The organism is Cytophaga sp. FL35 (assembly GCF_014349235.1).
GTDB lineage: Bacteria > Bacteroidota > Bacteroidia > Flavobacteriales > Flavobacteriaceae > Euzebyella.
Window position 1 is genome coordinate 1 of sequence record NZ_JACSOH010000029.1, and the last position, 54,514, is coordinate 54,514.

Annotated in this window: 45 protein-coding genes and 1 pseudogene; 23 read left to right on the forward strand and 23 right to left on the reverse strand. The window is 40.5% G+C overall.

The features are described 5' to 3' along the window. Window positions 1-57 precede the first annotated feature (57 nt). Complete coding sequence (locus BIZ36_RS17670) at window positions 58-1,254, forward strand: IS256 family transposase (protein ID WP_187459223.1); 1,197 nt, start codon at window positions 58-60, stop codon at window positions 1,252-1,254. Between the two features lie 203 nt (window positions 1,255-1,457). Here BIZ36_RS17670 and BIZ36_RS17675 read toward each other — a convergent pair whose 3' ends face one another. The 15 genes and pseudogenes from BIZ36_RS17675 to BIZ36_RS17745 form a co-directional block, all read right to left on the reverse strand. Continuing rightward, complete coding sequence (locus BIZ36_RS17675; RefSeq protein WP_187459224.1) at window positions 1,458-1,754, reverse strand: hypothetical protein; 297 nt, start codon at window positions 1,752-1,754, stop codon at window positions 1,458-1,460. A gap of 74 nt (window positions 1,755-1,828) precedes the next feature. Beyond that, complete coding sequence (locus BIZ36_RS17680; RefSeq protein ID WP_187459225.1) at window positions 1,829-2,656, reverse strand: DUF6602 domain-containing protein; 828 nt, start codon at window positions 2,654-2,656, stop codon at window positions 1,829-1,831. Continuing rightward, window positions 2,649-3,113 (reverse strand): Mov34/MPN/PAD-1 family protein, encoded by a 465-nt coding sequence (locus tag BIZ36_RS17685; RefSeq protein ID WP_187459226.1) that lies wholly within the window; start codon window positions 3,111-3,113, stop codon window positions 2,649-2,651. The genes BIZ36_RS17680 and BIZ36_RS17685 overlap by 8 nt, the downstream gene beginning before the upstream one ends. After that, window positions 3,110-4,780: a ThiF family adenylyltransferase gene (locus BIZ36_RS17690; RefSeq protein ID WP_187459227.1), complete on the reverse strand. Its 1,671-nt coding sequence runs from the start codon at window positions 4,778-4,780 to the stop codon at window positions 3,110-3,112. Before BIZ36_RS17690 ends, BIZ36_RS17685 begins: the two co-directional genes overlap by 4 nt. A 6-nt stretch (window positions 4,781-4,786) precedes the next feature. After that, window positions 4,787-5,746: a nucleotidyltransferase family protein gene (locus BIZ36_RS17695; RefSeq protein ID WP_187459228.1), complete on the reverse strand. Its 960-nt coding sequence runs from the start codon at window positions 5,744-5,746 to the stop codon at window positions 4,787-4,789. A 275-nt stretch (window positions 5,747-6,021) separates the two neighbouring features. After that, complete coding sequence (gene hsdR / locus BIZ36_RS17700) at window positions 6,022-8,400, reverse strand: EcoAI/FtnUII family type I restriction enzme subunit R (RefSeq protein WP_187459229.1); 2,379 nt, start codon at window positions 8,398-8,400, stop codon at window positions 6,022-6,024. After that, a complete protein-coding gene (locus tag BIZ36_RS17705; protein WP_187459230.1) occupies window positions 8,397-9,380 on the reverse strand; it encodes a virulence RhuM family protein/type II toxin-antitoxin system death-on-curing family toxin in 984 nt (327 codons plus the stop codon). The genes hsdR and BIZ36_RS17705 overlap by 4 nt, the downstream gene beginning before the upstream one ends. An 8-nt stretch (window positions 9,381-9,388) precedes the next feature. Further along, window positions 9,389-10,552, reverse strand: a complete 1,164-nt coding sequence (locus tag BIZ36_RS17710; protein WP_187459231.1) for a restriction endonuclease subunit S — start codon at window positions 10,550-10,552, stop codon at window positions 9,389-9,391. Continuing rightward, window positions 10,549-11,415, reverse strand: a complete 867-nt coding sequence (locus tag BIZ36_RS17715) for an ORF6N domain-containing protein (RefSeq protein WP_187459232.1) — start codon at window positions 11,413-11,415, stop codon at window positions 10,549-10,551. The genes BIZ36_RS17710 and BIZ36_RS17715 overlap by 4 nt, the downstream gene beginning before the upstream one ends. Further along, window positions 11,412-12,869 (reverse strand): class I SAM-dependent DNA methyltransferase, encoded by a 1,458-nt coding sequence (locus tag BIZ36_RS17720; RefSeq protein WP_187459233.1) that lies wholly within the window; start codon window positions 12,867-12,869, stop codon window positions 11,412-11,414. The genes BIZ36_RS17715 and BIZ36_RS17720 overlap by 4 nt, the downstream gene beginning before the upstream one ends. A gap of 132 nt (window positions 12,870-13,001) precedes the next feature. After that, window positions 13,002-13,613, reverse strand: coding sequence for a recombinase family protein (locus tag BIZ36_RS17725; RefSeq protein ID WP_187459234.1), 612 nt, complete (start codon window positions 13,611-13,613; stop codon window positions 13,002-13,004). Between the two features lie 648 nt (window positions 13,614-14,261). Beyond that, a complete protein-coding gene (locus BIZ36_RS17730; RefSeq protein ID WP_502709171.1) occupies window positions 14,262-15,653 on the reverse strand; it encodes a helicase C-terminal domain-containing protein in 1,392 nt (463 codons plus the stop codon). A gap of 24 nt (window positions 15,654-15,677) precedes the next feature. Further along, window positions 15,678-19,130 (reverse strand): annotated as a pseudogene (locus tag BIZ36_RS17735) (helicase-like domain-containing protein); the annotation flags it as partial. A 280-nt stretch (window positions 19,131-19,410) separates the two neighbouring features. Next, window positions 19,411-19,617 (reverse strand): hypothetical protein, encoded by a 207-nt coding sequence (locus BIZ36_RS17740; protein ID WP_187459237.1) that lies wholly within the window; start codon window positions 19,615-19,617, stop codon window positions 19,411-19,413. Then, complete coding sequence (locus BIZ36_RS17745) at window positions 19,592-20,443, reverse strand: M23 family metallopeptidase (protein WP_187459238.1); 852 nt, start codon at window positions 20,441-20,443, stop codon at window positions 19,592-19,594. Before BIZ36_RS17745 ends, BIZ36_RS17740 begins: the two co-directional genes overlap by 26 nt. A 49-nt stretch (window positions 20,444-20,492) precedes the next feature. On the opposite strand from BIZ36_RS17745, the gene BIZ36_RS17750 reads away from it, so the two are divergent. From BIZ36_RS17750 to BIZ36_RS21195, 9 genes are all read left to right on the forward strand, one after another. Continuing rightward, window positions 20,493-21,719 (forward strand): hypothetical protein, encoded by a 1,227-nt coding sequence (locus BIZ36_RS17750; RefSeq protein ID WP_187459239.1) that lies wholly within the window; start codon window positions 20,493-20,495, stop codon window positions 21,717-21,719. Window positions 21,720-21,845: 126 nt separating this feature from the next. Then, entirely contained in the window at window positions 21,846-22,688 is an 843-nt protein-coding gene (locus BIZ36_RS17755; RefSeq protein ID WP_187459240.1) for a hypothetical protein, read from the forward strand. 68 nt (window positions 22,689-22,756) lie between these two features. Next, complete coding sequence (locus BIZ36_RS17760) at window positions 22,757-24,316, forward strand: DUF3991 domain-containing protein (protein ID WP_187459241.1); 1,560 nt, start codon at window positions 22,757-22,759, stop codon at window positions 24,314-24,316. Further along, window positions 24,313-24,570 (forward strand): hypothetical protein, encoded by a 258-nt coding sequence (locus BIZ36_RS17765; protein ID WP_187459242.1) that lies wholly within the window; start codon window positions 24,313-24,315, stop codon window positions 24,568-24,570. The genes BIZ36_RS17760 and BIZ36_RS17765 overlap by 4 nt, the downstream gene beginning before the upstream one ends. 36 nt (window positions 24,571-24,606) lie before the next feature. After that, window positions 24,607-27,147 (forward strand): type IV secretory system conjugative DNA transfer family protein, encoded by a 2,541-nt coding sequence (locus BIZ36_RS17770; RefSeq protein ID WP_187459243.1) that lies wholly within the window; start codon window positions 24,607-24,609, stop codon window positions 27,145-27,147. A gap of 10 nt (window positions 27,148-27,157) precedes the next feature. After that, window positions 27,158-27,556, forward strand: a complete 399-nt coding sequence (locus BIZ36_RS17775) for a hypothetical protein (RefSeq protein WP_187459244.1) — start codon at window positions 27,158-27,160, stop codon at window positions 27,554-27,556. A 288-nt stretch (window positions 27,557-27,844) separates the two neighbouring features. After that, complete coding sequence (locus BIZ36_RS17780) at window positions 27,845-28,645, forward strand: type IV toxin-antitoxin system AbiEi family antitoxin domain-containing protein (protein WP_187459245.1); 801 nt, start codon at window positions 27,845-27,847, stop codon at window positions 28,643-28,645. Between the two features lie 131 nt (window positions 28,646-28,776). Continuing rightward, entirely contained in the window at window positions 28,777-29,115 is a 339-nt protein-coding gene (locus BIZ36_RS21190; protein ID WP_353616855.1) for a nucleotidyl transferase AbiEii/AbiGii toxin family protein, read from the forward strand. Further along, window positions 29,094-29,501 (forward strand): nucleotidyl transferase AbiEii/AbiGii toxin family protein, encoded by a 408-nt coding sequence (locus tag BIZ36_RS21195; RefSeq protein ID WP_286174944.1) that lies wholly within the window; start codon window positions 29,094-29,096, stop codon window positions 29,499-29,501. Before BIZ36_RS21190 ends, BIZ36_RS21195 begins: the two co-directional genes overlap by 22 nt. Before the next feature lie 15 nt (window positions 29,502-29,516). On the opposite strand, the gene BIZ36_RS17790 is transcribed toward BIZ36_RS21195, so the two are convergent. Beyond that, on the reverse strand, window positions 29,517-31,820 hold the full coding sequence (locus BIZ36_RS17790; protein ID WP_187459246.1) for a relaxase/mobilization nuclease domain-containing protein: 2,304 nt from the start codon (window positions 31,818-31,820) through the stop codon (window positions 29,517-29,519). Beyond that, the gene (locus tag BIZ36_RS17795; protein WP_187459247.1) at window positions 31,817-32,203 is read right to left on the reverse strand and encodes a hypothetical protein; all 387 of its coding nucleotides are present in this window, start codon (window positions 32,201-32,203) and stop codon (window positions 31,817-31,819) included. The genes BIZ36_RS17790 and BIZ36_RS17795 overlap by 4 nt, the downstream gene beginning before the upstream one ends. Window positions 32,204-33,009: 806 nt before the next feature. On the opposite strand from BIZ36_RS17795, the gene BIZ36_RS17800 reads away from it, so the two are divergent. The 13 genes from BIZ36_RS17800 to BIZ36_RS17860 are packed head-to-tail and all read left to right on the forward strand — an operon-like array spanning window position 33,010 to window position 45,442. Continuing rightward, window positions 33,010-33,690, forward strand: a complete 681-nt coding sequence (locus BIZ36_RS17800; protein ID WP_187459248.1) for a ParA family protein — start codon at window positions 33,010-33,012, stop codon at window positions 33,688-33,690. Window positions 33,691-33,701: 11 nt separating this feature from the next. Continuing rightward, the gene (locus BIZ36_RS17805; protein ID WP_187459249.1) at window positions 33,702-34,166 is read left to right on the forward strand and encodes a hypothetical protein; all 465 of its coding nucleotides are present in this window, start codon (window positions 33,702-33,704) and stop codon (window positions 34,164-34,166) included. A gap of 9 nt (window positions 34,167-34,175) precedes the next feature. Beyond that, window positions 34,176-34,526, forward strand: a complete 351-nt coding sequence (locus BIZ36_RS17810; RefSeq protein WP_187459250.1) for a hypothetical protein — start codon at window positions 34,176-34,178, stop codon at window positions 34,524-34,526. Next, entirely contained in the window at window positions 34,459-34,818 is a 360-nt protein-coding gene (locus tag BIZ36_RS17815; protein WP_187459251.1) for a TrbC/VirB2 family protein, read from the forward strand. The genes BIZ36_RS17810 and BIZ36_RS17815 overlap by 68 nt, the downstream gene beginning before the upstream one ends. A gap of 12 nt (window positions 34,819-34,830) precedes the next feature. Continuing rightward, window positions 34,831-35,154, forward strand: a complete 324-nt coding sequence (locus tag BIZ36_RS17820) for a DUF4133 domain-containing protein (RefSeq protein ID WP_187459252.1) — start codon at window positions 34,831-34,833, stop codon at window positions 35,152-35,154. Then, window positions 35,139-37,688, forward strand: coding sequence for a TraG family conjugative transposon ATPase (locus BIZ36_RS17825; RefSeq protein ID WP_187459253.1), 2,550 nt, complete (start codon window positions 35,139-35,141; stop codon window positions 37,686-37,688). Before BIZ36_RS17820 ends, BIZ36_RS17825 begins: the two co-directional genes overlap by 16 nt. Then, window positions 37,685-38,302 carry a hypothetical protein gene (locus tag BIZ36_RS17830; protein ID WP_187459254.1) on the forward strand — a complete coding sequence of 206 codons (618 nt, stop codon included), beginning with the start codon at window positions 37,685-37,687 and terminating at the stop codon, window positions 38,300-38,302. Before BIZ36_RS17825 ends, BIZ36_RS17830 begins: the two co-directional genes overlap by 4 nt. A 10-nt stretch (window positions 38,303-38,312) precedes the next feature. After that, window positions 38,313-39,224, forward strand: a complete 912-nt coding sequence (locus tag BIZ36_RS17835) for a TraJ family protein (protein WP_187459255.1) — start codon at window positions 38,313-38,315, stop codon at window positions 39,222-39,224. 31 nt (window positions 39,225-39,255) lie between these two features. After that, window positions 39,256-39,891, forward strand: a complete 636-nt coding sequence (locus tag BIZ36_RS17840) for a hypothetical protein (protein WP_187459256.1) — start codon at window positions 39,256-39,258, stop codon at window positions 39,889-39,891. Then, window positions 39,888-40,880: a conjugative transposon protein TraM gene (traM, locus tag BIZ36_RS17845; protein ID WP_187459257.1), complete on the forward strand. Its 993-nt coding sequence runs from the start codon at window positions 39,888-39,890 to the stop codon at window positions 40,878-40,880. Before BIZ36_RS17840 ends, traM begins: the two co-directional genes overlap by 4 nt. 4 nt (window positions 40,881-40,884) lie before the next feature. Continuing rightward, window positions 40,885-41,850: a DUF4138 domain-containing protein gene (locus BIZ36_RS17850; protein ID WP_187459258.1), complete on the forward strand. Its 966-nt coding sequence runs from the start codon at window positions 40,885-40,887 to the stop codon at window positions 41,848-41,850. A gap of 2 nt (window positions 41,851-41,852) precedes the next feature. Continuing rightward, window positions 41,853-42,392 carry a conjugal transfer protein TraO gene (locus BIZ36_RS17855; RefSeq protein ID WP_187459259.1) on the forward strand — a complete coding sequence of 180 codons (540 nt, stop codon included), beginning with the start codon at window positions 41,853-41,855 and terminating at the stop codon, window positions 42,390-42,392. Window positions 42,393-42,403: 11 nt separating this feature from the next. Next, entirely contained in the window at window positions 42,404-45,442 is a 3,039-nt protein-coding gene (locus BIZ36_RS17860) for a TraQ conjugal transfer family protein (RefSeq protein ID WP_187459260.1), read from the forward strand. A 21-nt stretch (window positions 45,443-45,463) separates the two neighbouring features. Here the strand turns inward: BIZ36_RS17860 and BIZ36_RS17865 are convergent, their stop codons facing one another. The 6 genes from BIZ36_RS17865 to BIZ36_RS17890 form a co-directional block, all read right to left on the reverse strand. Continuing rightward, window positions 45,464-45,952: a lipocalin family protein gene (locus tag BIZ36_RS17865; protein ID WP_187459261.1), complete on the reverse strand. Its 489-nt coding sequence runs from the start codon at window positions 45,950-45,952 to the stop codon at window positions 45,464-45,466. 507 nt (window positions 45,953-46,459) lie between these two features. Beyond that, on the reverse strand, window positions 46,460-46,735 hold the full coding sequence (locus tag BIZ36_RS17870; RefSeq protein ID WP_187459262.1) for a hypothetical protein: 276 nt from the start codon (window positions 46,733-46,735) through the stop codon (window positions 46,460-46,462). Window positions 46,736-46,737: 2 nt separating this feature from the next. Next, entirely contained in the window at window positions 46,738-47,007 is a 270-nt protein-coding gene (locus BIZ36_RS17875; protein ID WP_187459263.1) for a helix-turn-helix domain-containing protein, read from the reverse strand. Window positions 47,008-47,093: 86 nt separating this feature from the next. After that, window positions 47,094-48,302 carry a site-specific integrase gene (locus BIZ36_RS17880; RefSeq protein ID WP_187459264.1) on the reverse strand — a complete coding sequence of 403 codons (1,209 nt, stop codon included), beginning with the start codon at window positions 48,300-48,302 and terminating at the stop codon, window positions 47,094-47,096. 266 nt (window positions 48,303-48,568) lie between these two features. Next, window positions 48,569-51,427: a ligand-binding sensor domain-containing protein gene (locus BIZ36_RS17885; RefSeq protein WP_187459265.1), complete on the reverse strand. Its 2,859-nt coding sequence runs from the start codon at window positions 51,425-51,427 to the stop codon at window positions 48,569-48,571. Window positions 51,428-51,538: 111 nt separating this feature from the next. Then, window positions 51,539-54,268, reverse strand: coding sequence for an NPCBM/NEW2 domain-containing protein (locus BIZ36_RS17890; RefSeq protein ID WP_286174946.1), 2,730 nt, complete (start codon window positions 54,266-54,268; stop codon window positions 51,539-51,541). Window positions 54,269-54,514: the final 246 nt, after the last annotated feature.

Here is a 54,514-nt window from a genome sequence, read left to right on the forward strand (position 1 = left end):
AATTAGCGGGGGCATGCCCCCGCTAATTTTTTGTCTAATTTTAAATATTTGCACATTATGAAGAAAGAAGAATTGTTCAACGACGATTTCCTGAAGCAGTTCAAATCGGGAGACGAGCTCAACGGTTTTTTGAAGGAGCTCCAGAAACGCGGCATCGAGAAGATGCTGGAAGGGGAACTGGACGGCCATCTGGATTACGAGAGGCACCAGCGCTCGTCCAATGCCAATAATCGCAACGGACACTCCAAAAAGAAAGTGAGGACCTCCTTCGGGGAGTCCGAGATATCCGTCCCCAGGGACAGGGATGCCAGTTTCAACCCCATGGTCGTCCCCAAACGGGGCAACATGGTGGACGGTATCGAGAACATCATCGTATCCCTGTACGCCAAGGGCATGTCGGTCAGTGACATAGAGGAGCAGATACGGGAGGCCTACGGCTTTGAGGTATCAACTTCGACCATATCAAGGATCACCGAAAAAGTGGCGGACGACATTGTTGCATGGCAGAACCGCCCTCTGGAACCGGTCTATCTGATCGTATGGATGGACGGCATCGTCTTCAAGGTCAGGGAATCCTCCAAGGTGATCAACAAGACCGTGTACGTGGCCGTGGGCCTGCGCAGGGACGGAAAGAAGGAAGTGCTGGGCCTATGGCTGGGCAAGAACGAGTCGGCGGCCTTCTGGATGTCGGTGCTCACCGACATGAAGGCCCGCGGCACCCAGGACATCCTGATCACCGCCACCGACAACCTGAACGGGTTCACGGACACCATCAAAAACGTCTTCCCCGAGTCCAGGACCCAGATATGCGTGGTGCACCAGATACGCAATGCCTGCCGCTACGTGGTATGGAAGGACAAGAAGGCCTTCACCGCGGACATGAAGGGCATCTACAATGCACCCAACGAGAAGGCCGCAAAGGCCGCCCTGGAGGACTTCGCCAAAAAATGGGAGGGCAAGTATTCCTATGCGATAAGGAGCTGGAGGGACAACTGGGAGGACCTTACCGTGTTCTACGAGTTCCCAGTGGAGATACGAAAGATCATCTATACCACCAACCTTATCGAGAACCTGAACGGGAAGATACGTAAGTACACCAAGAACAAACTCTCCTTCCCAACTGACGATGCGGTGATGAAATCCGTATATTTGGCCACAAGGGAGGCCACCAAAAAGTGGTCCATGCCCATTAGGAACTGGGGCATCATTTTAAACCAGTTCCTAACGATCTATGAAAAAAGGGTCAGACTATAATAAAGTCAAACCCCCGTTATTTTTAAATTACACACTTATTGGGATAGTGTCTCAAAAATTTATCACCAGTTCCATTTCCCGTTCTTTTTAGTAGTATCGTTAATTGAGGTTTTACGGAACTAATTATGATTGTCAATTTCAACTCTACTGTAAGGTTGCTTTAGAGCAAATAGGGAAGCAATCACCCATCCTTTTTTTGAACTTTAGCGAATATCTCTAAAACCTGGAACCGGTCCAATTCCTCCAATATTACCTATTTTTCCTAAATCACCAATATTTCCGGTTTCTCCTCTATCCCCATAGTCAATTTCTAAATAAGGATTATCACTTCTGAACATTAGTCTATTGTTTATAACAATTTCGCCTAAATAAAAACCATTAAGGCCTATGAAGAAATTCATGTTTTCCAAAAAGAATCCGATGTTGTCTCCATTTAAATTGTAAAGCCTATCATTAACCTGATAAGCGATTTCATCTCCTTGGCTATTATATAGATGCATGATTCTTTTTTGACCTTTTAAAATAGACTTTTGTTACTCAGAATTAGAAGGATGTTCAACATAGTTATTCAAAATTAAAGCTCCTTATCAATTTCTTCATTTATGGAGTTCGAGTATGCTTGCAAGTCAATAGCAGCTACTGTGCCTATGGATTGTTGCAAGTATCTTGTCAATTGAAGAAAGAAGGACACCAAAGAATTTTCAACTTTACTGAAATTAATATTCTTGACTTTTCTCTTTAAGTAATAATCTTTATATCGTTTTTCAATATCTGTTATATCTTGATTTTCCCCTCCAACATAATCGACAAAAAAACTACCGTAGTCAGCTACACATCCAAAATCAATGCCTTTCAAGCCTTTTTGACCTGTTAAATGTTTTTTTAAAGTCTCATTGTTATTCCTTGATCCAGATTTTGTTGAAGTCAATATTCCCCCTACTATTTTTGTCAAGCCCCTTGGTTTTTGTTTTTGTCCGACACTTATTATACTAGTGGTAGTTCTTTTAAGTTTCCGGACACTTTCTATTTTCTCCGCGGCGTATTGGACATTGGTTATACCTTCAGAACGACCAGAAATATCTGGTTTAACTTCGAAAACAGCATAGACCCCTTCAGCCGGGATATAATGAAAACCATTTTGAGAAAAAATGAAGGGAGTAAACCAATTATCATAAATGACAATATCTATTTGCTGACTGGTATTTCCTTTAAAATCAATTACGATAGCTTTGTCTACACTATATCGGTTGGGAAGGTATTTTCTAAGCCACTCAATCCATGCGTTTTCTAATGAATCACCCTTAGAACCAGCATGAGTTATAAATTTCCTATTGGTGCTAAGTTGTGAAATCATCTGATTTTGCAAACCCTCAAACAAGTATTTAAGGTCTATTTTATTCATAGGTTAGAAGTTTTTTATTGTCATAAACATAAAATGTATATCCTTTAAGTTTATTAGCAGTTACACTTAAGATTAAAAGGATAGGGTTAGTTATACTGACGGTCTTATGTTCGGCAATAGCTACCATTGCATTATAATCAGTCTGACTATACTTTGTTGACCCGTTTGGATGAGTATGCCATTCGCCAATATAGTATAGTCCTTTTTTATTAAATAGCCTTTCAAACACATTTTCTAACCCGTCTATACTCCGGTCAAATTTGTAGGGATATCCTACAAATTTTTTCGGTAGAATAATATGGTTTAAATACAAAGTTTTGAAGTCCTGAGAGTAATTGCCGATAAGAAAACCACCGAACTCATTTGGATAATGTTCAATCCCAATACGGCCAATTTCAGCTAAGAGATTTTCATCAAATATCAGTTTTAGGTCATTATGTGATTTTATTATTTTCAAAACTCAATTAAACTTGGCCCGAATGAATCTGTAGCTCCTGATTTTATAATGAAATTATTCAATTTTTTCTCTTCACCCAATACTCGATTGATGTGTTTTATAGCATATTGTGCCATAAAGTTTATATCCAAATAAGAGGCTTTAAAAGTTGGGCTCCAACAACCGGTAGGGTTATAGAGATCATCAAAACCATTTTCTAAAATATCATTATACTGAGTTTTTACAAAACGATATATGTTTGGATAAATGCCGCATACAAGCTCTTTCCCTTTGTTTGTTGTCGATAAATTGATTAAGGTACTTTCTAGACTTAAATTGTCTAGAATATACATCAAGTCATCGTCAGTCGTGCAATCAAATATTATATCATACTTGTCTAGCTGAGTAACAAAAATATTTTTGTATTCTTTATCATCGTAAAATGATTTGATGATGTTTTGGAAGTAATCTTTATTAATTGTAGCAATTTCAACAAATGGGGAAATCGCAGTAACAATTCTCTTGAGCTCGTCAACTTTATCATTCATGCCTAAATTGAAAAAATATTCTGAACGACAGACATTTTCATATTCTTTAACATCGAAATCAGCAAAATCTAAGTTTTTGCACCCACCTCTTACCAATGTTGTCGCGACCATGCTTCCAATGGCACCTATGCCTACTATCAGAATTTTCTTCTCAGTAATCTTCTTGGTCAAGGAGCCTCTACCAAAAAAATATTTGTAAGAAGCATTTCTTGAAATAGCCCATTTAATACTTCCGCTTGTAAGTTCACTTTTCCATTTTCCAGTTTTTCTACCTTGGATTTTTATAGGTACGCCGTGAATTGGAAATTTACCGATTTCGATAAGGGCTACCTGCCAGTGAATTTCGCTTTGTATAGTCTTATATCCGAGAAATAATGGGGTTTTACGGTTTCTAAACTCTTTAAGGTTGTTTTTTTCAAATTGGTGAAGAAAAACTAAGAAATCATCTGTGAAAATATCATAAAAACTGTCCCAATCTTGGAAAATAAATCTCTCTAATTCTGCCGGTGGTTTTTCAATAAAATAGTATAGACCTGTGTTTACTTTTGGAGAACCTAAATATTGATTGCTCCATTTACAACTACACTTGCCGCCACCTTGTGGCATAAAATGCTGAACAAAATAATTATGGACAATCTTTTCCTTGTAGACGCCATCACTTAGTATTGATATTTCTACACTACCGAAATCTCCGGCAATAAAAACGTTGTCGACCTCAGTGAAACTAAATGAATAGTAAACATTGTCTATAGTATTCTCCGGTACAATTATATGCTCATAGTGTTCATCCTGATCATTGTTTATATAGTATTTTTCAATCCACTTTTTTAAAGAAGTAAAATCGATGAGCAATTTCTGCTCCAGGTTGCGATTGTGTGTGGTATGGATGCAAACTGTGCCATCACCCATCACATGTCTATAATGTCTTAATTGCTTATTTACAAATTTGATAGACTCGGCATCGTAACTCCTTAACGGGTAATGATTGGCAATAGAAATCTCAAAGTCAAGAGGTGCCGGCAAACTATCAAAATCAATTTGAAATTTACCACTAACCGAAATATCATTCTTACTGAGGCAATAGATATTTTTGACAAAGGATATTTTGTCAATAAATTTTCGAATTTCTTTTATATCCAACGACATTTAACCAAAACGCTGATTGGTTGGCGGTATTGAGGCTGCAACAGAAGAACCTTTGATTCCGTAGCTAGAGCCGGCTGAATCATTATCCTCAAATTTTTCATTTATTGGGAAATAGTTTTTTAAATTCTCCGCATTTTCATCAACCCTCTCAACTATTATTCCCATTCTACTTGCGAGGTTACTCCTTTCCCATCTCTCTAAAGTATCCAATACGTCGTTATTTGAATTGCCTGGATCAAAAAGCTTGAAACCCTTATCTTCAACGTTATCCTGAATGTATACCATTACCGTTTTAAGCTTTTCCCAAAGATTACCGGTGATTTTCTCTTTCGCAAAGGCCTTAATAGTGAATAATTCAAGCAAAAACGATTTGTAGCTTTCGTGATTTCTGTTTTTCCAAATTTTTAACAACCTAATTATTTTCCGCTCTTCTTTTTTCGCTCTAATATGCTCTAATTGAGAATGTATGTTGGTTTGTATATAGGTGCTTTTGTCAAATAGGCCGTACTTTGAATACACATATAAGTTAAGATTTTTGTCGTCAACATATTGGTCTTGATTTAATTCCCTCCCGGGAACTATATCGAGACTTATCACATCTCCATCCTCATCTTCACTAAATTCAATTCCTATTGAAACTTTTTGCTTTCTCACATAGGCTTCATCATTATATTTGTCTGATAGGAAATCAAATAAATCATCGAACATTACTTCAAGAGTTTCAAAAGAATTCCTTTTAAATGGGGCTACTACATCTAAATCAAACTTAATGTTGATGGCAGTATGTTTTTTAAAGGAACCTGAATCAAAGGGGTAGTAAATTTTATCGCCATAATGTTCGGATAATGCAGATTTTACATTATCCCTTTTTACTTTGAATTTGCCTACCAAATCCTCGATTTTGGACATTCTGTGCGTTTCCAACACATCGTTTAAGTAATCTGTTTTGTTGAAAGCCATATATAAATTTTAAAAAAATTAACACAAAAACAAGGCCAACATTTATTAATCTCACGCGATTTGTAGGAAACCCCATTAATTTGACAGAATGTCACTTTTTACCATTTTTCCTTTTAATAATCTATTCAAAAGAACACATTTAGTAAAACCATAGAATTTAATAATACAACTGCGAAGACGAGATTTATTAGTTGAAAATCCCATATTAATTTTAACTAGTTTTATTTCCTTTATTTATAAATTTTCTAATGAGTTTATTAATGTTAAATCTTGCGTTAACCTACTCTATCCGTGTATAATAATCTTTGAAACCTTATAAAGGTTTCTCTTATTGACTTTATATCTCCTAATTCTCTTTTAGCATCGGCAATAGCATTGTATTTAAGTAAAAGCAAGGGTGATAGTTTGTCTATATCCAGCTCATTTACTCCTTCTTTAACATACTGCTCCAACACAAAATTTAAGAACTCTTGTTGTTTCTCATGATAATCGTTCAACTGTACTTTTGCTCTTGTTGCACGTTCCAATCTAGGAACAAGGTCTTTATGATAAGCTACATAATTTAAAACATCGAATAAATCACTGTCTTCTCCATGAACAATTCGCCTTAAATCTTCCAGTTGTGTATTGGTGTATCCTTTGTCACTTAGTTCTGTCAGTAGTTTTTTTCTTGTGCTTGGCAAACTCCATAGATTTATTAACTGACTTTCGTCCCTAAATAATTCTGGTAAATCACCAAATAGTTGTTCGATAAATTCTGCTGACGAAATTGGTTTACCTGACGGGTTCCAAAAAGACGTTTTAATCATGGAATCAATTTCAAGTACTTTTTTGTCCGACAATTTAACCTTAATCATTTGCCTAGGTGGTGTTACACAAACACAAGGAATGTTGCCGCATTCAGGACAAGGTTCAGGTTCAGGTCTTTCACAATTACATGGTCTTTCTCCGCAAATGTTACAGGGTCTCGGTGTTCCTCCACTTGTTGGTGGTTCAGGCTCTAATGGTTCACCATCCCATTCAGGGTCTTGGAAATGATTGTGCGCATCTACAAAATCAAAAATTGTGAAATAGTCTTTTCCATCAAAAAGGCGAGTTCCTCTACCAACTATTTGTTTGAACTCCACCATTGAGTTTACAGGGCGCATTAAAACAATGTTTCTGATTTCAGGTGCATCTACGCCCGTACTCAATTTTTGAGAAGTCGTTAGAATGGTTGGAATACTCTTCTCATTGTCTTGAAAGTCTCGTAAATGTTGCTCTCCAACTTTTCCATCATCGGCGGTAACTCTGTGGCAGTAGTTTGAATTCCTGCTTGTAGCATACTGATTGATTAAATCCCTAACAGCTGCTGCATGAATTTGGGTAGAACAGAAAACCAAGGTTTTTTGATTTTGATTTATCAAATCCATAAAGAGTTTTACTCGATATTCTTCTCTCGCTTTAATTTCAATAATTCTATTGAAATCGGCTTCTGTATATTCTCGTCCTTCTTCAATTTCGCCTTCCACTTCATCATCCGAAGTGTAAGTGTAATCATCAATAGTGGTGTCAATTTCTTTGACTTTAAATGGCGTTAAGAAACCATCATTGATACCGTCTTTTAATTTGTAGCTGTAAACTGGGTCGCCAAAATAGTCGTAAGTATCTCCGTTTACATCCCGTTTTGGTGTTGCCGTCAAACCGAGTTGAACAGCAGGTGAGAAGTAGTCCATTATGGCTCGCCAAGAACTTTCGTCAGATGCCCCGCCTCTGTGGCACTCGTCAATGACTATGAAATCAAAAAAATCTGCTGGATATTCTCCAAAGTATGGCGAGTCATTTGGACCGCTCATAAAGGTTTGGAAAATGGTAAAAAAGATACTTCCGTTTTTAGGAATGCGACCTTTCTTTTTAATTTCCGAAGGTCGTATGCGTACCAATGCATCTTCATCAAACGCATTGAACGAATTAAAAGCTTGGTCTGCTAAAATATTACGGTCTGCCAAAAACAATATTCTTGGGCTTCTAGAACCATCTCGCCTCAGATTCCATTTGGCATGAAATAACTTCCAAGTTATTTGGAAGGCTATAGCTGTCTTCCCGGTTCCCGTAGCCAACGTGAGTAAAATTCTGTTCTTCTTAGATGCAATCGCTTCCAATACTTTAGCAATCGCATTTTGCTGATAATACCTAGGTTGCCAAGTGCCACCTCTATCTTCAAATGGGATAGCGAACAAACGTTCTTTCCAATTGGCAATTTCAATTTTGTAATCTTCTTTGGGTTTTGGATAGGTCATTTCCCAAAGTTCATCTGGCGTGGGATATTTGGCAACATCTCCTTCTGTACCTTCTTGCATATCAACTCCATAGGTTTGCAAGCCATTTGTACAATAAGTAAACCTAATGTTTAAACGCTCTGCATAATCCTTTGCTTGCCCCAACCCTTGGGTATAATACTCATCTCTTTTCTTGGCTTCTATAATACCTATACGCCTATTCTTATAGTGTAACACATAATCAGCTTTTAAAGGCTTCGCTCTCCTATTTTGGCCAATTAAGCGTCCCTTTGTAATCGGGAATTCTTTAAATATCCTGCTGTCTCCGACCGTGCCCCACCCTGCATCCCTAAGTGCTGGTTCTATTAAGTCATATTTGGTCTGTTCCTCATTCATCTATTACGGTTTAAAACACTTATGACCAATCTCTTTACCGTTTCCATTTCTTCTGGTTTACTAGAAGCTATAAAAAGGGTTAAACTAGCCAGGGTATCGTTATTTATGATAAGGCGTTCTGCTGTAGTATAGAGCATATTGTTTTGCTCCAAAAACTTTAAAAAGCAAGCTGCCGCTATACGCTTGTTGCCATCTACAAAAGCGTGATTTTTTACGATCAAATATAACAGGGTCGCTGCCTTTTCTTCTAGCGTTGGATAAAAGTCTTGATTACCAAATCCTTTTTCTATTTGCTTAACAGCACTTTCAAAACTGTTGTCTTTTTCTTTACCAAATACACCACTACTAAATTCCGTTAGCATTGCTTTAATAATAGTCTGGTAGTCTTTTAAACTAGGGTAATTGGCATCTCGTTTTGTTGATCCTCTAATATCTAATTGCTCATGGTCATAATCATCCAAAAGGCTCAAACCTTTGGCAAAGATTTCTAAGATGGCATTTTCAGAAGCTTTTTCTTCAATAGCTAGCGTAGCCGCTCTTGTTAATATATGAATGCCATCTTTTAGCAATTTTACTTCTTGCTCTTTTTGTTGTAGTCTTTTTTCATTAATTGCGTAACCTTTAACCAAAAACTCTTTTAGAACACGGTTTGCCCAAATACGAAACTGTGTGCCTTGATGGGATTTTACCCGATAGCCAACGGATATTATGACATCTAGATTGTAATATTTTGTGCTTTTTGTTTGGGTTTTTCCTTCTATGGCCCCGTGTTGAGTGGTATGTGCAAAATTTGCACTAACCAAATCTTCCACTAATTCTCCTTCCTTAAAAATATTGCGAATATGCCTACCAATAACCGTTCTATCTCTATTAAAAAGTTGGGTAAGTTGTTCTTGATTGAGCCATACGGTTTCTTTGTCTAGCTGAACCGAAACTTCAATTTGATTGTTGTCGGATTTGTATATAACTACTTCGCCCATATTTTCACTTATTGAACTGTCGCATATTTTGAGACAGTTGCTTCTTTTGTCAACGCACCCGAAAAGGCTTTTTGTAATATGGATTTTTTAAGGTCTTCTAAGTTGGTGAGTTTTTGTTGGTAGTGGGATTTCATTTTACTTTGATTTGCATCTAATTCTTCCATTAAGTCAACAAATTCATTCTGGGTAGTTATGGATTTAGGTTGAATGATTTTAAGGTTAGCCAATATTTTACTTGAAACATTCGGAAATGTTGAGCCTGTACCCAAATCATATATAGTTTGTTGATTACATCTTATGAAAAAATTAATCCATTTTTGGCTTTTCACATTTCTGATTGCTGCAACTCCTCGGCCAATACATGCTTGAAATCCTGCAATATTTATTCTGCCGGTTGTAGAACCTCTTACACATAGGATTAAATCACCTTCTTCACAAAGTTTTGTAGGTTGAGTTGTCCATTTGCTCATAACCGTTTTTGAGAAAGGTTCAGCGCCAAATTCAACAGGACCATTTATAAGTGGTGTTCCAATGCCCTCTGAATTATAAGAAGTTCCTTTAGGGCTTTGCCCCATTATAATCTCGCAAACCTCACCTAAAGTTTTCTCCTCCCAACCATCACCTTTCCCTTCGACTCCGCTCAGGGCAAGTTGGCTAAAAATTTCATTGAGCTTAGATTGAAACAACTCTTTCGCATTTTCTATATTTTTCTCAATATTGGCTCGGGCTTGGTCTATGGCTGCAAAGGCTTTATCGAGTATCGCTACGATTTGTTTTTGTTCGGGAAGTGGTGGGATTGGGATTGGGATTTTCAATAAATCTGACTTAACTAAACTTGGTCTTCCTGAACCTCTATCCATTTCAGTAAAATCAAAAGACAGACAGAAGTAGTGAAGATAGTTTTTGTCTAAACCTTCTTTTGCATGAAGACCAAATGCGGTATCAACGTTCCAAAATTTTTTAGTTATAAAAAGAGGTGAGTTGATTGTTCCTTTTCTCCCAATAATTGTTGTCCCTTCTTCACAAATATAATCATCAGCATATCCCATAACTTTCCCTGCACTTCCAAGAATAGGATATTTACCATTTGGATTTAAAACTTCTTTTTGGTTACGACCACTTCGAATTTCCAATACTTCAGACCATTGTTTCATTGCCCAACCTTCGCTCATATCAACTCTTTAATTTGGTTCAGAATAGTAACAGAAGCCGTTTCTAACTTAGAAAAAGCAAACCATTTTTTGCCCAAATCTTTAAGGCTGGCTCCTATATGGTACACTTCTTTTTGGTCAAGTATTAAAAAGCGGTCGTGGGCTTTTGTAAAAGGTACTGCCTTAAATGTGGGGTATTGGCTACTGGCTTTTGCTATGTCTAGTTGCATCTTTTTGCTAATGGTTTTACTCAATAACAGAACGTCTACGTCTTTTTTCTTTTTGGTTAATTGGGTAATCACGCTATCGTCTAGGTAGTTGTCTATTACTATGATTTGCTGTTTGGCATTTTTAATCAATCGGCTTACAAAATCATAAGCATCATAGGTTTGCCCGTCAAAAAAAACGCCTTGGTGGTGTTCTATTTCGGGTGCTTCCAGGGCTTGAAACACTTGCTCAAATTTGCTATCCGTTTCTAGTTTATGTTGCTTGAAATCTTGAGATAATTGCAAAAGTGTAAGGTTATTGCCAATTGTCTTACGCATTTGCACAAAAGCATTCATTATCTGTATGCTTACTTGTATGGCTACTTGGCTACGCAATACGGCAGAAAGCATAGCAACACCTTGCTCGGTAAAGGCGTAAGGATTATTAGATGAATGTTTCAGTTTTTCAAACCGGTCACAATTTGTGACCAGTTCATTTTTTTCATTATCGCTTAGTTGAAATCTAAAGGCTTGTGGAAACCGTTCTAAATTTCGCTTAACAGCCTGATTGAGTACTTTGGTTTCTACTTGGTACATTTCTGCCAAATCTCGGTCTATCATTACAGGTTCATCCCGAAATGTAAAGATTCTATTTTCTATCAAAATTAAATTGCTCATATCAACTCTTTAATTTGGTTTAAAATAGAACTTGTCTCCTCATCCAAACTTTGCATTTCCTCCAAAATTTCTTCTGGGCTTCGCAACGGTGCTTCTGCGGGTGTATTGGGATTTTTGGGTGATAAATCTAAGGTGTCTTCGAGAACCTCAGACACAGATACATTCCAACTCTTCTCTGATTCCTGTTTGGTTTTCGCGAAAGCGATAAACTCTTCCATATCGGCATCGTTTAAAGGATTGGTTTTTCCTAAACTTCTGCCGGCATCCAATTGGTAGTACCATATATTTTTGGTGGGTTCGCCTTTTTGGAAAAACAAGACTACTGTTTTAACCCCTGCACCTGTAAATGTGCCTGCTGGCATATCGAGAATGGTATGCAGGTTACAACTTTCTAACAAGTGCTTACGCAAAGACACAGAAGCATTATCGGCATTGCTCAAAAAGGTGTTTTTAATAACAATGGCGGCTCGTCCACCTGTCTTTAAACTTTTGATAAAGTGCTGTAGAAAGAGGGAGGCGGTTTCTCCTGTTTTAATGTCAAAGTTTTGTTGTACTTCTTTGCGTTCTTTTCCGCCAAATGGTGGATTGGCAAGTATAACATGGTAACGGTTTTTCTCTTGAATGTCTCGTATGTTCTCACCCAATGTATTAATGTGAATGAGGTTAGGTGCTTCAATGCCGTGCAGAATCATGTTCATAATGCCAATCACATAGGCCAAGTTCTTTTTCTCTTTTCCAAAGAGTGTTTCTTCTTGTAGCGTTTTAAGATTATCTGTGGTTTTCTCCATACGCTCGTACAAATAGTCGTAGGCTTCGCACAAGAAACCACAAGAACCTGCGGCACCATCATAGATTTTTTCTCCAATTTGTGGATCAATGACATTAATCATGGCACGAATAAGCGGTCGTGGTGTGTAGTATTGTCCACCATTACGACCTGCATTCCCCATGTTTTTAATCTTGCTTTCGTACAAATGACTCAGTTCGTGTTTGTCAGTTGAAGCACGAAAAGGCAATTCGTCTGCATATTCTAAAATCTCACGTAGGTTGTACCCACTTTGGATTTTGTTTTTCAGTTCAGAGAAGATTTCTCCAATCTTGTATTCAATGGTTTTTGGATTGTCCGCATTTTGTTTGAAATCAGCCAAATATGGAAACAACTTGTAGTCCACAAACTGAACCAAATCTGGTCCTGTCATCGCTTTGTGGTGGTCAAGTTTTCCGTCTGCACCTTTAGGCATTGCCCAATTTGGCCAACGGTATTCTTCATCTAAAATGAAGTTGTAATCTTCTCCACGTAGTTCTGCTTCGTCTGCTTTGTCTTGTTCTAATTCGTCCAAGTAGCGTAAGAACATCACCCAAGAGGTTTGTCCTATGTAATCTAATTCGCTGTCCGCTCCTGAATCTTTGTAGAGCAGGTCATCTATGTTTTTAAAAGTCTGTTCAAAACTCATTTGGAAAATAATTTTATTGAAAATTTAGCCTTAATCTCTGATGGGCTAAAAATAAATGGGGGAGGCATTTTTAGTCTAGCGGATGAACCGTACTAATTATTGCGGCCTAAAATAAATAAATAAAACTTAATATCATTTGTTATTATAAGGCCTTAATTGAGCATCAAGCCCCCGATGCCTTAAATATTTATAGTAGGTCGCCCTAGAAATTTTTAACCGCTCGCATATTTCCGTAACAGTCAATCTTCCTTCTTTAAAATATTCCTCACAAAGAACAGCCTTTTGCTTATTCTTTTCACTGATTCCCTTAGGCGCTCCTAAAACCTTTCCCCTTCTCCTTGCGGACTGCAAACCTGCTTTGGTCCGTTCGATGATGATATCCCTCTCAAGTTGTGCAAGGGATGCAAAAAGGTTGATGATGAACTCCGAATGGGAAGACCTTTCGGTCGTATCTATAAACGGTTCGGTAATACTCTTGAACTTCACCCCCTTTTGATCGAGCTCGTTCATCAGTTTCGTAAAGTGGATCAAACTTCTGGCCAGTCTGTCGAGTTTCCAAACAACTATTGTATCACCCTCCCTAACAAAGTTTAATAACCTTGACAAACTTTTGCGTTCTTCCCTTGAACTGGAAACCTTATCGGTAAAAATGTTCTTTTCCTTAATCCCTTCTTTAAGCAGAGCATCAATCTGAAGATTAAGATTCTGTTCTGCGGTACTTACCCTTGCGTATCCAAAAACCATCTTTAAAGTTTATTTAAAGGTAAATAATTAAACTATTTTATTTATACGGAACTTTAAACTTTATGATAATAACGTTTTCGCTTATCTTCAAAAGTTCAATAAAACGGTGGTTAAAAGCTGCCTTGATGGACATAACCTATACCCTTTGAAATGTTATCCAATAGATATATGATAATTAATTCGCTAAATTTTAAAAAGCAACTCTTTTTTTTTTTCTATTCTCTTCCCATATACCAATGGATACTTAGTCATTTATCCCCCGACATAAATTTGCTTTATACCAAAACAAATCTACAGGACAGTCTTCAGAGCTATACGTGTGGCATCTTATGTGTATATAGCAATTCTTTAGTCAAACTTTGAAAAGAAGCTCTTCTCTTTTTATGACCGTTTAATACAGAACCTCTAATATCGTTTACTTCAAAAGGAATCTTAGAATGTTTGATAAACTCACCCTTTTCTTTTTTTCTCCCTTTCCATAAACAGCGCCCTATCGGGCGCTAGCATTAGGGATAGCAGCGGCATCCAGCGCAGCGGGCCGTTAGGTTTCGTTGACCAAAAAGGCGACAACGGAGCTCTTTTTGGGCTTACGAAACCTTGAGGTTTGCAAGGGCGATATATCGGATAGCCCGGCCAACGCCCAGAAACTCATAAAGAAATGTTTTGGGGACGGGATGCTTCTTGGGCGGATGCCTTCGCGTTGGATTCTTTTTCTTTTTCTTCCGGTTCCACATCGTATTTGTCTTCTAGGGAAGTATTGATCTCTTCCAACCGTCGTTCCATTTGTTCCAACTGCTCCAATTTGTCGAATTCCAGTTCCAATACTTTTTTATTGGCCCGTATTGCCTTGGAATAATCATCTTTCAATTCGGTCTGTGTTCTGAGGGTCTTGGGTATCTTGGCCAAGGCATTGTGCATATACTCCCCAATGCTAAGGGGATTGGCCACGATTTTCTGCGAACCATAACTGTAGCTGGCGTTCGGGGTCTTCACAAACAAACGATGTTCCTCGGCATCGAGGACCCTGAGCCGCAATTCGGCATCCAGGAGGGAGACCATGGTATGCTCGCCTACCTTTTTTCTCTTGGATTCCAGAAGGTGTTGGAGCGCCTTTCCAATGATAAGTGTTTCTGACCTGTTGTCCAATTTCAATGCCCCGGATACCATTGAAAAATACACTTTCTTATCGGAAACGGATTCCCACAAGGGAATATCCCTTTGAAGATTGTCAATATTTTTACCCGTTTTCAGCAATTCGTTTTCATAGAAATTGATATTGTTCTCGGCCTCCAAGCGGTTCTTCTTAAAAATGGAACGTTCGAGTTTGAGCTCTTCCAGCTGCTTGCCCAATTCTTCCTTTTCCAGATACAGCGGGTCGTTCTTGGCTACGGCCAAGAGGGTCTTGTAGTCGATGGAACCCTCGTCGTTGACCGGCCCCATATCCAGTTTGTTGAATAGTATCGTACCATTGGTCAATTGTTCGATGAAATTCTTTTTGATGTTGACGTTGTTGAGCATCAGGGCATCGGTACAGTTCTCGACAATGTAGAAAGATACGATTACTTTGTTCCCAAAATGTTGCTTGGCACCAAGGTTGCCCTTACGGATTCCCCTACCGTTGCGCTGGTCGATGTCCGTTGGCCGATAAGGAATATCCACATGATGTATCCGCACCAAACGTTGCTGGATGTTGGTGCCCGTCCCCAATTTTTCGGTGGAGCCTATAATTACCCTGTAGGAGCCGTCGTTGACTTTTTTAAAGCATTCCAGCCGTTTTCTGTCGGTCTTGAAATCATGGATGAACACGACCTCCTCTTTGGGAATAGCATATTCTTCCACAAGAATTCGCTTGAGCTCATCATAAATATTGAAATGCTCCTTGGGTACGCCCAAATCCGAAAAGACCGCCTGTGTTCCCTTAAAAGCATTTGTTTCGGTATAGGTTTTATGGATTTCGGAAGCTATAATGCGCAACTTGGCCTGCCCGGGGTCATCCAGTTCCTGATTCAATAACCTGGGGTCAATGGAGGCGTTCCTCATGTGATGGAGTGCTATCAACGACAAGGCACTTTTCTGTTCCTCGGTATATTCCTTTCCGCCATATAATAGGTTGCTGTCTCCACTCTGTAGAAATTCCTTTATCCGTTCAAAATAGGCCAATTGGGCGGGGGTGGGCTTTAGGGTATGGACATCGAGCTGCATTTTGGGCCTGTCAATTTGGTGCGTTGTGCCGTTGACGATGATCGAAATCTCGTTGTAGAGCGAGGACAAGAGTTTCATTTTCTTAAAGGAGCGGAAACGCTCGCGCACCTTGTAATCGCCGGAAACCGTTGGCTCGAACTCATAGGATTTATTGGCGAACACCTGTGCCCATTGGTCAAAGGAGGTAATGTTCATTTCCCGCATTCGGTTCGGAATCAAGTATTTGAACAGCACATAGACCTCGGTAATGGAATTGGATATGGGAGTACCCGACAGAAAAGTGGCCTGAAAATCCCTTTCTTTTGCCATTTGTAGATTTCGGATGGCCACCAAAAGGTTTTTACTGCGCTGCGAGCCTTTGTTAGTATTCAGTCCCGCGACCCGGTTATGCCGTGTGGTGTACATCAGGTTCTTGAACTTATGCGATTCGTCGATCATGATGTGCCCAAATCCCATTTGATCAAAATTGATGACCTCGTTCTGTTTTTGTTGCATCTGAAAATACACTTCGTCCAAAGTGGCCTTCAGGTTCTGCCGTCATTGTTGCAGGCCTTTGAGCACCCGTTTGCTGATGGAATATTTGTCCTCATGGATGACGCTCAGGTCGCGTTCAAGGTTGGCCAGTTCCTCGCTGATGATTTTGTGGATGACCTTCGGGGATTGTGGAATGAACTTAAAGGTGTCGTGGCTCATCAGTACCACGTCGCAATCGGTAACGGCAATTTTGGCAAAAAAAGCGTTCCGGTTGGCAAGGCCGCTGACCACCTTGTCATGGGCGACCAACAATTTCATGTTCGGAAAGGCGTTGAGCAGTTCCCTTTCCAATTGCACTACGGTGGATCGCAGTCCGATGATCAAGGTCTTATTGGACAAATGAAGTTCCTTCAGTTTGAAAGATGCCAAGGCCATATCCAGGGTCTTACCAAAACCCACTTCCTTGTTGACGAGCAATCCTTGGTTGATAATGATGCCTGCCGCGGTGTCCTTTTGGCTTTGGTACGGGGTAAACTGTTGCAGCCCTTCAAATTTCAGGTAGCTGCCATCATACTTGGGGTGTACTTTGGCATCATACATTTTATAGAAGATAAATTCCAGTCGACGTTTGAGTTCGGATTTTCCCAAGATATAGTTATGGAAATCCTTGTAGAGCAGTTCAAACTTGATACGGATTTCCTGCATTTTCGCCTTATCGGTCTTTTTGTTTCCTTTCGGCCCTTTCGAAATATAGGGGATGGTCGAGTTGAGCGCACCTTCCAGGATGTCCGTAAAATAATAGCTGCGGTTTTCGCTCCGTACATAGAACTTTCGAACCTCCTGAAATTCATAGGTTTCGATTTTAGCCATATACTTCGATGTGCTTTCGTTATAGGCGATATGCACCAACGTTTGATAGGTATCGTATAGAAAAGCCTGCGTAATCTCCAACGGAAACCAAGGTTCATGCAATTTGATGTCAAGATTCTCAAAGGGTGTAATGGGCGGTTTTACCCCTTCCAAGGCCAAAATGGATTTATCAATGTAATTTTTATCGACGTAGGATTGATAGGGTCCAAAATCGTTCTTGCGATAAAAATTGATTTTTTCGTAGATGGTTCCGGATAAAAAAAGGAATTTGGGAGCCAGCACTACTTCGTTCCCTTCCGGATTCAGGAACAACAATTGCCGTTCCAAGGCATCCTTGATGACCGATTCCTTGGGCTCTCCGGTCATCTTAGCCAAAATGTCCGTATCGATGCAATTGTATTTGTTCAACGAAAAATAGATGGCATCCTCCAACGATAGTTTTTCGGGTGTTTCTGCCTGACCACTCCAAGGATTGATTAAAACATCGGCCTTAACGAAAGTGCCGTTTTCAGGTCTTTCCAAGGCCAGGAGCATCGGCCCCTGAATGTCCAATGTCACGAAGGTATAGTTGGCCTTATCGTGCAGTTTTCCATACTGAAAGTCGAACAGGTCATATTGGTAATTAAGACTGTCCAAGTTTTCCTGTCCCTTGCTGCGGTCGGTATCCAATAGTTCGAGGTAGGTATCGCGCAAGGCCAGAATTTTCGAAAGTTTGTCAAATTCCTTGGGCTTGATGGTCAAGATTTCCAATGCCCCGTTCTCAAGGATTTTGGCCACCTTCTGTTCCCTGATGACCAGATTACCGGTCTTTAGGACGCCATTGTACTGCAACTCAGAGATAGGCACGGCGGATTCTTTTGGCGTAAATTCAATGGGTTTTTTCTTTATCATTTCATTTTTTTCCGCCAAATGAATGCCGTTCAATCTTTGGGTTATGGCTTCTTGCAGACCTTCCAAACCGAATGCGTTCTTTACGGTGTAATCGGTTCGGTCGTAAAGGCCCCCTTCCTCAATGTCGCCTAAAACTTTTTCCCCGTAGACTGAGAAGTAGGAACTGAACTGAACGCTGTTTTCGCCTACATCGATTTCAACGGTATCGGAAAACAGCGCATTTGTCTTTTGCTGTTCGGTCGTTGTGGCGATTTCTTGATTATTCTGAAAAATCAAAATATCGGTTACCACGGCCGTATTTTCCTGGGCGAAGGCCGAATCGGGCAGGCGAACGCCGCCCAAAAAATTGTTGGTTTCCATCAAGTGTTTCCGGATGGGAGCATATTGCATCTTGTCCATAAAGTTCTTGGTACATATCAAAACAGAAACCCCCGCCGGCTTCAAGCACGACAAACTTTTGTAGACAAAATAGGAATGGACGTTCTTTGAAATTTGGCTTTGCAAGGGATGACCACATAATGCGGTATCAAAAACCTTGTTCGCCCCAAAGGGGATGTTGCTGATTACCAAATCATAGGATTTGTCCGCATCGGTCTGGGACAAATATTCAAAAGGGACACCAAAAATCCTGACATTGGCATTCGGCTTGAAATTATGTTCCAAAATACGGGTGGTCAATATTTCTTTCTCAAAGGCGGTGTACCGTGCCGAAGAAAACTGCTTCAACAATTCCCTTATGATAAGCCCGTTCCCCGCACTCGGCTCTAAGACAGTCTTGGGGTGAAAGCCTTCCAATCCATCTAAAAATGAAACAACGGATTGTACGATGGGAACAGGTGTAAAATAGGAGTTAAGGGAGCTTTTCTCCAAGCTTTCCAAAACTGTCGGTGCATATTCCGAACCGAAATAACGTTCCAACCGTTCCATAAAAACGATTCGATATTCTTCTTTTTTTAGTATATCGTAGATATTGCCGAAACCGAGGTTGTTTATAAACAGGTGCTGGTCGGTTTCTGGGGCATGGAGTGCGTCTAGGGTCCTGACCAAATGGTCGAGATACCTTTTCTTTGAGTATTTCATGAGTGAGTGAGTTAAGGAATTTGATGAGATACGTATGCTACATAGTCAGACCTTTATTTTTATTGGGATTGATACCTTTTAGAACTTCTTGGAAGTCATGTTTTGAGAGTGTAAATCCTAAGTTCTCCAATAGGGCATTGTTAAATTTTAGTTTGGCAACCTCCGACCAACCGAGAATTCCCCTATGTTCGGTTTCATTTTCTTGATAATATGCTGTGGCAAGAATGATTTTGCATTCTTACACCATACATTTTCTTGAATATTGGAGCCTTTCACTGATCTACTCGTAATTGAAATACAACAGGTTCTCGTGCATGTCCCTATTGGCCATATAGTTGTCAGATACCAACCGGCCCGATTCCTTTTCGTACATTTTCACGCTACCATTGTCATCACATTCACTGCTATCAATATAGTAAACGAAGGATTGGGTTACCATGGCTATTTCAAAAACGTGACTTTCATTTTCCTTGTTCTTCTTTTCCATGATTGCTTGGCTTTGTATTCATGACCTCGGCATAAATGGTTTTCTTTAAGTTGAAGGAAGGTCTTGGGTTTATTTTCTTCTCGTTCTTCCAGATTTCGTAGTGCAGATGATACCCTGTCGAACTTCCTGAACTGCCTACCGTGGCAATGGATTCATGTTGCTCAATGGTCTGTCCTTTGACAACCAACACTTTGTCCAAATGCCCATAGAGGGTCTTGAATCCGAACCGGTGCCTAATGATGATATGGGTACCGTAACCATTTTCCGAACGGATGACGTCCGCCACGGTTCCCGCAGCTGAGGCATACACGGGCTTGCCCGATGGAGCGGCCAGATCGATTCCAAAATGGGCAGTAGGTTTTTTTGAAATGGGATGGACACGAAGGCCAAAACCGCTCGACAACGAATAATCGCCTTTCTCCAAGGGAACACATGAAGGAAGCTGGTGTAACAGTTCCGGTCGGGACTTTAAGTATGTTTGCAAAGCCGTTATATAGGAATAATCGGGAATTTGATATAGGTACTTGGCAATCCGTTCCTCGATGGCCTTTAATAACTGTTCTCGTTCCTTATACACAATTGTACTGTCGGAAAGGTTCATTTCCAAATTGGTTTGGAGACGTTCGGCATAGCTTTCCATGATAACGGTTGTTTCTTCAAGTTTTCTTTCCGAAAAACCGAAACTGTTTCCAACAACATAGAAAAGGCCAAGAAGTATCAGTAATAGAAGATGTGCCAGTTCCTTCCGACCCAATCCCCCTACATAACTATGCCCGACAAGCCTTAATTTTTTACCCCATAAATTTGCAGAATCAAAAAAATTCATATATTTGCTTTATATACAAATTTATAATTTATTTACAAATAAACAAAGAATGATTGAAAAGTGGCTTACCGAAGACCATCGCATCGACCTCCCAAAACTGTTCACGCATTTGGGTTTTAAACTATTCCAGAAGGAAGCGACCCATTATATCTTCAAGGGTGGAGGTTCGTACTACGTGGTCCTCTATTCCGATAAAGCATATCTGTACTATACCATAGAACGGCCAGAGGAAAAGCTATCGGCTTCGGACCTGATTACCGCCTATGTATCGAAGACCGAAGGGGAGAACAAGGAAATGCTATGGGACAAAGTGGACGCTTTTTATAACGAGGTGATACGCACAGAAGATTTATTGATTTCGGACACTACAAAAAACACCATGGAAACGGTTGGGAAAGACTTTAACCATTTTATCGATTACGGCCTTCCCCTGAATCAAAACGCGGATTGGCCTTATGCCAGTTCGGAAGACTTGGGCCCTTTTGAGGGACGTATTGTTCAAGACAAAGAGGGCAAAGTCCTATTTCCGCTGTTCAACATCCAAAACGAGGTCTGTGGTTATTTTGCTGATACCGATAAAGGAGTACTGCCTTTTAGGGAATCGGCCATCACACATTCATTGTGGTATTCCAACATCCCCAAAAAAATCGATGGGCTGTTCCTGTTCAAAGATCCTAAAGAAGCGTTGGCATTTCATAGAAAGTTCAGTTTGAACAATGTGGTGTACCTCGCACTGGGTGCCATCAATACCCAAACGACCCGAATACTGTTCCAGATTCAACGACTTACCAAGGTCGATAAGCTCTTTTTGAGTTTTACCGGCAACAAAAAACTGGAAGGGTATCTGCGCGATCTCCATTTCATATCCTACGTGGAAGATTCTGATTTCAAACTGAGCTTGACCGACAGGGATATGGCACTCCATTTTCCGATGGGCAACGAAAAGTCCTTTTCCAAATTTTACAACCACACCCGACAGTTCAATGCCGAATTGGCCCAAAGTTTTATGAAATACAATAAGATTATCGACCAGAGCCGTTTGAACCGATATAGCATCATGGTATCCAAGGACGGGGAACAGATCAAAGTTCGCTTACCGTTGGAAGCCAATGCCATCAGATTGTTAGTCTGGTCGTACTATAAGAATTATTTGGACAAGGCCATCGAAATCCTTAAACCGACATCCCACAATTGGTATTCGGAATGGGAATCGACCGAAGGTCAGCAACAAAAAGGAAAGGAGGGGCAATGGAAAGACTATAGAATCGCAATGTAAAATGGAAAAAGGGCGCTCCCGCCCTCTTTCCTTCAAATTCCTTAACAAGCAAATCACTCCTGAACTGCTTGTTAAATTCAAAATTAAAAAAATTCAAATTCCTTAACAATCAAAAATCACTCAAAAATGGAAAAACAAGCAGAAAAACAAATCGAGAAAGTTTTTATAAAGCTCAATCAGGTATGGCAAAGGGGCGAGGCGGTATCCGTAGACGAAAACACGTTCAAGGTCAAGACGGCCGATAACCTACCCTTCGAGATTGAGAAGGACAGCAAGTATCTGGAAATTCAAAAGTTCCCGGACCAAAAATTTGCGGTGGGCGAGGCCAAAGAGCGACTTGAAGGTGCCTACATCAGCTTTGACAAACTGCAACCCAATGTGCAGGATAGGATCATCAAAGGCCAGGAATATCTGATCAGCACGGCGCAACCCAAAGATGGGGTCATTCAGGAAAACGTAAGAATGGTACAACTTCTTTATAGCCCTGTTTCCGGTTCGAGGCTTGATGTACAGATCAAACGCAAGCAACCTGTAAAACTGGAAGATGCCAAGGCCTACCAACACCAATTTACGAATGAGGAATACAACACCATGGTAAAGGAGGGCAAGAACGTAGTTTTTACCGGCACTTCCCTGAATGGGGAAAAGTTCGAGAAAATGGCATACTACGAGCCACGTTTGAACGATATCCGAACCAAATCGGTACCGTCAAGCAATTCATGGATATTGGGCCAGCAACTAACGCAAGAACAGGCGGATTCCATTAACAAAGGCATAGAGACCAAAATCACGATCCGAAAAACCAAAAACGGGCCATCGACCTATTTGGTTAGTTGGAACCCGAAAACGGAGACCTTTAGGTACCGCTCATTAGAAAAGGCCAAGACCGAGAAGGTCGGCAAAAAGGAGCAAATGACGGTTGGCGACTTAAAAAAAAAGAAACAGCCTAACGCGGCCATGAGCCTGTAATCCTCTCTTTTACTAACTCAACATAATGGCCGACATATCAACTATGTCGGCCATTCTAAACCCTTTTCATGAAAAGCCCGAACTATGGAGATAACCCCGAACATTATAAACGATTGATTGCCAAGATCAACGAAGAGGTCGACTTCGCTATGTACTTACAACGGAACGGATATAAACTCATCAACAAAAGCTCAGGTTCCATGGAATTTCAAAATGACGAAGACCGAATCGTCCTTCAAACGAAAAGGAATCCCGTTACCTATTTTAATCGAAACGATTCCCTTGATAAAGGATTGTTCTTCAAATACCTGATGCAACGCAGCCCTAATTTTTATAAGGCCGTACAGGCGGGCCTGGAAATCGCGAATCAATCCAATACCATAGAAAATGATATTCTGAAACCCAAAAAATCGAATGTCCGAGCAAAGTCCTTGGAAGAAAATTATAATATAAAGCCCTTGCTGAACTCTCAATATCTAATGGTGCAAAGGGGCATCTCACGCAAAACCCTGAACAGCCCACCATTTCAAGGCCGAATCTATAACGCCTATCACATTCGTGACAATGGTGGCAGGATTGCCAACATTGCTTTTCCGAAATACGATTCGGACGGTAATGCAAAAAATTACATCCTTTACAATAAGCCTTATCGTAGTAAAAAGGACAATGAGACCAAAAAGTTTCGCTTGGTACTGAACCAAAAAGACCATCTGTTGTTTCATTCCAAACCCATTGAAAATCCGAAAAAAATCATCTTTGGGGAAAGCGGTATCGACCTGCTCTCCTATCACGAACTTCACGGTAAACCCCACAATTTTTATGTGTCCTTTGAGGGAAATGTGTACCGGGAAAAGCTGCAACATTTTCTGCAACTGGTTCGACCCATGTTGACAAACGAAAGTACAAGACTCATATCCATTTTGGACAATGACCTCAAGGGCCGTGAGTTCGATCTTAAAGTCTTTGCGGCCCTGATTAACGAGTACAATCCGAATGTCAATATCGAGACCGCATTTCGCTCCGAAAATGCATGCCTACGCATCCACTATACGGAAAAGACAAGGGGCCGACTCCCCCTTCATACCGAAATTCTGAATGAGAAATTGACCTCCGATATCTCGAAGCACGGTTTGGTTTTCGGTCCCGTCCGCTGCGTCGGGTTCTCCGATAAAATCCTTTTGGAATTCTCGTTACACGAAATGGCCAATGTAACCCGTAGCAAGCAAAACGCGTTCAAAACCATACTGGACACCATCAATGCCCTCTACCTTCCGTTCGGGGCCGACCTTCATAAATCACAGAGCAAAGATTGGAACGACGACCTGAAGGCTACCAAAAAAGAGAAATATGTAAGAATGGAAACCGTACAAAGGCAAAAGATCGCTGTTGATGATAAAATCGAATTATATACGGCTAATGGACCAGAGGACGGCACCAACCAAGGAATCGTAAAATCCATCAAGGAAAATGGGTTAGAGTGTGATTTTGGATTGAGGTACACCTATGCCATTCCCTACTCGGCGGTAAAAGTGCACTTAAGGAGAAGAACCGCGCAGGTTTACGAAAAGAGCGACCAAAAATCCAAGATAAATTCAAAAAACAATAACTTACAAAACATTCTGTCATGAAGACCATGGAACCACTATCCGAAGAACTAAGGGACAATCAATACTACGTTTCGCTGCTGGACACACTCATAGAGGAAAACGATTTGGATCTGAAACACAGGCTGCTAAAAGCGGATACCTACGCTAGGTTCATCAATGAGCAGGCTGGCCTTTTAATGGACGAGACCATTGAATATATCGGCAAACACGAGGTCTCCTTTCCCGTTGCCTCATCAGCAGTTGTCGAACAATGGAAGGAACGGATGTTCCAATAACTACGGAGCAAATTTTCCAACTTCCAAGGACAAGTCATGAACGACAAGAATCTCGCATTCTCCGCCATGTTGCTTTCGGTAACGGTCTTTGCCATTATTGGCTTTATGACCTACTATCCCATTCTACAAAACGGACAATGGGATTCCAAACTGTTCGATATAGGTTATAATTTTTTATTGCGTTTTGAGGCGTTGCAAAGACCACTCGCCAGTCGAGGTCTGCTATTAATGTGCATCTTGGGCTCGGTCATGCTCTATAATCCCAGAAAAAAGGAAGGCAAGTCATTTACCGCAGGGGCTCTCTATTTTGGTATAGGCCTGGTATTGCTTTTGATAACGGGCTATTTGGTTCCGGCCCGGCCAGGACTGCTATCGTGTTCTTTGGCACTTTATATACTCGGTTTTTTATTCTCGGTCTCGGGTGCGGTGCATCTTTTTCAGGTTATGGACTACGGCAACGAGGCCGAGGATGATCCGTTCAATGAGAAGAACGAAACCTTTAGGCAGACCGAAAAGCGAATAGACACACCATACTCGGTCAACATTCCCTACGAATACCGCTACAAGGGAAAATTGCGCAAGGGTTGGATCAATTTCGTAAACCTTTTTCGGGCACTATTGATTATCGGGACGCCCGGAAGCGGAAAGTCCTTTGCCCTCATCGAAGAAATCATTGAGCAATTTATTGAAAAGGGATTTACCCTGCTTATCTATGATTTTAAGTTCGATACCCTAAGCAAGATTGCCTTTAACTATTGGATGCGAAAAAAGGAAAGACTAATAGCAGTAAAGTCTGATGAACTTGTAGAAATGCCCGAATTCTATATGCTGAGTTTTGACAACATCGAAAAATCACATCGCTGCAATTCCATCGATCCCTATTTGATGCGCAACCAGACCGATGCCGCCGATGCGGCCACCATCATTATGAAAAATCTTAACAAGGACTGGATCAAGCGCGGCGATTTCTTTTCCAAGAGTGCCATCAGCTTTGTGTCGGGGCTAATTTGGTACCTCAAGAAAAAATCTGAGGAAACAGGCAAGAACATATGTACCCTGCCCCATGTGATTACCCTTTCCACGGTCAATATCGAATATCTATTAACCATCATGATGCGCGAAGTGGAGGTCCGTAGCCTGATGATTCCCTTCAAGGATGCTATGGAACGACAAGCGGGCCAACAATTGGCGGGGCAGACTGCCAGTGCCCAAATCTCGCTTTCGATGCTGGCCAACAAGGAGATCTACTACATCATGACGGGCAACGATTTCCGGTTGGACCTCAACAACCCCAAAAAGCCAAAAATCGTTTGCATACAGAACAATCCCGATCGTTCGGAGGTCTATGCGGCCCCGATAGGACTTTATATAAACAAGATATTACAAGTGGTCAACAAACCAGGCGGAAGACCGTTGGGCTTAATTTTGGATGAACTCCCCACCGTTTTCATTATGGGATTGCGGAAAATCATCGATACGGGCAGATCGCACTATGTGGCCACCATTTTAGGCATTCAGAGCATCACTCAATTGATCGCCGATTATGGCAGGGAACTGGCCGAAGTCATTTTCGACAACTGCTCCAATGTGTTCAGCGGTGCGGCCAAAGGAGAGACGGCACGTCGCATCAGCGATATTTTCGGGCGCATCCATCAGGAAAAAAAGAGCAAGGCCGTTTCCAACAACGATACAACGGTCAATTTCAGTACGATACTCTCCGAACTGTTGCCCAAAAGCAAAATCACAAGTATGTCCACCGGGCATTTCGGGGGCATCGTGGCGGATACCTTTGAACATCCCATCGAGCAAAAACTGTGCTTCGGACTGCTGAGACCCAACATGGAGTCGAAGAAAATACAAGGGAAACACGAAATTCCGAGCCATACCGATTTTAGGAGCAAAAACCATGACGAATTGGTCAACAAGCGATTGAAACTGATGAAGGCTCTTGGCTTTTTTGAAATCGTCCAGAAAATTGATTGCCACCAATTGGACTATCTGGGCTTTTACAATGACTATATTAGCGGGTTCGCCGAAAGTCACTATCCCAACACCATCAAACGGATGCAGTTCATCAAACTGGTACGCGAACTTCGAATGTACGACCATTTACAAAAGCTAGAGGGTTTTATCGCCAAAAAGGATACTGAGGACGAACTGAATCCATTCCTCGTAAAATTGGTGGATCGGATGCTTGTCAACAAGGAAATCGAACAGATTCTCGATGCCAATTTCCTAAAGGTCATTCAGGATGTGGATGACCTCGTGACCGCAGAGTATGAAAGTTTTACTGGGAAGAAACCGGAATTGGCCGTTTTCGACAAAACAAAGACAGGTGACCAAATCGGCCAATCCCTGGAAAAAGAAGAGGATATTGCCCAACACTTTATGAAGCAGTACAACAAACGGGCCAGTAGGGAATTGGCGGATGCCTTCAGAAAGGCCCACGAAATCCCTACATTTGAGAGAGTTTCAAAAACCCATCGAACGGAAGTGCTTGATGATTCAGATATTGGGGATTTGGAAAACTTATATTCGAGTTATCCCGTAGAAATGGTGGATGAACAAACACAATGAAAAACCTATTATGAAAGATATCGATAAAATAATGCAGGCCTCATCGGAAGAATTCAGCTACATCGGGGAACGTCTGCGACAGATACGCGATGAACTTATCGAAAAAAGTTCCGGCAACAAACGGGACAGCGAATTTTCCCGAAAAAATATGGCCGAACGCTTTGGCATCGATTATTATACCCTTACGAATGTAGAGCGAGGTACGTTTTCCTATACCTCGATTAAATTGGTACTGTATTATTATATGCTAGGCTACAATATGGCATGGATTTTAACTCCTGACAATGAATTTATTCCTAAGCACAATATAGGGGAGAATGTGGTTTATCAGACCGATGTACAAGAAGAGTATCGCGAATTGGAGTCGGATATTGTTGAGGCATTGATGAAGTTCAAGAAGAAGATTTAGCCGATGCAAAATTCAGCAATAGCAGATTGCGGCCATTACTTTTTAATTTTTAAAAATTAATCTTGCTTTTTACTTCCTTAAGGTTGGGCAATAGTCCAAGCCCTGTAAGTCAATTCAAACTCCGAATATACGTTATATACCAAGCCAATATCAAACTTGGACACATTTAGTGAATAAGAGTAAATTATTTTATAAAGTGGCTCATGTTGGCGGAAACTTTATATATTGGTTGATATTTCATTTATAGATAAACCCCATTTTTTAGGGTTTATCGTTTAACAAAATATAATGGCAAGAGGAAGTTACATATCCGAGAATCTAACCCAATCGCAATTGGATCTTATGCTCTTATTGGATGAATACGAAATGGACATTTTCTCCTTGGAAGATGTGAAAGGGCTTGTTCCGGACCAAAAGGAAGATATCAACGAAATCATTGAGAACCTCGTCCATAAAAAAGTGTTCTCCCGCATCGAAAGGGGCAAATATTGCCGTGCCAATTTTAGGGACGAAAAAGTAATCGGTTCTTTCTTGGTGCCCGATGGTGCGATTGCCTATTGGTCGGCCTTAAACCTGCATGGGCTTACCGAACAGTTCCCCAACACCGTTTTCGTCAAGACCACAAAAATAAAAAAGGATAAAAAAATCTTCGGTGTAGCTTATAAGTTCGTGACCATAGCAGAGCGGAAAAGGGATGGTGTCAAAAAAGAAGGTTATGGCAACCATAGGTACGCCATTACGGACGTGGAGAAAACCTTAGTCGATTGTTTCGATCTCCCCAAATACTCCGGTGGATATGCGGAATTGATCCGGGCATTTTCAGAGGCAAAGTTGTCTTCCAAGAAGATGATCCGTTACTGCGGAGCCATCAATAATATTGCGGCCATTAAAAGAATGGGATTCTTGGCCCAGCTTTTCGATAAACCGGGAATGAAAACATTTGTTGGCTATGCCCTTCAGCAAGTCAAAGAGGCCTATAATCCTTTTGATCCCAAAGGACCGGATTCGGGGGAGTATGCACGTGACTGGCGGTTGCGCGTGAACATCAGTAGGGAAGAACTAATCGGCATAGCCAATAAAATCTACTGATACTGCTCACAAGGGAAATTGAAATTAAAGCCGAAGCGAATGGTGTCCTAAAATCGACCATAGACAAGGATTGGGTCCTTGGCCATTTTATCGATGCCATTTTTTCCATTCCCCTATGCAGGGAATCCCTCATATTTAAAGGCGGTACTTGTCTTCGAAAATGCTACTTTCCGGATTACAGATTCTCGGAAGATTTGGATTTTACTTCCACCAATCCCGAATTCGCATTGGATAAAAAAACGCTTAAAGAGATCGCGAGATTGATTACGAAGTGTTCAGAAATCCCGCTTCATATCCAAGAAATTTCCCCTTTGCGATTCAATGAAAAGTTGACCGGCTATAAGGCAACCATCAAATTTTGGGGCGCCGACCATTCACAAATCAGGCACCACCGATACCGAATCGGTGGACGACCAGCATTAAAATCGAGATCATCCTGTTTGAAAGAATGGTGTTTCCCGTCGAATTGAGGAAGGTACACCACCCCTATTCGGATGCGTTATCGTCGGAACCCCTATCCGTCCCTTGCTATTCGCTGAATGAGGTTTTAGCAGAAAAACTACGGGCGTTAATACAAAGGTCTTACACTGCCCCAAGAGACTTTTATGATATTTGGTATCTATCTAAGAATGTGCCCAATATCGATTGGACAGCGGCAACAAAAGCCTTTCACGAAAAAATGGCCTTTAAGGGCCTTGCTTTTACGGGAATCGACCAAATGGTCAGTGATGATAGTGAAAAAGCCCTTAAAGCTGCTTGGTCAAATAGCCTAGGGCATCAACTACCCGAAAAAAATGTCGTCGAATACGAAACGGTAAAGAACGATATCGTTTCATTGTTGAAGGGAATATTTTAAGAATCCTATACCAACCTAGATAAAAACACTCCTTCGCATGGAATAATCCGTAAGCTCGTCCTTAAACCCATTGAACACCTCTTCGTCCCTATATTTTCCTCCCAATAGCGAACTAAAGGCATAAACACTTTTGCGTAAAATAGCGGCTTGTTGCAAATTGATTTTCTTATTTGACACCTCCCGTATGCTATTCCGTAATCCTTTCTCCATGTGATATTCTAACGTATTCTGATGTAAATTAGGTCGAACACCCTCATGAACCATAACGTAAGCCGCCCTGTCGTAGATACCCCTTTCGATGAGATAGGAAACCCATAAATTTTTCAGATCCACTTGACCGTTTTCGCTTATTTTGATAATGGATTCCATTTGCGCGGCCAGTATAGCGTCCAGATTCGTGCTGGATTTTAGATATGCCTGCGTTTTGGCAGAAAGCGGAATACTGGTTTCACTTTTTGAATAGCATGAGTGTAGGTAAACTTTCCCCTCTTTTTTCTCAAAATAAAATCCTCTGGCATTAAACAGCCTTATGTAGTCGATGGGCGATTTTTCGAGAGGTAAGTTGAACTGTTCGGCCATTTTGAGATATGCCTTTAAACTATGGGTTTCGAACTGTTTTTGGAATCCGGGGTTCATAGAACCAAAAAGTTCGGGTAGCATTAAGGGAAGAAAGAACGAAGTCGCGCTTAAATCCGTTCCCCTACCTTTTTCAGCTCCCGTAAGCATATCGAGTACTTTTACGTTCTGATTGATACTGCCGGTGGATATATAGGTTTTGCTCTCCTTTGGAATATGGTAATCCCCTATTGCAAAAGGAAGTGACCCGACATTGGAATTGCCAAAAGAAACTTTACCATCAGCATATTTGAGCCCTAGACCCTGTAACAGATAAAATTGGAGACTTTTATTTTCGGGGGCGTTGAATACATCCGTCTCCAACACTTTTTTGAATAAAAAGACCCTGTCTTCCAAGGTCTTGGCCTCTTTCCTTGATTCGATTCCGTGAAGTTCCCTTCGTGTGTCCTGAAATTCGATTTTTAGTACGTTCAATAGATTTTTGTCGCCATCCTTTCCTATATAATGGTTGAGGAAAGAATAGCGCTCGGAGCTTGCGATATAGGAAAGCAAGTCTTTCAGGTTTTTTGTCATCACAAATTCCGATAAAAGCCTTTTGCTTTTATTCGAATTCAAATAGGATTCATAAAAAGCATTTTTTATCAATTTTCGGATTTCGAGCAAAAATTGCTTTCCGTTTTGGTCCAAAGAAGTAGTGCCCGCCATAGAGCTCTGCAATCTGGGATGATGGATAAAGTCCATTTTGGAACTGACTTCGAAGCAGGTAAAGACATAACCTGATTTGTCATAAATGACCAATTCCTTTACTGACCTGTTCTTATCATGCAACAGCTCGCAATCAATGTTTTGATATGATTTCAGGACATCCGGTAGGTCTTCCTGCCGTATGGTCTTGAACAGTTTAAACGTGATACTCAACTGCTTTTCCAACCGTTTTCGGTGCATCGTCAATAACTTCGTTTTCGAATTCTTTTCGAAAATCTCCGCTAGCTTAGGTCCGCTCAATTTTGGATGCACGGTTGAACCGTTAATGAATTGGGTCTTGTATTTTTTTTGGTTGTCGATTCCATAGGCCACCCCCACCCTTCCGCTTTCATGTACCATCGTATTTACTACAATATGGTAGGGATTTGCCAAACGCTTTATCTCGGCGAAACTGCGCACCTTGTGTTTTTGGAGCAGTCCGTTCAGTACATCCTGCATATAGAATTTCGTTCCATGGGCATCATCGGGCCTGAACTGCAATTCCGGAAATCGATATACTGGAAGGTCCCGGTGCTGTTTTCGTCGTGACGGCGGTGACGGGGATAGGCCATAAAGTTTTTCAAGATAGGTCTGCGTGGCCATGGTCCTTCGGTAGCTATTGTACATACTGATAAGGGATGCGGATTCGGTGACCAGAGTCGAAACGATATGAATGTGTTCGTGTTTGGTATCGTCATGGCGAACGATACAGTAGGGTTGGTTTCCAAAACCCATTTGCTCCATATAGTCCTTGCCCAGTTCGTAAAAAGTTGAATCGTTTAAATGCTCCCCATGGGGCAAGTTGATGGTTATATGTACATACCTGTTCTCGGTAGCATGTCGCTGTCCTTGAAAATGCAAAAGGTTCGTAAAAAATTTTGGCGATAAATTGAATTCGGAACAGGTATTGGGATAGCCCAAAATGACGCTCCCTTCTTTGTCGAAAACATAGTTCAATACCCCATGCACCGTTTCCCGAAACAATATCTTGGTGATCATTTTTCGAGCTTTTCGTTCAATAGTTCCATAATCTGCATCAACAGATTGTTCGCTTTCTTGATTTCGGCTTCCAATTTGGCAGATGGAGTCCTTAAATTTTTGGAGCGTGCCACCGTGGTCAATTGGTTGATATTAACGCCTATCTTGTTAATCTGATAGACCAGGTTGGCAGATAGATCGGGTAGTTTTCTTTCGTCGGCCACCTCTTTGTTTAGGATTAGTCTTCTCAAAAACGGTCCCGTAACACCACGTTTTCCAAAATCCAGGTCATAGGAGGCCAATATCTTCTTGACCATACCCAGTTCCTTATCATTGAAGCGCAACATGATATCATGCTTCCTCTTGTTCTTGCCCAAAGGTTTTCTACCGGTTTTTCGTTCCATTCGGTAACGCTTTTATAGCTTTTCAAACATTTTCACTTCGCAAGAAGTAGTAGTTTTAAGTTACTTAAAGCATAACTTGCAAAATTCTTCGAATTTTAATATAAGCTATTATTTCCGGTAGTTTAGCGGTAAATCGATAAGCGTAATGATTATTGGATAAGATACATTGATGTTGCATTGTTTAAAGATGAAAACACATTCTGAATTTTATTCAGGAGCGAAGTTTTATAAATCTGCTGGATAAAATTTTGGCTGTTTCAACATTCTGCAATCCCAAAACCGCATATTTCTAACATGGGATACAAATAATCGTGTGCGGGCCGAAAAAGGGTATGGAACCTTTTTGTTCCATGGGCTTTTGCGTGGTTCCGAGGGGGTCAAGGGGCCGATAGGCTTCCTTGGCTTCCACAGGAACCTTGGAATTACATAAAAACCACAATTTCGCAACTTCCTTATCAGAAGAACAATTCATGTTGTATCGAATAGGAAAAACTCCCCATCTTAATAATCCGAAATCGGCTCATTAAAATGGGTTTCGGTAATTGAGATTTGGTTAGTCATCTTATTCGATCCTGAGAAAAAATAACTTTCATTAAACCATATCAATTTGGTTCCTGTACCGATTTGATTCCATGTGGTTTTATATGGTTTTATACCGAAAAATAATTTCTAAATACTTGCATATTAGTATTTTATATTTCTATATTCATCATTAATTATATACTTATTTAGGTATGTAATTCATTGATTACGGCCTTCATCAATGCATTATTTATTTAAGCAATGAACGAAACAATTAACGAATTATGGAAACAAAAATCATTAGTGTAGTCGGCGAAAAAGGGGGTATCGGAAAGACGACCCTGAACATTATCCTTGCCTCCAACCTTTTTTATGGCAAGAACAAGAATGTGGTATTGCTGGATGCCGACAATCCCCAATACTCCATTTACAACAAAAGACAGCGGGAATTGGAATCGCTGGACGAAGAAGAAAGGCAGTCCATGGAACTTTATCCCATAGAACCGGTAACCGTTACTAACCTACAAGATGCCATAATGAAGCACTATGGCATTGTGGACTACATCATTCTTGATCTTCCCGGTAGCTTGAACGTCGAAATGGTCAAAGGTCTTTTATATGTGGAGCATGTCTTCATACCCTTCGACCATGATGAACTGGAAATCGATAGCACTTCCCACTTCTATTTTACCTTAAAAAACAACTTTTTGGATAAAGAGGAGCGGGTACTGAAAAGCATCCATTTATTTTTCAATAAATACAAGTTGGTCAAAAAGAACAAGTTTGCCATGCTACGCCAACAATTTCTAGAAGCGAATATTCCAATGATGGACAGTGTGGTCAAGGACAAGACCATTTACAAGGAACGCTACCGAAACACCCTCTACCCCATTCCAGACAATAAGGAAATGGGTGAGAAGGACATCAAACATTTCTTTCAAGAAATTACACAATTAACGCAATAATCGCCACTACCATGAAGAGACAGAAAAAAATTGACACGCTTGGCCTTATCCAAAAGATGACCGAGAAAAACAAGGCAACTGTTGATGTTCTGGAAGGATTGAAAAATGAACGCTCTTCGGGCAAAGCCGCCCATGAAGACAAACAACATTTTAAGCCAAAATGCGTTAGCAAAAAGGACGAAAAGGCGACCAGTAGTGATTTCAAGTCAAAAAAGTTTGAAAACGCACCGCAAGGGAATGGATACGCGGTCCAAAAGTTCGAACAGTTCCTAAAAGCCGAAAACTATAGGGACAAAAAGGAATCGTTCGTACTCTCCCTTAGCAGGGATTGCATGGCCAAATATGAGAAATTGGCGCGCGGCGCATCCTACAAATTGGATATTAAGACACACCGAAATGACCTGATGCGAAAGGTCTTGGAAGATTTTATACATCAAAAGTTCAGGAAGTTACTGAACCTTATCGAACAGGAATAGAAAACAAGAATGAGTAATTATTGGTACATATTGATTGGTTTGGCCTTTATCTATTACGGATATGTTGCCCGGGTATTGCTCAACAAAAAAAGAACTTCAAAGAAAAAAGATTCAGAAAAACTTGCTTATTTGCATATTAATAATAAATTTGTAGATAAATCAAATAATGAACAGACCGATTTAGGGGCTGTACTCGACCAGATAGACGAGGTGGAAGACACTTCAAAACTTCTGGAAGCCTTTAAAGAGGGTTCATTGGATGATGATTCAAATTCCTTAACTCGCAAAAAGCATGAAAAGCTCAAAATTATCCGCAACAAGGATATGGCGGAAAAAGACCCGCCGGATTCCGAAAAATGAACCCTTTCTTCTCATTTTAATCCTGATTTGCATTCCACTTTGCTCCCATGGGCAATTTGAACAACTCTTACAGGAAGCACAGGATTTCAAGAACGACTCCAAGACCCTTTCCCGGGAGATCGTTGACATTATCAAGATTATCGCCGGTGTCGCCATTGCGATAACAGGGCTTGCCTATCTGTACATACGCGATCAGCAGACTGACCTTGCCAATAAGTTGGGAAAGGCCGTCATTGGTATCGCCATCTTTTTTGCCCTGATCGCCATCGGCGAGGAAATTGCCAACATCTAAATTTCCCGTCGTATGGAGAATCATTATATCCCTATCAAAAAGGGACTGCAAAAAGATGTCCTATATAAAGGGCTGAAGGCAAAGTACATCATATATTGTCTGTATTTGGCACTAACGGCCATACTATTAGGGCTGGTACTTTCCACTTTCATTCCGATGGTCTATGCCTTGCTCTTGATGGCCATCGATATCGCAGTCGTCTTCCTTGTCCTGCTGTTCTATTCCCGTACCTATGGGGCCAATGGTTTTGTCAAAAAACTGGCGGATTCCCAACGGCCCAATGCCATCAAAGTTTCCAATCCCTTCAAAAGCCTGTTGCTATGGAAAAACAATTAGCACTTTGGGATGCTTTCCCCATATACGGGTATGAAAGGCAATCCCTGATTGCCAAGGAAAAGGGATGCGTTACGATTCCCCTACAATTGGAGCTTCCCGAAGTATTCACTTTGGATGCCTCGGAATACGGAATCCTTCAGGAACTGTTTTTCAACATTATTGCAGTCTTGGGACCTGACCGATTGGTTCATAGACAGGATTTTTTCCTTCAGGAAAATTATCGCCCCATCAGGGAGCGTCTGCATGGAGATTTTTTGGAACGGGCCAATGAACATCATTTTGAAGGCCGCCCTTATCTGATTGGAAGCCACTACTTATATATAAGTATCGTACCCAAAAACTATATCAAGTACAGCTCCAAACGGGCGAATAGTTTCTTAGGAAAGAACAGGGATTTCTACCTAAACCAAACCGTTCCCAACGAATTTATCGATACAGACGTGTTGGCCGATTTCGAGAATCAGGTTGCGAACGTCAACAACTTGATCAATGCGACCGGACTTGTTAAATCCAGAATCTTAGGTTACGAAGAGCTGTTTTCCGTAAACGGGCTCTATGCCAAATATTTCGGGCTTTCCGAAAAAAATTCAAATTTGAGGGATGTTAGTTTTGATGGAAACTCCATCAACATCGGAAACAAACAGGGTCAATTTTTCACGCTTGAAAATTTGGATCAGTTTACCAAAGACCATATCGGCACCTACGAACTATACGGTAAGTTCACCACCCGGCACAATCGCTTCCCCATTGGCAACCTCTTCTCGTTGGGTTTTAAAGTGTCCCATGAACATATCATAAACCAATACATCTATATACCAAACCAAGAAAAGGTTCTTACCAGCCTCCGAAAAAAGGCTAAAAGCTTTCAGCGTTTCAGCTCGGGCAAGAAAGATGATAGTAATACCATTTATGCCAATCAAATTTATGAATACACCAAAGACGTTCTTGAAAGCCACAGGGAAACAGTCTTTTATCATCTGAACGTTTTCGGATTTGAAGAAGGGAAAGACCGTCAAAGACAAATGGAAAACACCATTGCATCGGCTTTCAAGAAATTGAAAATAAATGCGAAACAAAATACTATAGACCGGAAGAACTTGTTTTTTGCGGGGGTGCCTGGAAACGGCATTGGCATTTCATCCGATATGTATTTGCCCGTGCCCAGCGATATGGCCTCCGCCCTACTCTACTTTGAGGGCAGTTATAAAGATTCCGTGAAATCGCCCGATGGATTGCGGTTGGTAGACCGCATTTCAGGACAGCCACTATCCGTAAGCATTTATCGAGAACCCGAAGAAAAAGATTGGATTTTCAACCGTGGTATGCTGGTCGCCTCCGGTTCGGGTGGTGGCAAGTCTTACTATGTAAACCACTACATCGCCTCCGAGCTACGGCAGGGTGGTGATGCAGTCATCATGGAGGACGGGAACTCCTACGATAAACTGACCGAGGCATTCGGCGGGGTCATTTTGCAGCACGATGATATAAAGCCCTTTACCTTCAATCCTTTCTTATTGGACAAGTACGATTTCATTGAATCTTCCGGCAAAGAAAAGGCTTTGACTGAAGGTAAGCTGTTACATCTAGTATCTCTATTAAAACTTATTACAGGGAATAAAAACAAGGGCAATGGTCTAGAGGTCACAAATTCCGTTCTCGAACTTTTGGTTTCACGCTACTATGAAACCATGTGGGAAAACGACGACCAAGACTTTAAGTTTGATACCTTTTTTGGATACTGCAAGCAGCAAGTCGTGGCTTTGACAAAGGCCAAGAAAATCCCAAAGGAAAAGTTCGACCCCCATGTTTTTCTCTTCCTACTGGAAAAATACCGTTCCTGTGGTCCAAGGGGGGATTTGCTGAACAAAAAGGACGATAGGATTACAGGGCTTAGCGAAGAAAAGGTGGTATACTTCAAATTGGGAAAACTGATTGATAACGACCTACTTTTTCCGATAACTGCTTTGATGATTATGGACATCTTCAATAAGAAGATGCACGACCCATCAAAGCTATCCATCAACAAAATCATAGCGGTCGATGAGGCTTGGAAAGCTTTGATTACCCCAGAACTGGAACCGTATTTCAATGGTCAATCCAGAATGGCAAGAAAATTTGGCGGTCAACCCATTTTTATATCCCAAAAAGTAAGCGATTTCATTTCCTCGGAAATTATCAAAAATGCAATCGTAGTCAATTCGCACATTAAAGTGTTTTTGGACATGAGGGATTTTGCGCAATCCTTCGATAACATTCAGGCCATCATGGGGTTGGGCGAAAAACAGAAACAACTCATCCTATCCATCAACAAAGACCTACCAAAAGACAAAAAACTAAGGGAGGTCGCCTTTTGTTGGATGGACAAGGTAAAGGTGTACGGAGTGGAAACTTCGCTGGAAGAGAAATGTATCTACGAAACCAATCCTTCCGAAAGTGCGAAAATCATCGATTTGCACAAAAAGAACCGTAAAAATTGGGAGCTGACCGCAAAGGCATACGCCTTTGAAGTTTCCCTTAAAAACTTGAAAACATGAAAAGAGCACTATTGCACCTATCTGTACTATTGCCGATGGCAATGATGGGCCAGATTCCGGTAACCGATGCCGCCACCAATGCCAGCGTTGGTATGGTGAATAGCCAACTGATGAACATCAACATACAGTTAAAAGCCGTGAACAAGAATTTGGCACGGCTGATCAATCTGATGGAAAAGAACAACAACGAGACCTCCAAATCGAGAAAAATCTTAAAGGAAGAACTCGATGCCAAAAAGACCTCGCCCGATTATGTTATGAAATCGACGGATGTAAACATGACAATAGATTTAAAGGAAAAAATCCTTGAAGCTTATAGAAGCTCTAAAAATAGCATTCAAAAATGGAAACATCTAGAGCAAGACGAAATTCAGGAGTTTGCGGGTTACACAGCCAATGCGATTGTGGAGGCCAAAAACCTGTTCAAACAATGCAATGGGATTATCAAAACCAAATCCATCATCCTTCCTGAAGAACGTCTTAAGAAAGTTAGCGGCATCAACTCAAAACTTGAACAGCTTCTAGACGGTTTGATTGCCTACAATAACAAACTCTCACAGATCAATGCTTTTCGGGAGGCCAAGTTATCCTTGATAAACATGAACAAAGAATAAGAAAAGTAAAATGCAGATCACGGAAAAGGGAATACGCGAAACGGTCAATGAAATGTTCGACCAGTACATCGCCGATGCGTTCGAGGCGACCGATGCGATTGTTGATATCGGCCAGCAGTTCGCCTATATCGGTATCGCCCTGCTTGCGTTAAAGGTTTTCGTAAACTCCCGAACAAGGGCGGTTTTTTTGGAATACCTAAAATGGGTTCCCTTGGCCGCTTTATTGCTCAATTACAAGGTAGTCACAATGACCATCCTTGAATTCTATCAAGGAATCGGCAACTCGTTCAAAGCCAATGATGTCTCTTGGGACGTGTTGCAAATGAAGGTCTTGGTGACCCAAGTCAAATCCTCTTCCGACTATGCGTGGTCGTGGGTATTACTGAGTGCCGACCCCGAAGCTTTTCAGGCGTTCGTTCTAAGTTCTATTACCTCCGTGGTGGTTATGATTGCATCGGTCATATCAGCTGTGGTATTCATAGGTATTAAGGCTATGTCGGTCATCTATCTGTTCGTTCTTATCATTTTCGGCCCATTGAACATTGGACTTTCATTCATTCCCATATTCGGTGGTATGTGGAAGGCATGGCTACAAAAGTTTATGAGCGTTTGCCTCTGGATTCCTATGCTCTACCTCATTGACAATTTCATGTTGAACATTTTGGACAAACTCATTAGCTCGATACTTCAGGGGGAACAAGCCGATTTAGGGCTGGTTCTCACAAGCGGACTTTTGATTTTCATGAACGTTTTTATGTACCTCAAGGCACCAGTATTGTCCAATTTCATTGTTCAGGGCATGAACGTAAGTGCGGGGCATTTAAAGGATCAGACAAAACACTATACCAAAAAGGCGGCCCAAACTGCGGTCGATGTGAAGACGGGAGGGGCTACAAAGGGAGTAAGAACATTGATACAGTGAACGCCTTACCGATGAATATGGATTTTAAACGATGGCACAAAAACAGATGAACGATACTTATCACATTTTCAACGATTTAAACAAGGTCCGTACCAATAGCAACAAGGTACTTTATTTATCTTTAGCTCTTACGCTGGGTTGCACTTTGTTCAATATTTACTTTGGGTATAAGACGAACGAAAGTGCAAAAAACCGTTTTTATTTGCTTGATAACGGACAGAAATTAGCCGCCGTGCGCATCGACAATCCCCAACGAGCGCTCGATATTTTGTGCGAAGGGCATATAAAAAATTTCCACGAACTGTTCTTTTCGTTAGAACCCGATCTACGATTTATAAAACGGAACATAGAGGGCAAGGCACTCTATATGGTAGACCATTCCGGCAAGCGGCTTTACAATCGCCTGCTGGACCAAAATTATTATGAGGATGTCGCAAAGAGCGACTACTCCATTGAAGTGGAGCAAGATTCGGTATGGATTGATTACTCCGCTTATCCATTTGCCTTTCGGTTTATGGGAAAACAAAAAATACGCAAGAATGAAAGGACGGAATATCGAAATCTAGTGACCAGTGGTTTTCTTTTGGAGACCAAATCGACACCGAATAACCTGAACGGGCTAAAGATTATTCGATTCCACGTTTTGGAAAACAATGATTTGCAATGAAACTTGACCGCGAAACTTTTAATACATGGATTAGACAGCACAAATTATTTGCGCTATCGGCTCCCGTCGTAGTTCTCCTGACGATATATTTCTTGGTTAACAGTCTGGGTTCGTTCGGACAGGAAACCAAGCCATTAGCCAAGGATGATGGTTACAATAGCCACCTACCCGGACAGGAAAACGAACTTGAAGTACAGGATCCCAATGAGCTTTACAAAAAGTCAAAGCAGGATTCCTTGGAGCGGTCTCGTTCTACTGGAACCTTAGAAAATATTGTTGATGCCAGACGAAAGAATGATTCTTTGGAACTGGTTCTGGAAGAGTTGAACGCATTTTCGTTCGATGATAGTTCATCGACAAGTTCGACTGAAATTATACCTCCGTCGGAAAAAGAATCGATTACCTCAAAAACTGAACTTCTAGAAAAACTGGAATATCGAAAGATGATATTGGAAGCCCGTGATGAAAGGCTTTCAAGAAGTCAAGATTATTCCGCACCCTATGTGGAATCCTCAAACAAACCTATTGTTAGTTCAATTTCCATTGACGCGGCTATCTATCGTGACCAATTTATCCTGCCCGGCAATCGGGTCACGCTCATCTTGAGGGAAGATGTAGACTACAACGGCAAATTATTGCCCAAGAATACCTTCGTATATGCAAAATCCAACCTACAGGGCGCACGGGTGTTGTTGGAAGTAACCAACATTGATAATATAAAAATACCATTAACGGCCGTTGACCAAGAGGATGGCATGATAGGATTACACAACGAACGCGCAGGCGAACTCATCAGTGAGTTTACTGCCGATGTTCAAGGCCAGGGCATCAATGAATTATCGGAAACCGTCGGTGAACTCTCGGAAACTCCTATGGCCAGAAATCTTATACGCTCTTTCGGCAATTTTTTCCAGAAGAAAAAATACAGGCAACAAGACAAGATTCTACTAGTCAACGGCGACCGTGTTTATTTGGTACCCAAAACCTGAACGAATGGCAAGAAAACTTCTTTTCATATCCACATTTTTTTTCGTTTCCGCATGTGTTGCACAGAAATGTAGCGATACTCTGGAGGTTGCCAGAAATTACAAGACCATTTTAATATTTCCTGAAAACATTTCAGAAAGCATTATCGGAAACGACTTCGGATTCATAGCTGATTTGCCCAAGGCCGAAGGGAGCAAATTCCATGGAAGAATTTTAAAACTATACTACGATGAGCTGGCCCCCGAAGAAAAAAACTTTACGAACCATACCGTAATAACGGAATCGGGACTGGTCTATGATTTCATTTTGAAACTGACCACACGGCCAAAACAATTCACTTGGTACATCAAGCCCGAAATGGCCATTACCAACATTGACGGGGTAAAAAGAAGTGCACAATCTATGGATAGCTCTTCCGAGGTCAGTGTAACTCAAAATAAGCCTAAAGAAGTAGTGCCCGAACCATTGACTACAACATCTAAGGAACCTACGAACAATTCTATTGATAGGGCGACCAAGGAACTTTATGAAAAAGATCCGATGGAATATTACCGGCTTCGATGCTATTACATGCAGTTCGATAAGGCCAAGATCAGTCGCTATTTTGCAAGATTGGACAATGTATTCCTTTGGCTTAAAGGGGTCTATTTTAATGAAGATGAACTCTATTTTCAATTTCGTATCGAGAATAAGGAAGGTCTGGATTTGGATATTAACTTCATTAAGCACCACATAGCCACGAGTTATAGGAATAGTAGCAGCAACCAGCGAATGGAGCTTATCCCTGTTTTTACTTATAAACAGCCCAAAACGGTGGCAGGAAAGAGCGAAAATCACTTCGTGATTGTCTTTAAAAAATTTGCCTTAGATGAGAAGAAAGAGGTTGTCGTAGAACTGGACGAGGAATCAGGAAACAGAAATCTTTCCCTAAAAGTCGGGCATGAAATCATCAACAATCCTATACACTTTTGAAAATGAAAAAGCTAATTCCCATACTACTTTTAATGGTCAGTCCAATTATTTACGGACAGGAAGGCAATTATGCCTCATCCATTGGAATCAGTAGTGGCTATGCCGAGGATGGTTTTGGCATTATGGCCACCTATAATTACCACTTGAACCGCAGTCGCTATGCCCAGCTCAGTGTTTTTGCGGCAGTGGCCGAAGATAAAGGTTCGTTTACCATACCCTATAACATATTCACCGTACAGCCCGGCTATTTTTTCAAAGTACTGGAACAAAGAACCTATAAAAGCTATGCTTTGAACCTTGGTGGCGGAGCCATAATAGGATACGAAGTCATCAACAATGGCAACAGTCTTTTGGAAACCGGTGCTATTATTGACGCGAATAGCAAGTTCATCTACGGTGTATATGTAGGTCTTGAAGGGGAACTGACCCTTAGCAACGATTTTTCCCTTTTGGTTAAGGCCAACGAGTATTATCATGCCAATAGTGATGTAGGGAACTTTTATCCCTATGCTGGGATAGGGCTACGCTATTTTCTTTTTTAAACCAACCGAAAATGAAAAAATCACACTCATCCACTAAGAAGATACTAGGTATTCTCTCCCTTTTTTCGGTAATAATCCTAGCCTGTAGTAAGGATTTTGAGGAAGTCATTATGGACGATTTCGATTTCAGTTTCTCGGAAGAGCATCCCGAAGAGAGTTTCCTATTTGAAAAAGTGCGAACCAACTTCTCCCTTATACCGGAAAAGGAAATTACGACGGTTGATTATTTTATGAATTTCACTTTTGAAAATGGGAAAGGTTACTTCCTTTCCATGGAAGGCGATACATTGAACGAACGGGATACGTTAAAGATAACCGACCGAAACTGGGCGTATAATTATGTGGCCGTCGATACCGGTTCCCAAAAGGTCAGGTTCACGGCGTGGGATTCGAATTCCAGAAAAAAGGAGCTTGAGTTGCTTTACGATGCCAAGTACGCCAGCTTTAGTTTTTTGCTGAACAAAGGGTTCAACGAATTTATCGTCAACTCCAAAAATCCCGTAAATGTTACTTTGCTCCGGGACAAGGATACGGAAGACCCCAATGGTAAAAAAGATTTTGAAATCACCTATCAAATCGAAAACGGAAGCGGTAAACTGTATTTGGGAGAACAAGTTTTCGATGCCGGTAAGCCTTTCCGTTTGTCAAAAGGAATTTCCGAAATGGAATATCTGCCCGAAACGTTGGGTGGGCACAAACTTATAGTATCGGCCACAGCTCCCGATGGTGCAACCTTGACCGAAGAATTGCTCCTTGTTGTTTTGAATCTTGGCTTTACGATCAACACTACCGCCGCATCGACTCAAGTGGAACTCGATACCAACTTGGCAATTGCGGTAGACCTCACTACCCAGGATGAAGAATCCGATGTGGAATACGAAATCACGCATTCTTTTTCTCCCGCCAGCGAAGGTGGCGGAACGGTCAGGGACCATAATGGCGGGGTCATGGAAGCGGGTCAGTACAGAAAAATCGTTCCCAGCTCCTATAACTACACCTTTACCAGTACAGAACTCGGCAATCGCAAAATTTATTTCGATATCCGTGATTCCAATGGACAGACGAAGAGGGACAGTGTTGAAATCGAAGTAGCGAACATACCCTTCACGTTTTCAGGTAACTCCGAAAGTAACTCGGAATTTATCAATGAGCGAACCCAGTTCAACTTCAACATCAAATCCCACGGGAATACGGAAAACATCGATTATAACATTTCCTATGAAATTTTAGAGGGTAACGGGAGGTTGACAGGCATCAATGGAAACAATCTTCAAAACACAACGGAATATCCGGTAGAATTGGGCAACTTCTCGTTGTTCTATTTTCCTGAAAGTTTAGGCTCACATCAGGTTTCATTCATTGCAACTGATAATTATGGACAAGAGGTTGGGCCTGTAATCATCGATCTGGAGACGAAACAGAATGATTTTACGGTCAGCATAACCCCTTCGAAGACATCGGAATTCGCAAATATTCCCGTAAATGTAATCATCGATATTGACGAGATACCGGAAGGTACCAATGATACTTATGAGGCGTTTTATTCATCGGGTAAAAACAGCTCGCTGAGGATTAACGGAACCGAATATGGTCCAGGGGAAAAATTTTTTCTGACCCCCAACAATAACAATGTGGTCTATACAGGTAGCGAAGCAGGACAGCATGATATTGTATTGAGCGTGGAGTCAGGGGCCAATGTCACCCATACGGCCAACACCGCTATTACTTATAACCAGATTGATTTCCTATTTACGGGCGGCACCCAAAAGTCCGATATCTCGGTCGGTGAGACTTCCTCCTTGAACTTCAATATTTCAGAAAGTGTAGGTTCTTCTGATTATACGATGCGATTTAGTCTAAGCGGAAATGCCTTTATCAAGAATGAAAATGGCGTTGAAGTAAGCGCCGGTAATATTTATGATGTTCCTAAAGGAAATTTCAATTGGAGTTTGAAGGGTACTGATGAAAGTAACATTCGCTTGACTTTTTATGTCCAAAACAATACAGGGCTTGAAAAGACAGCGAGTATATCCATTGCCGTATCTCCAAAAAACTACAACTTTACTGCCAACGCAACGCAATCAGAGGCATTTACGAACGAAGCTGTTGATATCAACTTTAACATTTCGGAGTTGAGTATCGGCGGGGACACTTATGTCATGTATTTCTCATCGGGAAACAGTAACGGGAGATTCGAATATCTGGGTACCGATTATGCCGCTGGGGAAAGTTTTTCTGTCCCGATTGGTTCTTTTCAAGGAAAGTATACCGGTATTTCAGAATCAAACCACAATATTGAATTTACCGTCCGTTCCGCTTCGGATGTGGAAAAAACCGCGGATGTCAACATTCAGTACGATAAATACGAAGAATTCTTCGACTTCAATGTAAGCCAATCCTCGGAGGATAAATATGAAGACCAGCCCTTTTCAATGACTGTGGTTACCAATGCAACATCTGGCCATGATACCGATACAACTTATGAAATGACCTTTACGTTCACGGGTGCAAGTGCCGGTTATATCATTTATAAAGGCAGAACATATCGCGAAGGGGAAAACATTCCTCTTGATTACGGTTCTACTCCTATGCAGTTCTATCCAGAGACAGATGAAAACTTTACCATTGATTTTAGGGTAGAAAATTCAACGGGCATTTCTCAAACAGCTAGCGAATCGATTACCATGTTCAAACTACCGAAAGTTGCTGCGAAAGGCGAAAAAAGAAATATAAGTTGTGGTGGTCTGAACGGTTGCGATTATCAAGTAAGGATATTTACCTGTTTTGACACAAACTGCAGCGAAGCATACAACGGTGCCACGTTGCAGCAGGTTGAAATACGAATTTACAACCGGTTTGACAGACGATGGGATACCAAACTTTTCAACTATAACGATGCACAGGGCACAGGGGTCGATCGCATATTTTTATTGGAAGAAGAGCCAAGTGAAGGTAAGCTAAGGTATCTCGATCAAAGATATGAAGTGCGGGTTCAAGATAGCAATGGGGAATGGAGCGATGTTGAAAAGAGTACTGTTCAAAGAGTATAACAGCACCTAAAAAATAGAGAGTTATTTTTTTGAATATGTAATAGTCATTATATACTCCTGACCATCGAAACTGTCGTCGGATTCTACCTTTAACCTATTTTTGGTCAATTCGATTATTCTGAAAAGACCCCTATTTTCGAAATTGATTGTGGAATTGTTTTCTGTAAGTGTCCAAAAATCCTCTTCAACAATTGAAAATGGACTATTATCATCGCAGGCCAAATTATTTTCGGTAACGTTAAATTCAGGTTTACCAGATGGACCATCCTCCGTGAAAGTCGTAATATTGTCTTTAGCACATTGGGGCAACTCCTGGGTATTGAACAAATCAATATTGGAGGTGTTGTCGCCATTGAAATCCACTGCCCTATCGGTCATTATAGCTGTATATTCCCATTGTCCTAACAAGGCCTTTCCCCTATCCGAAATTGAAACCGAATCGTCATCCTTATTGCAGGAAAGCAAAATCGCAAAGGAGAGATAAAATATGAATAGATACGATTTTGTCATGTTTAGCAATCTCTAAAAGGATTAAAGTTATCAACCTCTATTCTAAAAACAAAAAATTGATTCAATAATTGTCCGTTGGCAAGATAAATGCAAGGAGGGCCATTTTGCCCGACTTGCTTTTATGTGCGGTTTTGAGGATGTTGAAAAGCTGTAGCGGTAGAGACGACCGGATGCGGACCAGCTTTGCGTGCCCGCGCGGGAAGTCTTGTAGGTAACGGCTTTTCAACTTCCGCAGGGGCTTGGTAATCTATAAATAATGTACATTGGTAAGCTCTTGGCCAATCATTAATTAATAATTTATTTCATTTATCCCACCAATGGCGGTTTATCCAAAATAAATGGTTATTTGGTAAATCTACGTCAAGTCGCTTTGTTAAGTGCATTTGCTAACGCTCCAAAAACCGGAGGAAAGTAGGAAATGGAAGGAGAGTAAAGTCATAAGTAACCGGAAGCTAAATCGACCTTTAACTAGACCTGTGACCTAGATCCAGCAAAGCCAAAAACTCTCTAAAGTTTCAAATCAGAATTCTTACCTGTGTACTTGTTACTAGAATCAGATTTATTGATATTATTGGGATACCTCTTGGCTTCATCAAGACTCTTTTTTTTGGCTTTAGCTTCATCAAAATATTGGAGCATACCTGCTAACATTGCATCTTTTCCAATTTTTTTTTGATTAGCACTTTTGAACATGGGCTGGGTGATTTTCAGTTCCTTAGCCAATTCATAGCCGAGGTTGAATGACTCTAAATAATCCCTATCTACTTTTAAATTTTCTCCCATGTTTAAAAAGTTTCGCGTACGTTTTCTTCAATGTATTCATTGATAGAGTCTCGATCATATAATATGATTTTCCTTTGGGGTTGAGAGAATCTAATTTTTCCTTCATCCCTAAGTTTTTGCAAAGTTGTGGTTGACTTTATTTTAAGATGGAACATTGCCTCTTCGCCGTCAATCCATTTTTCTGGCTTGTCTTTTCTTTTTTGCTCCAAATGCTCAACTACTTTTTCAAATAGAGCATAAAAGGCTTCTTCTTGTAGGCAGACAACTTGCATAAAATACAATTATTAAGGGTATAAGGTATCTGAATATTTGGATTATATTGAAACCTTTCGACAAAATGTAAGAATAATGGATGTTTTTAAAAGTTAACGACTTTTTCCAATGCATCGTCAGTTTCTTTATGCATAAAATTCGACTGGTAATTCACCGTAGTGGTAATGGATGAATGTCGATACAACTTTTGAAGCATATGAAGCGGAATCTTATCACCAGAAATATTTCCAAAGCTATGGCGTGCAATATGCATGGACAATTTCTTATCAATTCCCAGTTTTTCAGCAACAAGTTCTAAACGTCGATTGAGATTGCGAGTAATTGTTTTGATCCGAATGGCGAGCTTCTTTTCATTTTTGAAGTCACTCTCATCAAGATATGGAAAAATAAAATCATCATTGTTTTTCCTAGAGGCAGCATACTCATCTAGAATCTTTTTTGCTTTATCTGGAATAACAAGCGATTGCAATTTTTGATTCTTGCCCATTCTATAATAAAGACGACCATTTTTAAAATCGCGCCATTTCAACTTGATAACATCTGCGACACGTACGCCTGCGAAATAAAAACTTATAAGCCATGTATTAACAGCATGTTGCTGTGCTGGGGTAATGCCGGATACTGTTTCCAATAGCTGTACCTCCGCCTTGTTCAACCCTATTTTTTCAGATTCCGGGAATTTTATTTGAATTTTACCTTTGCCAAATGGATAATTGCTATCATCAACATGATATTCTTTTCTCGCTAAATTATAAATGGTACGAACAAGCATTAGATAGTTTATTGCGGTTCTTGGTGCAACTTTCCTTTCATATAACAAGTAAGTTTCGAACCGCTTTAACAAAGTGAAATCCAAATCGGAAAAAGAAAGTTCCTTTCGTCCCAAAAATGATTTAAAAATATCCAACCTCTTTTCCTGATTGTACTTTTGATTGAATTTTTTTCTTTTTAAGAGATTGGATAGAAAAAGCTCGCTAGCTTGAAAAAAATCCATTTTGGACTTTCCAATAATTTTTTTCTTTATCTTTTTGACTGAATCATCACCATTTTCGTTTTCACTTGCTACCAGCTTATCATTAGCCTCCGACAATTTTTTTGTCAGTAGATTGTTCAATCGATTTGAATTTGGGTGAGATTTCTTAATCCTACTGTATTTTGCGTCCCAAAACTTTTCATCGATGTATTGACCGGTATACAGAAAAGTGGATTTTCTATCTTTAGTTACACGAATTGCTAGGGGATATAACCCTGACGTGTTCGCCTTCTTTCTTAAAACTGCCCGTATTGTTGCCATAGCCCCTACTCTTTACTTGATAAAGATATGAAATTTAGGTACAACATAGGTACAACATTTAGTGTTTTTTCATGGATTTTTACGGTTTTTACGAACACACCTTTGTTCGTAATTTATTCATAAACAACTTATTATCAAGCCATATAAGACCATATCGATACAAATGACCCAGAATTCATAACCCGGAGGCCGAGGGTTCAAGTCCCTCTCTCGCTACAAAAAACCCAAGATGTATTCTTGGGTTTTTTATTGCAATCTATCCTATTCTAGCATTGAACTGTATTTTCCTTTTGATATTCACTTGGTGTTAAACCTGTGGCGTTTTTAAATATCCTATTGAAAGTAGATTTACTATTAAATCCACAATCCAGTCCAATAGAAGATAAGGTTTGACCTTTATAACTTGAATCTCTAAGTCTTTGCTTTACCTCCTCCACTCGGTAATGGTTGATAAAATCATAAAAGTTTTTACCAATATGTTCATTTAACAAATAGGATAACTGATTAGCAGAAATTTGCAGATGTTCTGATAAATTACCTAGACTAAGGTCGTGACTTAAATACAATTTATTTTTATCCATTAAATCCTTTAATTCTTGTATTTTCTCATTTTCCTCATTACTCAGGGTAACTATAGTGGTTGGCAAAACCGGTTTCTCAACTAGTTCCACTTTCTTTGATTTAAATGGTCTAATAAAATAAATTACACATGTCACCAATAATAAGCTCAGTCCAGCAAATAGATACCAGAGCGATGTGATGGAGTTTCCGTTCCCTTTCTGAACATTAATGATAAAGGGTACGGAATTTTTGTGCCATTTTCCGGGAGAATTCCCTACTTCTAGCTTAAAATGATAACTACCAACCTCTAAATCGGCATACCGCGCTTCTGGCTGCTCTCCTGAAGTATATTTCCAATCCGTATCCACGCCCTCTAATCTGTAACGAAACAAATTTCTATTAGGCGAGGTATATGAAGTAGTTGCTAATTTTAATTCAAATCGATTCTTACCGTTAGGTAATTCTACAGTAGTACCAAAATCCAGTGGTTCGGACAGCACCAAATCGTTATCTGTTTGCCCACCAATGCGTACCTCTTTACCATCGATCCATAATTCAGAAATAAGTGGTGTAACTACAGTAGTGTCCAATATAAAATCTTTAGGGTCAAAATGATTGATTCCCGCGGTACCACCAAAGAACAATCGACCATCTTTGGTTTTCCATTGGGCGTTTTTCCGAAATTTCCCTTTTAGTACACCATCATAGGTAGTATAGTTACTACTTCTTTGCATCAGTGAATCGATAACTGAAAAACCGGTATTTGTAGCCACCCATAACTTACCGTAATCATCTTCCAAAATTGCATTGACCTCATTGTCCAAGAGCGCGTTTTTATCCGTAAAATGCTTAAAGGAAATTCTATTTTCAGCATGCTCCACCACCAAGTTCAACCCACCACCAGAGGTACCCACCCATAGATGACCCCGTGCATCCTGAAAGAGGACAAATACCTCATCATTACTCAAAGAATTTGGGTTAGAGGGGTCATGAACAAATCTTTCAATTGCTACTTTTCCATTCTCTTGGGAAAGCAAGCCAAGACCACCGCGATTGCTTCCAATCCATATTCTATGTTGCTCATCTTCCAATAGTGTATACACATCCCATCCATTAGCAGTAGTATTCTCCCCAAAGTTCTCGAAACTGGGAGTGATGGAATCTTTCTCCACAAAGCGTGATATACCTTTTGCCGTTCCCAGCCAAATTTGTCCTTTAGAATCTTCCAATACCGTTCTAACGGAGGCGGAAGCTATACTGGTACTATCCTTAATTTTAGGCGTAAAACGATATTTTTGACCGGTCTTGGTATTCCATAAAAACGTTCCCTGCGCCATGGTGCCAATCCAAACCCTCCCCTTTCTGTCTTTATGTATAAAGGTAATGTAAGCATTGTTTAAGGGTTTAAAAACGGAATCGGTAAACTTTAAACGATTTATCTTTGGGGTTTCATTGGCGTTATCCAAGCGCATGGTATTTATTCCATCATCTCTAGTTCCCAACCAAAAAACACCCTTTTCATCTTGATATATTGCCTGAATAAAATTACTGCCTAGACTTTGCTCATTGTTGGGGTCTTGAACAATCCGTTGAAACCTATTCCTACTAGGATCAAAATAATCGAGACCTTCTTGGGTGCCAACCCAAATTACATCTTCCTCGTCTATGAACACATCATAAACATCATTGCTGCTAATAGAAGTGTTTTTATATGGATCAGCAACAAACGTTGTCAAAACGCCTGTCTTTCGTGAATAGTTGACCAATCCACCGCTGTAACTGCCAAAAAAAAGTTCACCTGATCCATTTTCTGCAATGGCATTCATAGGTTTCCCTTCAAACACTTCCAAAAAACGTTCGCGTTCAGATTGGTACCTATAAATCTTACTTCCTTTTGTAACCCAGACTTCACCATATTCATTGGTATAAAGTTCATCCAAAGCATAAGCATTAAAATCAGGTAAACCGTAATTACTAATTACTTTTTGTGTGGAAGAATCAAATTTTAATATACCCTTATCCGTTGCTATCCATAATTGTTTATTTAGACCTAAGGCCAAGGACACCACCCGATACCCGGGAAGTATTTCTTGTAGCGTTAGACTTTTGGTATCTATGATGTAGTTATGTGTTTCCGTAGATGCCCAGACGGTCTTTTCACCATCCGAAAATAATTGTAGAATATTCTTTCCCTCCAGTTCTTTTGCTAACCGATCAGTTTGCACAACAGCTAAACTTTGTACATCCAGAACAGAGAGACCGCTTACGGTGCCCACCCAAAGTTTTCCTTTGGTGGCTGCCATGGAAAAAATCCGGTTATCGACAATCGTTGTACTGTCATTTGGTATATGCTTAAATTGTTTAAAACGATAACCATCAAAGCGGTTGAGGCCATTTTGGGTGCCAAACCATAAAAAACCACGACTGTCCTTCACTATTTTTCTAACCTCATTATGGGAAAGCCCATCTACGGTGGTCAGGTGTTTAAATGGGTATTCTTGCCCAAACACCTTAAATAACGTTGTCAATGAAAAAAGAAGAACAAGTGTACTATACCTCCGCATGCAAAAAAACAATTTGAGGCAATTTACACTTTCCTAAAGAACCATTTAGGATGTAACATTCAAAACCCTTAGTATGTATTTCACCAATAACCCGATCCTATTAAAACAAACCTATTCCACAACCAACCAAGTATATGAATTAGCAGGTATCTCCAAGCTTATTTTTACAGTGTAATCCCTGTTAATTTTATATTCGCTTGGCTTTCCATCTCCTATACGGATTTTGGCCGTTTGATTTAATCCGGTATAATAAAGCGGTAACTCTATTTCCCGTTCAATTTTGGTGTTCAACGGATTAAAGAACAAGGCCAAGCCTTTTTCCTTTAGTTTTGAGTTCACGTGTATAAAACCGTCCCAATCCTTGCCGGATGGTCTTCTTAAATGTATGATGTCACTGTTTAGAATATCCCGATATTTTTTGTACCAGTCGATTACTTCGATTACTACTGTCTTGGTCTCTTCCGTATCATATAATCTGGGACCTCTGTAACAGGCTTGAACGCCTGCCCCATAATTCTGTATCATATGACTTTTATAGTCCACCAAGTGCTCGTTCAATGGCTCCAATGTCGCTTCTGCACCTCCACCATGGTATTCGGTCAAGGGTACAAAGGTCCAAGACATACTGGGAATGGTTTTCCAAAGTCCATCATAAATATTCTGCCTACCTAAAATCAACTGCCTGGCCCTAGGTAAGGACCAATTCACCTCCCTATACCCTATTCCCGTTTTATTGGTTCCAGAATTAATGTAAAAATCCGGCACGTTCATATAGATGCCTTTAGCCCTCATCCATTGATAAAGCCCCTGGATTTGTTGGTATTGGTTCCACTGAGAATCTTCTAAGCCGTTGTGATGCGCATGCGTTGTAGAAGCACAAACATTACCAGGGTAAGATCCATCGTTTTCAAAGACCATCATACCAGTTTGTTCAAAGAATTTTTTTACTTTTCTGAAATACTCATAGCCCCAATTGGAGCTCAAACAGGGAGATGACCCAAATATCATCCCCCCCCGTTTTCCTGTCTTGGGGTTAATTACGTCTACATCTTCACTAATCCATCTGCTAGACAAAAGAGAATAACCCCCTAATTCAATTCCCTTGGAATTTGCATAATCCACTATTTTTTTGAATTTTTCATAATTCTGAGGTGATTCGTCCTCCATATTAAGGCCACTTCCAAAACTTAAAATAATCATTTCGTAACCTACCTCCGCACATTGGTCCACAGCTGTCTTTATCACTTCAGGGTCTGTAGAGGTAAGGTGTAAGAATATGGGGTTCTCAGTAGTCCATGGAGAGATGCTCCTGTACATCTTTCTCATGAACAGGCCTTTTCTTTCCTTATCAAAAGAATCAAAAGGGGTTTCCCAAACCCTAAAGGTTGTAAACGTCTCTTGGGGCGCAATACCCTGATCGGGACCTAAGGGCGACCGTACTTCCAGTATGGCCGGTAATTGTAACGGATAATTGGTCTGCGAGGTGTACCTTGGATCTGGCTCCCAATACGTGGTTTTATCGGAAGTCTTTTGCTGCATGGCCCCAAAAGCATAATCGGACTCTATATGAATATTGGGTTTTTCAAAATAACTAGGAATATCCACCAAGCTTTCGCCCTCTACCATAGCCAATTGCTCCAATTTGAAACGGTTTAACTGCACCATTAAATCCCCTTTATTGATTACCTCTAGCCATTTGCTAAGGGTTGGTATACCATCATACAGTACGTAGTGAACTTTTACAAACAGCTGTTCCTTTCTTAAGGTAAACACCAGTTCTTTTCCTTTGGGCATTTGCGTGTTGGAAGCCCACCTAACCTGCTTCCATTTTAAGCGGTCCTTAAGCTCCTTCACTTCAAAATCCGTTACCAAAAAAGCATTGGGGTCAACGGAGAGGTCATCTACCCAATCCATTAACGTATAGGCAAATTCTGGTTGCCCTTTCAAACCTCCTATTGGATACTCCTTACCATCTATGGTTAGAACGCCTTCGTTAGAAACACTTCTTAAAATACTCTCGCCAGTCATTTGGTTAAAGTAATCAACTGTTGCCAAGTTAGGGAACATCCTAAAACGCCTTGCAATCAAGCCGTTGGAAAGAACAATGTCCTTACCGTCTGAAGTTTTATAAACTTGGGCCTTAGCTTTTGAATCATCAATCAGCCAATCGAACTCTGGTTTTTTTAATGGTGTTGCAATGGTGGGCAGTTTTGTTATTAAGTCCCTTAAATGCTTACTTACTTTTTCATCTTGTTGTATTGCCGGGCCCGCATAATCATATGCCACAGCCATAGGCGGGATTTCGAAGTAGTCTATTTCAGGATTTAACCAAACGGCTTGGTCTCCGCTTTCACCATCGCCTGCATCACTTACTAGTAGTTCCAATATACCTCTCTTTAAAGGAACATCTACCAGTTTTGTCCGCTCACCGGACCTCACGAGACCGCTATTGTAAATTTCTTCTCCATTATTCAATATGGAAAAAATAGCGGTCCCCCTATTGATTTTTCCATCTTTGCCTTCTACCCCAACAAATTGTTTACTGCTTTTGGTTACCTTATAAAAAAGGCGTTTACCATCCGTTAATGGAATAGACGTTATATCCTGAGTATTTAAGTCAGTTTCACCATCATTGATTCCTATTTGAGCCGTAAATCTCTTTCCGTCGTTGATTTTAAATTTGATTCTTGAAGTTGAATGAACCCCTATTCCCTTTTGAAATCTTACGCCCCCAACGGACAAAGGTTGTCCCGTAATAGATTCATTCATTGCGGGAGCACTGTATGTCTGCTCTCCTTTAAAAATTTCCAATTCTTCTAGCTGAGCTATATTTTGTCCCATAATATAATTGCAAGAACATACTAGCAATGTTACTTGAACTAGTTTTGGGATTAAGTTGTAAATCATAGTTTTTTTGAAGAAATTAAAATATTGTACGATTTTAAAACAAGTCTTTTAAATTATCGACCTAAAAGCAAAAAAAAGGAGAACTGGCACACAAATAAATCGTCTCAATGATCCTTGAGACGCTTATTATAGCACTATGATACATATATTGAAAGGTAATAATCTAGCCTATAATGTGCC

Bases quoted from the DNA above. Each gene is read 5' to 3' on its own strand.
- BIZ36_RS17710 (WP_187459231.1), bottom strand. From the start codon at position 10,552: ATGAGCGAAGGTTGGGCAATGAAACAATGGTCTGAAGTATTGGAAATT.
- traM (WP_187459257.1), top strand. From the start codon at position 39,888: ATGAAACTTGACCGCGAAACTTTTAATACATGGATTAGACAGCACAAA.
- BIZ36_RS17775 (WP_187459244.1), top strand. From the start codon at position 27,158: ATGAAAGATATCGATAAAATAATGCAGGCCTCATCGGAAGAATTCAGC.
- BIZ36_RS17790 (WP_187459246.1), bottom strand. From the start codon at position 31,820: ATGATCACCAAGATATTGTTTCGGGAAACGGTGCATGGGGTATTGAAC.
- BIZ36_RS17720 (WP_187459233.1), bottom strand. From the start codon at position 12,869: ATGAGTTTTGAACAGACTTTTAAAAACATAGATGACCTGCTCTACAAA.
- BIZ36_RS17725 (WP_187459234.1), bottom strand. From the start codon at position 13,613: ATGGTTTTTGGATACGCAAGGGTAAGTACCGCAGAACAGAATCTTAAT.
- BIZ36_RS17680 (WP_187459225.1), bottom strand. From the start codon at position 2,656: ATGAATAAAATAGACCTTAAATACTTGTTTGAGGGTTTGCAAAATCAG.
- BIZ36_RS17885 (WP_187459265.1), bottom strand. From the start codon at position 51,427: ATGCGGAGGTATAGTACACTTGTTCTTCTTTTTTCATTGACAACGTTA.
- BIZ36_RS17890 (WP_286174946.1), bottom strand. From the start codon at position 54,268: ATGGGACAAAATATAGCTCAGCTAGAAGAATTGGAAATTTTTAAAGGA.
- hsdR (WP_187459229.1), bottom strand. From the start codon at position 8,400: ATGAATGAGGAACAGACCAAATATGACTTAATAGAACCAGCACTTAGG.
- BIZ36_RS17855 (WP_187459259.1), top strand. From the start codon at position 41,853: ATGAAAAAGCTAATTCCCATACTACTTTTAATGGTCAGTCCAATTATT.
- BIZ36_RS17825 (WP_187459253.1), top strand. From the start codon at position 35,139: ATGGAAAAACAATTAGCACTTTGGGATGCTTTCCCCATATACGGGTAT.
- BIZ36_RS17770 (WP_187459243.1), top strand. From the start codon at position 24,607: ATGAACGACAAGAATCTCGCATTCTCCGCCATGTTGCTTTCGGTAACG.
- BIZ36_RS17870 (WP_187459262.1), bottom strand. From the start codon at position 46,735: ATGGGAGAAAATTTAAAAGTAGATAGGGATTATTTAGAGTCATTCAAC.
- BIZ36_RS17820 (WP_187459252.1), top strand. From the start codon at position 34,831: ATGGAGAATCATTATATCCCTATCAAAAAGGGACTGCAAAAAGATGTC.
- BIZ36_RS17750 (WP_187459239.1), top strand. From the start codon at position 20,493: ATGATTGAAAAGTGGCTTACCGAAGACCATCGCATCGACCTCCCAAAA.
- BIZ36_RS17760 (WP_187459241.1), top strand. From the start codon at position 22,757: ATGAAAAGCCCGAACTATGGAGATAACCCCGAACATTATAAACGATTG.
- BIZ36_RS17695 (WP_187459228.1), bottom strand. From the start codon at position 5,746: ATGGCTTTCAACAAAACAGATTACTTAAACGATGTGTTGGAAACGCAC.
- BIZ36_RS17745 (WP_187459238.1), bottom strand. From the start codon at position 20,443: ATGAATTTTTTTGATTCTGCAAATTTATGGGGTAAAAAATTAAGGCTT.
- BIZ36_RS17875 (WP_187459263.1), bottom strand. From the start codon at position 47,007: ATGCAAGTTGTCTGCCTACAAGAAGAAGCCTTTTATGCTCTATTTGAA.
- BIZ36_RS17840 (WP_187459256.1), top strand. From the start codon at position 39,256: ATGGCACAAAAACAGATGAACGATACTTATCACATTTTCAACGATTTA.
- BIZ36_RS17675 (WP_187459224.1), bottom strand. From the start codon at position 1,754: ATGCATCTATATAATAGCCAAGGAGATGAAATCGCTTATCAGGTTAAT.
- BIZ36_RS17815 (WP_187459251.1), top strand. From the start codon at position 34,459: ATGAAAAGCTCAAAATTATCCGCAACAAGGATATGGCGGAAAAAGACC.
- BIZ36_RS17830 (WP_187459254.1), top strand. From the start codon at position 37,685: ATGAAAAGAGCACTATTGCACCTATCTGTACTATTGCCGATGGCAATG.
- BIZ36_RS17865 (WP_187459261.1), bottom strand. From the start codon at position 45,952: ATGACAAAATCGTATCTATTCATATTTTATCTCTCCTTTGCGATTTTG.
- BIZ36_RS17795 (WP_187459247.1), bottom strand. From the start codon at position 32,203: ATGGAACGAAAAACCGGTAGAAAACCTTTGGGCAAGAACAAGAGGAAG.
- BIZ36_RS17800 (WP_187459248.1), top strand. From the start codon at position 33,010: ATGGAAACAAAAATCATTAGTGTAGTCGGCGAAAAAGGGGGTATCGGA.
- BIZ36_RS17860 (WP_187459260.1), top strand. From the start codon at position 42,404: ATGAAAAAATCACACTCATCCACTAAGAAGATACTAGGTATTCTCTCC.
- BIZ36_RS21195 (WP_286174944.1), top strand. From the start codon at position 29,094: ATGGTGTTTCCCGTCGAATTGAGGAAGGTACACCACCCCTATTCGGAT.
- BIZ36_RS17715 (WP_187459232.1), bottom strand. From the start codon at position 11,415: ATGAGCAATTTAATTTTGATAGAAAATAGAATCTTTACATTTCGGGAT.
- BIZ36_RS17755 (WP_187459240.1), top strand. From the start codon at position 21,846: ATGGAAAAACAAGCAGAAAAACAAATCGAGAAAGTTTTTATAAAGCTC.
- BIZ36_RS17810 (WP_187459250.1), top strand. From the start codon at position 34,176: ATGAGTAATTATTGGTACATATTGATTGGTTTGGCCTTTATCTATTAC.
- BIZ36_RS17740 (WP_187459237.1), bottom strand. From the start codon at position 19,617: ATGGAAAAGAAGAACAAGGAAAATGAAAGTCACGTTTTTGAAATAGCC.
- BIZ36_RS17670 (WP_187459223.1), top strand. From the start codon at position 58: ATGAAGAAAGAAGAATTGTTCAACGACGATTTCCTGAAGCAGTTCAAA.
- BIZ36_RS17765 (WP_187459242.1), top strand. From the start codon at position 24,313: ATGAAGACCATGGAACCACTATCCGAAGAACTAAGGGACAATCAATAC.
- BIZ36_RS17780 (WP_187459245.1), top strand. From the start codon at position 27,845: ATGGCAAGAGGAAGTTACATATCCGAGAATCTAACCCAATCGCAATTG.
- BIZ36_RS17705 (WP_187459230.1), bottom strand. From the start codon at position 9,380: ATGGGCGAAGTAGTTATATACAAATCCGACAACAATCAAATTGAAGTT.
- BIZ36_RS17730 (WP_502709171.1), bottom strand. From the start codon at position 15,653: ATGAGGAACGCCTCCATTGACCCCAGGTTATTGAATCAGGAACTGGAT.
- BIZ36_RS17850 (WP_187459258.1), top strand. From the start codon at position 40,885: ATGGCAAGAAAACTTCTTTTCATATCCACATTTTTTTTCGTTTCCGCA.
- BIZ36_RS17805 (WP_187459249.1), top strand. From the start codon at position 33,702: ATGAAGAGACAGAAAAAAATTGACACGCTTGGCCTTATCCAAAAGATG.
- BIZ36_RS17880 (WP_187459264.1), bottom strand. From the start codon at position 48,302: ATGGCAACAATACGGGCAGTTTTAAGAAAGAAGGCGAACACGTCAGGG.
- BIZ36_RS17835 (WP_187459255.1), top strand. From the start codon at position 38,313: ATGCAGATCACGGAAAAGGGAATACGCGAAACGGTCAATGAAATGTTC.